The following is a 55,791-nucleotide window of genomic DNA, read 5'->3' as shown; positions in this document are numbered from 1 at the left end:
AGGTTGGAGACGTCGAAGATGCGTTCCTTGCCTTCCTGGCGGGAGCGGCTGGAGCCGGACTTCCCGGAGGTGACGGAGATGTTGGTGTAGCTGTAGTCTCCGATCAGGTCCGAGAGTGCGCGGAGGAAGCCTTCTTCGGCGACGCCGCCGCCGTAGACCTTGACGTTCGCGGCTGACCAGATTTTCCGCATGTTCGCCTCTCCCCAGAGTTCGACGCCCTGGGACCAGGACTGCAGGATGCCCATGACGATCAGGCCCTTGGAGCCGTAGTGGCTGAACTGGTCCGGCAGGGCTGCCCAGCGGACGACGTTGGCCAGCTCATCGAGGGCGAACAGTGCGGGTTTGGGCAGGCGGCCGCCGCTGCGTTCGGCCCGTTCCTCCATTGCCTCAGCGATCGCCACCGTCAGCGCTGTGGTGAGCGGGGCGGCGGAGCCGGCCCCTTCTTTGGAGAGGATGTAGATCGTCTGCTGTGAGGAGGCGAAGTCGTGGGGGTTGAACTGCCGGCGGGCATCTGTGGCTACCGTCGCGCCACCTGTCGGGGTGACCCAGCGCAGGGTGTTCCTGGACTTGAGGCACTGGATCATCTTCTCGGCGGTGCCGAAGATACCGTCGCGTTGCTTGTCGGCAAGCTTTAGCGTGGACTCCAGGCCCTTGTACTGCAGCTCGTAGCCATGCTCTTTGAGGATTTCGATGGGTTCCTGGCTGACCTGCTCCGTCACCCACAGGTAGACCTGTGTGATGGGCAGTTCTCCCAGCGCGGCTGCGAGGAAGTAGGAGGAGAGGATGTCTTCGGCTTTGGGGTCGAAGTAGGCATCCGGCTTGGACCCAGGGACCCGTGAACCGACCGAGAAGTGCTGGGTGAGCTTGTAGGCCTTCTCTTCGTCGGTGACGTAGGAGAGCGGGTTCCACCACCAGTCCGGTTCCTCCTGGGCGATCTTCTGCGGATCGAACACCCACACAGGGCCGGTGGCTTCGCGGACGCCGCGGGTGCCGTCCACGACGTCGCGTTTGTTCGAGGTGGAGACCACAGCTCCGGGTGCGTCCAGGATCGCGGGTATGACCCGCGAGGTCGACTTACCGGTACGGGGGCCCCAGATGTCGAGGCTGAGGTCTTCCCAGGACTGAATGAACGTCTGGCCGGTGGAGACAACCTTGCCGACGACGATGCCCGGGGTGCCTGTCACGCCGAGCCGCTCGGCCGTGGCCTTGGCGCCTTTCTCGGAGAACGCGGCCAGGGATTTACCGCGGCCCAGGTACTGTGCGGCCTTATCGACGCGGGCACGCTTGGATGCACCCTTCTTCCAGGCCACGAGCACGACGATGGCTAGGATCAGGACCAGGCCGGCCATGAGGGCGGCGGCGACGGTGGACTGGACGGGCCAGGGGACCCGGCCCTTGATGAGCCCGGCGACCAGATCAATCGGATGTTTGGGGGGTGAGTCGATGCCGGCCATCCAGGATCCCAGGTGGGCGGCCGCGTAGGTCCCGCCGCCGAAGACGACGATGAAGCCGATGGCCATCCAGACCAGCAGGGCATCGCCGAGACCCATTCCTTTACGGTTCGGTGCGCTCACAGCGTGCCTCCTTCAAGGGGTACGTCAGGGGTCATTGGCTCGAGGAGGGTTTCCGGGGTTTCACGCCACTTCCCCTCGGTGTCGTTGACTCCATCCGGGCCCTGTTCAAGGGACGTCAGGCCCACCAGGACGGGGATGCCGGGACGGCCGCCGACCTTGATCAGGAACTTCCCGCGTCCGGGAGGTTCGACGTCGAGGCCGCGGGAGTCCCAGGCGGGCGGGTCCTGCCAGGAGATGAGCTTCTGCTGCTCCTGGCGGGAGAGTGGAATGGCTGAGGTCAGCAGCGGCATCTCTGAGGCCGGCAGGCCGCCGCAGATCACCATGCCGGAGCGTTCCACGAACCCGCGGGCTTTCATCCGGTCTTCTTCCGCCGGGAGCGCCAGCAGGTCGGACATGGTGTGGGAAATCATGATCTGACCGACACCCACGGAGCGGTTCAAACGGGTCAGGGCGTCCACCCGGTCGACCATGCCTTTACCGGCGCGCAGCGCCCGCCACAGCTCGTCCAGGACGACGAAGTAGTTCCGGCGCGGTTCCAGACCGGCGTCCGCGAGGGCGTTGGCGACGTTGACGGTGCCGAATCCGTAGGACCAGCACGCGAGCAGAATTGCAGCTTGGAGGTCGGTTTCGGTCTCGTCAATGCTGGAGACATCGAAGACGACGGCGCGGTCGCGCATCATGGGGTTGGTGGTGTGCCGGGAGAAGATTTCTCCGAGCTTCCCGCCTCCGGTCAGCCCGAGCAGGGTTGCTTCCAGTGCGCGGGTTTCCTGCAGGTAGACGTTCATGTCGCCGCGGTCCAGTGCAACCTGGCGCAGCTCATCGGGTGCGGAGATGATCACGTCGAGCAGGTCTTTCAGGACCGGGACGCCGTCGAACCGGTCATCGAGGACCCGCAGGGCACGGTCCAGGATCGTCTGTTCCTGATCGGTGGGTGGGTTGTTTCGGCTGATGGTGATCAGGGAGACGACCATGGTCAGGCGCCGGCCGTGCGCGTCGGCGCGGACCCGGGCGGCGTCCTCATGGTGGCTGCTGTCTTCGAGCAGCTGCGCGGCTTCGACGGCCTGGCCGGGATCGAGGATGTTCAGGTAGCCGACGCCGCGGCCGAGCTTGATGACCTGGCCGCCGAGTGCCTGGACCGCTTTGACGTGCTCGCCTTTGAGGTCCCCCAGGATCAGCGGGTGGACGCCCTGTGCGGAGAGTCCGATGAACATCCGGCGTACCACGGTGGACTTTCCCAGCCCGGGCTTGCCCAGGATGAACGCGGAAGGGTTGGAAATCAGGCGTGCGCGCTGGAACCAGCTGATTGGGTCGCAGCAGACCGTGGCCTGGGTTTCCTCATGGCGTCCGAGCGGGACGCCGATCATGGGCGAGGATGCCCCGGAGGAAAACGGCCACAGCCCGCAGACCTGGACTGTGGTTCCCCGGTATTCCTTCACGGATGGGACGAGCTGGGCCATGCCGCCGCCGCGTCCGGTCCAGCCCCGGGCAGATGGGCCGGGCTGGCGGGTTTCCTTCTCGGCCTTCTTCTTCGGTGCGGCTTTGACCGGTGCTGCAGCTTTCCTGGCAGGGCGGGTGAAGAGTTTCATGCGGGCCATTACAGGGCGTCCTTGATTTCGGAGGGCAGGAGGCTGTGTTTGGGAAGGACCAGCCCGAGGGGCAGGGACGCGGCGAACGCGGTGTCCTGGGTGCCGTAGGCCCGGCGCAGTAGCACCCGGGCGGTGCCGGAGGTCTGTTCCACGGCGGCCACGGCATCGGCGAGGCGTTCCTTGTCGGTCACGGTGGCTGTGACGACCATGCCGAAGTTCACCAGCCCGGCGCCCTGGGCTTCCTCCTGCGCGGTCTGCACGGCGGAGCGGGCATCGACCAGGGCGCGGGCGGACGGGCGGTTTCCGGAGGTGATGCGGACGTTGGCGTTGTTCTGGTCCCGCTCCACGACGGCCGCGGCACGGGCCGAATCCATCGGGCGGTACAGCAGCGAGATCCGCTTGCGGTCAATGTCCCCGTGCGGGGCCAGCAGCCGGGACAGGACCGAGGAGTTCACCGAACCGCGCGGGGCACCTGTCATGGTCCATGAGACTGAGAACGCGCTGTCGTGCCGGTAGTCATCCCAGCTCGCCTGCGTCGCGGAGGGTCCAACTTCGCCCCAGGTCAGGGACACCGGGGAGCCGGCGGCGTGAGCTTCGTCAATGATCAGGGCAGCGGGCGGATCGTAGGCGATCCGGACGACCTCGCAGAGTTCCTGCGCGGACATGGGCCGGGCGATCCCGGCGCCGGTGGACTGCAGCCGGGCCGACAGCCCGGGGATCCGGGACGCGAGGTCCCGGGCCACGTCTTCGGGTGTGCGCTTCTTCGATCCGGCCCGCAGGGAGGCGTTGAAGGACAGGGATGCCCAGGCACGGACCGTGGCCGAACCTTCCGGATACGTGTTGATGACCTCGTTGAGCACGTTCTTGGCAAAATCCGGGGCGTTCGGGTCGATGTTCATGGTGACCTCGTTGCGGAGCCGGTAGCCGGAATCCGGTGCGGTTTCGACCGTTACGGCGGCGGCGTCCAGGCCCGCTTCATCTCCGAGGCCGGCGAGCCAGCCGCCCCAGTTCGCCACCCACGCATCGACCTGTTCCGGGTCCACCAGGGACGCACCGTCGGGTTCGGTGGAGAAGATCACGGTGTAGTGGCTGGTGGAAGGCACATGCAGCAGTGCGAACGGGCGCTTGTAGGAGTCGGTGAATTCGTACAGGGTGGACTTCGCCGCAAGTCCGGGCAGCTGGTACATGCCCCACTCCGTGACACCGAGGGGGCCGGAACGGTAGAGATTCGTTCCGGAGGACTTGGAGAGACGGAAGCTCATCCGTGTTCCGAAACGGTCAACAACGGACTGGCCGTGCTTGTCTTTGACCGTTAGCAGCAGAGCGCTGGCCCCGGCCACGGCCAGGACTGCAAGGCCCGGGAACAGGCCAAGAAAGGCGAAGGTGATGATGCCCAGGAGCAACCCGGCCATGACAATGCCGGTGCCGATAGCTCCGAGGTTGCCCAGCCCGGCAGAGCGCGGGACGCGCCAGTTGCCGTAGGACGGTTCCTTGTATTCGGTATTAATTGCTGCCACTGGGGCCCTCCCCGGTTGAATCCTGCGCGGTCTGTTGTGCGGCCTGAGAAACCTTGGACGCTGCTTGTGCTCCTACGGCGACGGCCATGCCGGCCGGGCCGGCGGCCTTGGCCGCACCTGCCGCGGCACCGCCACCGGCAGCAGCTCCTGCCCCGGCGCCGGTAGTGCCTGCTGTGCCGGCCATGGCGCTGGTGGCCCCGGGCGTCGGCTGGCCGCCATTTCCCTTCGGGCCAGGCGTTCCATTGCTGCCCTTCGGCGATGCGCCTGACTGGTTGCTTTGTGTACTTGCCGGTGTCGGGGCGGCATTGCCCTTACCGCTCCCGCTGCGGCCCATGGACACGGCGCCTGTGGCCATGGCCCCGACGGCGGCGCCTGCTCCCGCTCCCCCGCCGGAGGCGACGGCTCCGACCATTGGCGTCACGAAACGCATCAGCGCCGGCAAAGCGAACAGAGCGACGATCATCAACGTGAAGCCCGTGATGGAAGTGATCAATGAATCCTTCCCACTGTTGTTACCCATGAGGAGGAATGCGACCGAGTAAACGATGGCGGCCGCAGGTTTGTAGAGGATGAACGCGATAGTCCAGCCAACTGCTTTCTGGAACCACTGCCTCCCCATCTCGGTGTTGGTGAAGGCCGCGGTGGTGGGCAGGATGCCTGCCAGGATCACCAACATGCCGCTGCGGACCACCATCAGAACGATCTGGACGAGGGAGGCAATCAGACCGATCAATCCCAGGACGATGAGGATGAACACGCCGATCCCTGTCTGGCCGGACACGACCAGGAGGCTCATCGACTCGGCAAAGCCCTTACCGTCCGTGGATCGGTCGATGATGGCTGCCGAGAAAGCATCCGCGGCGATCACCAGAATGGAGATGACCCCCAGACCAAGCCCCGAGACTAAAGCCAGTGTGATGAGCGACCGGAGCAGATCCTTCAGTGGTGCCCCGCGTTGTTCCCAGATCATCCGGATGCCACCGAGAATGACCGCGAGGACAGCCAGCGTCAGAGTCCAGAGCATCAATTCGCTGTTCACCATGGAGACGATGGGAATCGGCGTCGCACCGTCGGAGCTGGCCAGATTCACCGTGGGCATTGACACCCAAAAGGTCGACAGAGTCGTCACCATCTGACTCATGCCCTCCATGATGGCCTTCGCCATATTTCCCATGGCGTCATCAGCAAGCGCTGAAAGCCAGTCCCCTGCCGGGTTCCAGGCAGGCCTCATGCCCCGCTCCAGGGGATGAACCCCGAGAGGTCACGGACTTGCCGAGGCTCCTCCAAAGGCGCGCCATTGTCGGCAACGACGCCCTTCCAATCCCCGTCCTGCCAAAGCAGAGTCGTCCGCACCGAAGCAAGCGCTCCGGTGTCCGCCTTGAATGCCAGTTCCACAACGGCCTGATTTGCCGTGTATGAGACGTTGAATCCCGCTATCTGGATCTTCACGGCCGAGGCAGGCGCCGCAGTCGCGGGCGTCTTCATCCCTGCGTCACGGCCGGGTCCTTTGGCTGCAAGCTGCTCTGCGATAGCTCGTTCTTTGGAGGGGTCGATGCCCAACGCCCAAAGGTTGACGGCCGCGTACAGCGCCCCTGTTGGTGTGTGAGCGAAGCACGACCGGATGCCCTGACCGTCCGTTTTTCCGGGGCCTATTTTCGGGTCGGTTGGTGCGGCCATTGTTCCGACGAGTTCCCACTTCGTCTTGGGTGCCGCTCCCAGCGATGACTCCGAGGAGGAAGGCAGGCCACAGATACTCTTTTCTGCTGTGGCCGAAGCGCTGGGGCTGGCTGTAGCCGAGTTGCTGGATTTCGCCGGAGCCGGTGCCGGCTGGGCGGTGTCCTGTCCTTTGGGGAGCAGGAAGATGACGACGGCTGCTGCAATCAGCGCGACCACCAGCGCGGCAGCGATGATGAAACCGGGTTTGGTGAACGGATTGCTTTCGGTGGTGCTCTCTGTTGACTGGCTCATGGTGAACCTCCCGTTGTTGGTGCTGGCTTAGACGAAGGCGCGAACGATGCCGGCGGCGCCGGTGATGATGATGCAGCCCATCAGGACCCAGCCGAGCTTGCCGATGGCTTGGGCTCCCTCGCCGCGCTGGAGCTGGATGACCATGCCAATGCCCACGATGATGACTCCCAGGACGCCAAGGACCAGTCCGATGCCGGAGGCCCAGTTCAGGATCGTGAGCAGGCCACCCGCCTGTGCCGGGACAACCGGGGTGGGGTTGGGGATGAAGCTCGCTGCAATTGCGGAGATGGAGTTCATGGTGAGACCTTTCAGTGCGTGGTGCCGGGTGTGGTGTTGCTAGCCAGGGCGGCCAAGTCAGTGATGAAGCGTTGGTATTCGCGGGCCGGCGGCGGGGCGGAGTCTCCATGCCGCCAGGCTTCGACCCAGGGCAGGGTCCAGAGCCGGGGTGCGCCCCCGCCGACGATGGCGGCGAAGTCACGCAAGGGTTTGGGAGTCTTCCCCGGTGCGTCCGCCAGGACGGCGAGACCGAGCAGATCAACCGCAGGTGCCGCGCCTGATGCCCACTGCGTTAGGGCGCTCTGTGCAGCTGTCAGGCCGCGCATGTCTGCACGGCAGACCAGCAGCACCCGGGGCTTGCTGCCGTCCTGGAGAACGGGCCAGCAGTGACCGGTCGCCCGTGCCCCGCCGATCAGGTCAGCGATGCGGCTTTCACCGGACCCTCCGTGGGCGCCGGTGACCCACAGCGCGGCGGAGCCTGCGACGGTGCGGCGGCCAAGACGGTCTGCGGCGTCCGGTTCAACCATTCCCCGCAGCGGCTCACTGATCACGGCCGGCGGCGGCACGTGCGCCTCCGGGGTTGCTGTCTCCGCGCCGTCGGCGGTGGCCGGGCGGGTGATCCAGGGGTTCAGGGACTGCTGCATGGTTCCTCCTCTCGAAGTTCGGTGGTGGGTGGTTTAGAAGCCGGCGGCGACGGCGGCCGCGGCCGCGAGCCATGCCCGCTGGGTGGCGGGCTGGAGGGCTTCGTAGCGGATGGGGCCGTTGACCAGGGCCGGATCGTAAGGAATCCGGACAACGGCGCGGACGAACGGGGCGAAGCCGTCAGCGATCCGCTGCGCTTCGTCCTTGGCCCGCTTTAGGGCATCCCCGCTCATGCTGCGCTTGGCGTCGGTGGACTCAGAGACGATGACAACGGCGTTGCGGGCCAGTTCCGCGTCGTGGCCGCCACGGGATTCCAGGGTCTGCAGCGTCAGTCGGGCGGCTTCTGCGCGGTCCTCGATGGCGGTGACGGGGACGACGAGCTGGTTGGTGTGGTCGATCATCCGGCGCCAGTTCGCGGCCCGGGCGGTGTTGCCGGAGTCCATGACCACGAGCCGGTAATAGCGGGTGAGGACCTGGTGGGCGATGTCGACTTCCTCGGCGGTGACTTCGTGGTCCCCTTCTTCGTTTTCGTCCGAGCGCAGGACGTCGAATTTGTCGGCGGTCTGGTGATGGACGAACTTGGCGATTTCGGCCGCGTTTGTTGACGGGGAGAGCAGTTCTGTTGAGGCGTCGATCAGGTCCAGGACGCTGCGGTCGTGGGAGCCTTTTTCCGTCCGCCAGCCGAGGGTGCCCTGGGACTCGTTGTTATCCCACGCGACCGTGGCGGCGCCGCTGTAGCGGGCGAGGATGGCTGAGAGCATGACCACGGTGGGGGTCTTGTTGGCCCCGCCCTTGCGGTTGACGACTGCAATGGTCCGGGGGCCGGGCCAGTGCTGGCTGACCGTGCGGATGTCCTCGCGTTCGGTGAGTTCTTCCTCTGAGGGGTCCATCCGCAGTCCCAGGCGCGTGAGGGTTCCGCGCCAGCCTTGGGTGGCAGGTTCCAGCACCGGGGCGCTGACCAGGAACGAGGTTTCCTTCAGGCTGCGCCGCGTCGGCGCAGCTTCCTCAACACCGACAGCTGTCTGCGGTTCCGGGTTGGCCGGCACCGGAACGGTATCGGCTGCGACGGGGGCTGGTGGCCACGGCTGGGCGTCCACCTGTGCTGCAGGGGCAGGAGCTAGCGCGGATTCTGCTGGAGTGGCCACGGGCGCCTGTGCAGGGACGGTCTCAATGATCGCCGGGACGACTGCCTTGGGTGTGGTTTCGGGGGCTTCTGCCCGGCGGCGGGCCGGAGTTGGCTCGTAGGAGACAGATTCAATCTTGTTGTCCGGGTGGACGATGAGTTCGCCGTGGCCCTCGGGATCCTCGATGCGGACCCGTACGGGGCGCTGGAGGGTCTGCGCTTCGCCGACGATGAGGGCCAGGGCGTTGTTGCGGAGTTCCTGCACGGAGTCTCCGGCGGGGACGATGCGAGAGTTGCCCGCGACGACGACCTCGGCGGTGCCGTTGTCGCGGACGATGGCCCTGATGTTGGGAAAGGCCATGACTTCGGTTGGTGTAGTACCCATGAGCTTCTTCCTTACGTGTGTGGGATGGAGGGGCGGCGTTTAGGACGAAGGCGGGGTGAGCCGGTTGACCTTCCACGGGGCGTCCTTGCCCGAGCGGAGCAGCTGCACCGTGTAGGTCCCGGCGTTGGTGGGGACCGCTGCCATGACGCCGAAGCCGTTGGCTTCATCGACGTTCAGGGTGGCGGGGCCGGTGACGCGGCTTGCCGGGATGTTGGCCGGGTCCACTGCCGAGTAGTCAGCGGTGGCCTGCGGGGTCAGCCACCGGGCGAGGTCATTAGCCCACTGCTTTTCCTCCACCATGGGGCGGGCGAAGTCCGCCATGGCCTTCCCTGCCACTTCCACCGCGGTGTCCTTGCTGGCCTGATCCCAGGTGATGCCGATGGTGGCCGGGACGGTACCCCCGGGCGCCTGGGGTCCGCTGTTGGCGCTCAGTGAGACCGGCGCGGACGCTGCGGGCTGGCTGGTTGATGCCACCGGTGCCGGCGTCGTGTTCGCCACCGGTGCGCAGGACACGCAGAGCAGCGCCACGGCGAGAAGGGTCAAGGGCTTTTTCACTTCTTCTCCTCTTGGGTGGGCAGGTACAGGAAAGCGGAGGGGACAGTGTTGGTCACTGTCCGGGTGTAGTAGCTGTGGTCCGCCGGGGCCGGGTTGCCGTTGTAGCCCTCTTCGACGTAGGTCCCGTTGTCCTTGACTTCCTTGACCACCGCGACGTGGCCGAAGCTCGGGTCCGCTCCCCCGGCGCCGGGCGCGTACCAAACAACGACACCGGCCCGGGGTGTGCTGCCGGAGGCCCAGCCCTTGGCGTCCCAGCCGGCCTTCCAGGTCAGGGCAGAGCCGAGGCCCTGCCCGTCCGGGCGGAAGGAGCCGTTGAGGAACTTGAACGGTGCGCTGGTTGAACCCATCTGCTGGTTCACCCGCCACAGGGCGAAGTCCACGCACTCGCGGTAGTACATGCCGAGAGGTGAGGTGCTGGCCGAGTTTGCCCCGACCTGCAACCAGGTCGGGGAGTTCTTCCACGGGTAGTCATCCCCCGCGCCCGGCTGTCCCGGGATGGCGCAGTCGCTGCCCTGCAGGGAGAACTTCGAGTTCGAGAGCGCCTGGACGAGTTTGACGGCCTCGGGCCAGTACCTCTGGTAGTGGTACGGGTCGGCGTTGCGCTGGACCCTGTTGCCGGCAATGGTCGGTTCCAACAGCTCCCAGCCGGCCACGCCTTTCAGTGCTTTGATGAAGTTGGTTGCGCTCGTGGTGGGGTTCATGCGGTCTGCATAGGAACCCCACGCGCCGTTGTCGCGCTGCTGGAACAACCCGCGTGAGTCCGGGCCTGCACCGTCGCCGGTATCGAGCACCCGCAACCCCGACTCCCCCAGGGCCACCATTACGCTGATCATCTGCCCGTTGACCGACAAGTCCTGTGCCTTCCCGGCACCCATGATGGCTGCGGCATTCTGCAGCTGTTCCTGCGTATACCCCTCAACCTTGGTGGTGCCGTCGATGACGACGGAAACCGCCGGCCCGCAGTCGGCCGCCGCAGGTTTGGCGGGGGCCAGCAACAGCAGCATGGAGAAGACCAGACCGGTCAGCACCACGGGTACCGCTACGGCGGCTCCGGTGCTGAGCATCTTGGACGGCTTCACGCTTCCCCCTGCGCTTGTGTGCTGGTACTGCCTTGCGGTCATGGATCGTAGGCGGGCCCCGGCTAAACTCGATCCCAGAAGCTACGATGGATTAATACAAGGTTTGAATTATCTGAGTTTGTTTAATTATTGGTTCAATCCTAACAGGTATTGATCACCCGCGCTTGTCTCATGCCCTTTGTCTAAGGAGTGTCCGTGCCTGTCTCAGCCGCCGAATTTCGGGAGTGGTTGGAAGGGCGATCCCTCAGCCCCTCCCCGACTGCGCTGAGTGCGTTGACCGGTATAAATCGGGGCACTCTAAACAACCAGCTCAGGCGCGGAAACGTTGCAGAGTCCACCGTGATTGCCATCGCCAGGGCCACCGGAATGAACGTCATCGACGCGCTCAGCGTCTTCAGTCCGTACCAGGTCATCAAGACCCGGCCCATAGAACCGTCCTCCGCCGAGATCTTGAGCCAGGTCCATCACGCCGACCTCATGGCCGAGCTACAGTTCCGCACGTCCAAGAAGCACTATCCCCGCGAGCTCCGCAAGGGAATCGACCTCATCCCCTTCCCGCATGACGGCTCAGTCCGGACTTGGATCGACTCCATCGACCCGGGGGACATTCGCCAGCAAATGTCCCAGGAAACAGGCATGGCGCTTACCTACATCGCCACCCAACTCACCGAAAACAAGCTGAACCCGTCTTTGGCGATTGCAGCCTCACGAGCAGGTGGAGGCTCGTTCGCCACCGGACTTGTGGTGACGGAATTGATCACGCCGGCCGAAGGCGGCTGGCAGATCAGGGCTCGCGAGGATGAGCTGCTGGAAGTTTCCGACGATGTTTTGGTCGAGGCCATTTCTGCCCGGATTCATCTACTGCAGCGGCGGGTGAAGCAGCGGAAGGAAGCCCGCGAATACGCGGAGAAAATGACGGAACTCCTGGGATGAACCCGCTCACCGTCGTCCCGGTAAGTTTGATGCTTATTCTTCTGGGCAGCCTGACCTTCAAACGCATCAACACTCCCGTGCTGGGACACCAGCACGCACTGCAGGGGAAAGCCAGCAGCATCGCCCTGTCGGGCATCCTCCTGACTCTCGCCTATCTCCTGCTCCTGCCCCCGGTCTACATGGGCGTGGAAGCACTCGTGCCGCTCACCAACGGCACCGACCTGATCTCCAAATACTTCGCCCTCGTCGCCGTCGCGTTCCTGGGCGGGCACCTCAGCACTACCTACGCCTCACCGTTCGCCCGCCGGTGGACTGTCGGGGCGCCGGGAGCGGCCATGCTCGGTATCGTCGCTACGGGCCTGCTGGGCACCCTCCTGGCGACCAAAGCCCCAAACCCGTCACCGCAGCTGCTGGACTACGCTGCTCAGCCGAGCGTGCGCCTGAATACATGGCTCGTGCTGGCCTACGTCGCCTACATCGTCTTCCCCCTCATCAAGCCCGCCTTCGAGGACTCCCGTAAGAATCCACTGAGAATCGGCCGGATCGCGTCCGGACTGATCGCTGCCGGCTTTGCGCTGTCACTGGTACGCGCCTTCACCTATCCGGTCGAGCTAAGCGCGACCGGCGACGCCACCTACCTTTTCATGGTCGTTTCCTATATCTCCACGGCCTTCGTAGTGATCGGCCTGGCACTCTTCGCCTACGCCCGGAAAAACCGCGCTGCACAGACTGAGCTCGGCTCAGCCCTCTCCATCGACTAGAAAAGGCTGCCTCATGGACCCCACGCCGCAAGATGCCCAACAGGCCGTCAAACGCATCCTCGCCGAGGTCAACAATGAAAACGAAGCCGCATACCGGGTCATCTTCGAAGCAGTGAAAATCTGCATCGCCGCCGGGATGAACCGACGGGAAGCCGCAAGATTCCTCGGCGTCCAGGCCCGACGAATCGACCGCCGCGGACAGTACTTCCGCTCACTCCTGGCAACCAGGAACCTGTTCCGTGGCGCACGGAACGCCGGCGGCAGCGCATATGCCGATGCTGCTGACGTCGAAGCCATCGTTCGACGGGCCTGGAAGCGCTGAACCGCGCCGACAAACGCCCCATATCTAAAATTTTGCGAGGTTGTGACATATTTGAGTCATGACTTTCTTGATTGCCCGCCCGGTCGATGGCGGCCACGGCGTCCCATGACGGGTTCCGCGGATATTGTCGCGACACGACGCCAATATCCCACTTAAGGCAATCTGATTGATATTGGCTGGTGCTCGGTACACAAAACTTAGGAGGATCCATGGCACAGATGCATAAGGGCGATCGTCTGACCGTCACATCCAAGATTCCGCGCGCGGATGCCATAAAGCTCACCAGGGTTGTCGAAATAACCTCTGAGAGCCGCTCCGAGCTGCTCGCGCGGCTGTTGCACGAGCACCTAAGCACCATCGACCTTGATGCCCTAGAAGGCCAGGAGTCCCTGCCTATCGCTAAGGCCAGTTAAAGACTGAAGGCCCGCACTAGGCGGGCCTTCAAAAAGTATGACGTTCAGATCCGAATCTTGGCGGACAACGATCTGAACTTAACAAGCTCCCCGCGAGGGGCGCTCCATTTGCTATACCCCGAAAGGACTAGCTGTTGTCTATGGTACCTGTCGCGACCCTGCCGTCAATAACTGACGCGCTGCAATCCGCGCGTCAAGTCACGCCCGCTATGGCATGGGCTCTCGCTCCCTTAATCGCTGGAGCACCGACTTACCGCCCGGGACGATGGATCGGCGGGCGATTCCAGTATCCGCGGCCGCTAAACCCTCCCCGGATCACCGCTTCCCTGCCGAAACAGCCGGCGGCCGTTCCCATTCACGGAGCAGATGGCTCCGTTGCGACTCTCTGCCTTGACCTGGACACTTCCAAAGCGCTTCAGGGCGTCGTCGACGACGATGCCCGACACCTCGGGGGCATCTTGGAAGGCTGCGGTATCCGCTACATCGCGGACTACTCCCCCAGCGGCGGACGCCACCTCTACATTCCTCTGGCCGAGCGCATGGAAGCCCCAGCGGCTCGTGAGTTGATCGAAGCCCTCGCACTGATAGCAGCCAGCCTTGACCCCAGCCCGCACCAGAACGTCACCGACGGCTGTATCCGGGTCCCGGGAAGTGCCCACAAACGCGGCGGCCACCAGATACTCGTCACGCCCCTGAACGAGGCATACGACGTGCTGCGACGCCGCAACCCTGTCCACGCTGTCGCGGCCCTCCGACGCCATCTGGCACCGGAGCTCAAACGTGCACGCGAGCTAAAGGCCCGCGCCGCCAAGATGTCAGCCCCGGCGACGGCGAGCGGTGTCAGTCCGGTCCCCTTTGGCGGAAGCCAGTCCCCACTGCGCCTGGCGGCCCGCACCGGCCTGTACGACACCGCCAGGTACGCCAGCCCGTCAGAAGCCCGCATGGCGGTGCTGAACCACTTCGCCTCCTGTGGCTGGACCCTGGATCAGGTCCGTCTCGAACTGGGGGGCCAGTTTCCCGGCCTCGCAGCCCTCTACACCGACGCCGACCGACAGGAACGCCTCCTCGATAAAGAGTGGGCCGAGGCCCGCCGCTGGATCCAAAAACCGGGAACCCCGCGAGCCGGCAGAAGGAATGCCCGTATTAACGACACAAGCCCCCCAGTACCCACAGGGGGGGCCAGCAGAACCAGCAGCAAAGCTGGTGCACACCAGCTCGTAAATGATCTTGAAAATGTCCTCTACGCAGTCCTGGATCACAGACTCAAAGAACGCGGCCGCGAAGGCCTCAGCCTGCGCCTGCTGCTTCGCGCAGTACTCGGCTACATGCGAACTATGGAAACCGACCTGCTGGACGTAGGCTGCCGCACCTTCGCCACTGCATTGGGCAAACACCACGGCACCGTCTCCAGGCTGCTCCCGATGCTGGAACAAGCCTCAGACGGCATCCTGACCAAAATTGCCGATGCCCGCGGCCGCAACGCCGATACCTACGTGATCCAACTCCCCCAGCAGTTCGAAGAACTTGCCCGGGAGCTCTCCTGGCGCAGCGGAAAGATCCATGGCATCCGCCCTGTATTTCGTGCCCTGGGCGACGTCGCTGCCCTCGTCTACGAAGCCATCGAACGCGGACGTCTCTCCCCCACCACAGCAGCAGTCGTTCGGTTCACAGGCCTCAGCCGCACAGCCGTCGAAACGGCACTTGCCGCCATGAGCAGCTACAACATGATCGAACGCCGGCACGGGCAATGGAGCATCACGGCCGGGACCAGTCTGACAGCCCTGGCCCGGCGGCTCGGTGCACTTGACGACGCCGCCGAGCAGATCAGTACCCACCGAAAGCAACGCGCAGCCTGGCACGCCTGGTTGGACAGGAACCTCGCGCCCGAACTTGCTGAACACGAAGTGGACGAACCTGACTCCGACCTCTACTGGATCCCTCCCTCAGAAACCGAACAGGACTTGATCGGGACGTTGTGGCGAGCTGCGTAAAGCGCCGGCGTTGGTAGACCATATGGATCCAACAGATCACGTTGGTAAGTGTTTGCTTGCTTCGCCGGTTTCACAAGTGAAAAAAGCGAAGACAGGAAACCCAGTAAATCCGGCAAAGCAAGTTGGTAAGTGTTTGCTTGCTTCGCCGGTTTCACAAGTGAAAAAAGCGAAGACACGGAAACAAGCTTCACAAGTAAAGCCGGTGTTACTGGCTACGCTGGGATCACTCTGGAAGGGGATTTGATGAAACACGATCTGGACCGCGGTGCCTTAAGCCGCGTTATCGCGGTAATCAACGGCAAAGGCGGGGTCTTCAAGACCAGCTTGGTGGCCAACGTAGGCGGACTCCTCGCTGAGGGCGGATCGCGTGTGCTCCTCGTGGATCTCGACCCTCAAGGAAACCTTGCAGAGGATCTCGGCTACGCCGACCAGGGTGACGGCGGTAGAAGCCTGGCGGCTTCGCTGTGTTTCGGGGGAGAGCCCGACCTGCTGACCAGCGTCCGACCCAACCTGGATGTCATTGCCGGTGGACCCCATCTTGACGATGCTGCGGCATTCCTTGGAGCCAAAGCCCAGAAGGATCGTGACGCTGCGCAGCTGGCGCTGGCCAAACTGCTTGCCAGCGTCGCGGGGGAGTACGATCTGGTCCTACTCGACTGCCCGCCCGGAAATGAGCCCCTGCAGGCTGCTGCGGTAGCGGCCGCCCGCTACGCACTGGTACCGCTGAAGACTGATATGTCCAGCCGTAAGGGTGTCGCTGCCGTTGCGGCACGCATGGACAGCGTTGTTGGCCTCAATCCCTCTCTGGACCTTCTGGGCGTCGTCCTCGTCGGTACCGGTACGAATTCCAAGCAGGTTCACAAGGTCACCCGCGACCACCTCACCGCCGATTTTGGCACAGACGAAGTGTTATTCCCGATGAGCATCCGCCACGCGGAGGCTACGGCCCAGGCGTGCCGTGAGCGTGGATTGCTGGCTCACGAGCTCGAGCGGGAGCTCAGCAAGGGACCGAAGTGGTGGGAAGTCCTGCGAGGTGAAGCGAAGGCCGGCAATGCCGGCCCAAAGTCGGCTTCCAGCGTGGCCGAAGACCTCCATGCAGTCGCCATGGAAGTAACCCGTCGCATCGCCGTCGCAGAATCACAGGAGATCAACGCGTGAGTGCCGAACCGACACCCAGCCGACCCGCACTCGGGTTGCCCCCGCGACGCACAGCAGCGCCGGCCGCCGAGGCGCCGCTGGCACGGATGCTCCCCGGACACCGGCCAGAGACACCAAAGAAGGCAGAACCCAAAGAAACCGAAACAGCGAACATGACGGTGAGTATCCCAGCTGCGTTGCGAAACCGGGCCCGGGCCGCCTACCGGGCGACCAGCTACGCCGAAGGGGATAACACCTGGAGCCACTTCGTGGCGAAAGCCATAGAAGCAGAGACGGCGCGCCGCGAAGCCGAACACAATGACGGTGCCATGTACCCGTCATGGGGTGAAAATCTTCCCGGCGGTAGGCGACTCAAAGATGGCTGAGAGCACGGCCTGATCGTTGAGGCGGCCGCCCGCCGGGAGAACACAGTATGCATGGCCGCACCGCCGCCAACGGCATGTGAGCGGCGGCGGACGAGAGTACGAGTATCTCAGATGGGATTCTGTGCTTGACCCAGCCGCTATCCACACGGCTGAACTCCGAGGCTGGGGGTCTGCCCTCAGTGCGAGGCTTCGTACTGTTCCATGATTTCAGCCTGGATACGGCCGCGGGTATTGACTGGCAAGCCTTGTTCGGCCGCCCAAAGCCGGACCTCGCGGGCATTGGATGAAGCTGGACGAGTTGTCCGTGCCCGCCCGCCAGTCTTTCGGGCGGCCTTGGTGTAACGGCTGAATGCTTCACGCAATTCGCCTGCATGAGCATCATTGAGATCGATTGCGTATTCGACGCCGTCAAGGGCAAACGAAAGTGTCTCACTTGCCTTGGAGCCGTCGAAGTCATCTTCTAAAAGGGTTACTACTCTTTGTGCCATAAGAAAAGCTTAGGGCTTTGTAATCGCGCCGGATGACTGTTCGCTACTAACGAAGGCCGAGGGAACGCCAAGGAGTTCAGAGGTGTCATTTTTTCTCGCCGGGGGCTAACCGGCCGGTGGAGTTGAGCCCTGGGACATAGATACGGTCAGTCGTTCCACAAGCGAACGAACCTCCTTGTGCACGAAGGCTGGAAGATTCTCGACCTCGAAATCGTGGGAAAGAAGCAGACCCAGGACCGCCGCTTCGTCCAAATCATGCTGTTGGAAGAGCTGGCCGATCTGGACTGCCGAACCACGGGACAATCCGTTGGCTATGAGGGACATCTCCGTACGCCTTGTCACCCCGAGCTCAAGCATGAGACGTATGTCGTCCATGAGATCCGGGACGTCAGTACCGCGTCTGGCAGCTTCCGACCCAACGATGTCCGAGTAGCAAGAGAGGTACTTAGGGGCCTCGAAACGGGCTATCTTCTCGACCTGGCCCAGAACAGTTCGGATCAGGGTTGGGTAGTTCACCTCCATCTTGCGGTCTCGTTGGTACTTTGCTCGGCCCTCGATAATGGTTCGCAATGGCCGACCACGCATCCAATGAATTAGAAGATTGGCCACGGAGAGGCGATAGTCACCATTCCCAAAAGGCCCTCCTAAGTGCTCATCGATAACCGCCAAGGCGTCTCTATACGACTCAAAGGCATCATCAGCTCTTGGGTCGACGAGTTGGATGCTCGCGAGATCGGCCGATTCGATCGCTTTTCGCAATCGCTCCATGGACAGTGGGCTCACCCCAAAGTGACGTGCGACGACCTCATGGTCCACGGAGATGTTTTCCAACATGTGGGCAACCAACGTGTCTAGATCGCCGGTGTCGCTGGCGCTCGTGTCCAGTCCAGGGATTTGGCGGATGCTCCGCCCACGAATTGCTTCGGAAGTTATGAAGCTTAGGGTCGACTCCGTCTCTTGTGAAAATTTCGTCCTTTTGCCAGTTTTTGGACCACCGTCCTCTATGTATTCGATTACTGCGCTCGGCGCTTCTAACATAGATTTTGCAGTGACACTGATTGGCATCCGGACGCGATCCGTGGGAACGCTTTTCCACACATTCGGCTTATCGGTATCGACGCAGAATATGTTCCCTTGAAACTCTGTTCCCCACCGACCAGCTCTACCAGCCAAGTTCCAGAAATCAGCAGTTGACATGTCATTGGAAACCCCCTTCTTAGGATTTCTGACAAAAATATTACGGCATGGGAGGTTAACGCCTTCCAGCAATGTAGAAGTGCAGGCCAGGTACTTAATATTTCCCTTTTTGAACTGCTCTTCAATGCGGAGCTTGAGGCTGAGGGGTATGTCACCATAGTGGAACGCAACCCCACGGAGAACGTAAGACGCTAGGAGGTACTTCTCGTGAATTGTTTCCCGAATGAACTCACTGAGATCCGCTAGTTCATCCGACGAACTATCCGTAGCAGGTCCAAGTAGGCCGTAAATTTGTCTGGCGAAAGATTCAGCTTCTGCAGGGCCGTTGGCGTAGATGAGATTTCCACCATCGCCTCCGAGCGCATGCGCCAGATATGGTAGTTTCTGACCTGCAGATGGGACATCGGGCAACTCAACGGTTCCGAGGTCATGTTCCTGACCCCTGTACCTTGTGCGCAGAAGATACTGTTTCCCCTTGCGGGGAACCTGGTTCACGTAGATGAGATTCTGCGTAACAGTCACAGATTCGCCGATGATATGCCTGCCAGGTACGCTCCCCGTTGCGGACTCCACTAGGATCTCAGGATTTTCGGAAAGAGGGCTTGCAAATATTACCTGAGCCGCTGGATTTCTGCTGGCGCATTCTGAAATGACCTGTGAGAGCAGAATCCCTCGTGAGTTACTCCCCAAGTTTTGAGCTTCATCCACGAATAGAAAATCCGGAATAAAATCGGAATTGCTAGTTAAGTGAATGTGCAGTCTCTCCTGAGTGAATACAAAGACCGATGGCATTGTTGAAGTGGCACTCTGAAGATTCCAGGGAAGGGTTTGTATCGTGACTGACGGACCTAGTTCAGCGCGGAGGCCAGTGCTGACTTCCTCGATCAACGCGCGAGTCGGTGCAAGGTAAACAATCTTTATGTCCGGGTTACGTGTGTGGCGTTCCTTGATCCAAGTCCGAACGATGAAGGACTTGCCGGCCGACGTCGGTGCCGAGATGCTCAGCCATCCGGGCTCCTGCGCCTTATCCCAGAACTCCTTCTGAAAAGTGTTCAGCACAAACGAGTCGTCAGAGGAGTCCACAGTTAGCTGCGAGACGCGCGCTCCGGCGTCCAATCTCAGGTCTAGAGGAGCACTGTCTAGCGCCGTCAAATCCGCGATTCCCTTCGCGCCGGCAAGCTCTTTGGCCCGAACGTTACCCTCACGCTCCAAAAGCAATACGGCCGCCGTCTTCTGCTCGGCCGTCGCCATGTTTCCTGCAAGGAGACAAGATTGGGCAACACGCAAGACCGCCTCGTTGGCGGCTTCCTCTTCGTAAGCCGTAAGTGCACTGGCGCACATTAGAGCGAAGTTCCAGTCGACGGGTTCGACGTGTGGCCCTCCGGTCACCATGCCTAATTCCTGTCGGAGTGTGAGCACGGCTGCGCTGGTGAGAGATTTTCGAAAGCCCGGAAGGGACAGGACTTCTTCGACGAAGTTCACGACGCTTGTCACTTCTTTTGGGCCTTCTCTGCAGGCAAGGGAATGTCGAGAGTTGAAAGGATCGTATTGCGGAAGCCTTGCGCGGATGGCACTGGCACCAAAAAGACCTCAATTTCAATATGCTCTAGGCTCCTGGCTTTGAGCTTGGCCCCGACATTCTTAGCCCAATTCGCAAGGCTTTCGTTGATCGCGGACTCCACTCTTGCCAATTCATGCGGAAGTGTGGGGTAGTCATCCAGGCTGAACCCTATGACGCACGCTCCGCGCGCTTCCACCTTCACCGAAGCTGCGTTGGATTGATCAAAGAACTGTAGTAGCCGAAGCTTCACAGCGTCGTCGGCGGCATCCAAAAAGTGCGTGATCAGGAACAGGTCTCGGCGTATGACATCCCAATCCATTCGGAGGTATGGTTCGAGACTGTCGAAGCACGATGTCAGTGCGGCTCCGATTTTGTCGTACATCTTGGCTTCACCCCAGTAGAGCGCGAGGTTTCCATTTTCAACGAGCGCAGCGTGGACCGCGTCCGCACCGTGGACGTGCACGTTCTCACTCGTTTTCAAGGACATCTTTGTCATGATTTGAGGGACACGGAGAATATTTTCGAGAAGAGCAAAGAGTAGAAGTTCGGAACCTTCGCCTGTCAGGGGCTGGGCTTTGGCAAAGGTCTGTTTGGCCCGGCGGTACAGAAGATTATTAGCAGGTATTCTCTGATTTTCCGGAAGTTCGTTCATCTCCTTGATGTCCGAGCGCGGCATACAGAAGAAGACAATCTGGTCAGCGAGGACCTCAGCCAGTTGTGAAACCCGAACGTTCCCCGAAGCGTCGCTCATAACGTAGTGAGTCCGTATTGTGGTTTTTGTGTCTGGGAGCAGCGTTGGCGTGCCATGGTGCAGCGTGGATGCGAACAGGTCCGGGTTGTCCCGAGCCATGTGAGTTAAGGCGCGTGCGAGGTCTTCGTCGGAGAGCGTGCCCGTCATCCGAGCTCAACCGTCCATCCGCTAGAATTCTCGGATTTTCGCAGTCCAAGTGGAGCATCCGCCATGCAAGAACCGTGCATCATTGTCGTCAATTCCCCTCAACCCCAACTGCAGGGTAGTCCACGCGGCGACTGCTAAAGCAACGCTCTTAGCGAATGATACTTGTAATTGATGTCCAATTTTGGTCGCCCATTGTCCTGAGAAGCTCCAAGCATAGGCTTAGAACAGATTCGGACTCAGGCCGAACTTGATGGAACCTGGTTCAGGCCATTGCGGAGACACCACCGCACTGCCAGGCACCCTCCCACATCTTTGACACACCTCAGTCTCACAAACGATCGATTACTGAGACGGTGGTGCGGCTTGCCGGGGCGCGTGAGGACCACCGAGGATTTCGGGGTTCGACACACCCTTCCACAGTCTCAGAATGCCGTCCAACAACAGATAGTCTCAGAATTGCAATTTGATCGGGATAAAGAGAATGGTGGGTCGGACGTGGCTGTTATTGGTTACGCGAGGGTGTCGACCGCGGAACAGAACCTTGATCTGCAGCTCACTGCGCTCAAGTCCGCAGGCGCAGCTCGGACCTTCGCTGACAATGGGGTCAGCGGATCCACGGTCGAACGCCCTCAGTTGTCCAAAGCCTTGGACCGGCTGGAGACCGGCGACGTACTGACCGTCTGGAAGCTCGACCGTTTGGGTCGCAACACCCGTCACGTCCTGGACATCATCGAGAACATTCGGGAGAGGGGGGCCGGCTTCCGATCCCTCACCGAAGGACTCGACACAACCGGACCCATGGGCACCGCCATGCTGACGATCATGGCGGCATTTGCGCAGCTGGAGCGCGACACGATGATCGAACGCACCAGGGCCGGCCTTGCCGCGGCCGCGGCCAACAACCGCCAAGGGGGAAGGCCCCGGAAAATAGACGACGCTGCCGCTGCCCGGGCCAAGGAACTTAAAGGCAAAGGGATCAGCGCCTCCGACATCGGCAAGATGCTTGGAGTCTCCCGCGCCACTGTCTACCGATACCTTCTCTAGGCCGCAAGGAGAACATGGTCTACCACTTACCAAGGCCGAGAAATAGAGTGCAATCCTTCGGCAGAACTGGCGGGCCATTGATCGCACGCCCCCGATGGTGAATCGCTGTACACACCCACCCCAGGCCCTCTGATAGAGCAACGAGCCGCGCCTGGGCTAGGTAGGTATCACGAGCCCACAGGCAAGCAGGGGGGTAGTGGCCCCTCTGCCGGTGCAACTACCGCCTCTGCCCAGGCTCAATGAGGTCTAGTGGACTTCACTGCGCCAGATCTCAACGATGTTGGGACGCATCCGTTCCGTGAATTGTTTCCGTTTGCCTGCGTTGATTTYCGATGCGAAGACCTTGAGCTGCACGGCTGCATCCCCACGCCAATTGCGCATAAGCGCCCCGGCCAGAAGATCCTCCGGATCAAAAAGATGACCTGCTTTTCGCAGTTTGGTGAGTCCTTCCAGTACTGTCGAGCGATCCCGGCTGTCGGTCAAGCCTGTCGAGGAATTGATGAGATCAGTGAAAGTATCCAGGGCAGCGGCTACAACGGGATCATTGATGATTGGTTCCTTGACCCTGATGGCGGGGCCGCCGAGGTGCACTGGATTAAAGGCCGTGACCCAAGGCTGGCAGCCAACCATGCCTTCCGTTCCAACGCTCTGCAGGTAGTGCTCTGGGCCGGCAATCTCGAACGCGGCCACGGCTGCGGAGGATCTTTTGGTCTCTACCTCCCACAAATGCTGTGGAAGGGGGCGGTACAGCAGGACTGGCCCGGATGGCAGGGCACCAAGTTTCCCTCGGAAGTCCGAGTAAACCTTGGCGCCCGACGCGATGAAGTCCCTGAGGAGGGGTTCGTCTTCGAGGTCATCTTTACGGCCAGTCTGAATCCCTACGGAACTGGCGTCACCGCTCGCGTGGTCCAGGCACCATGCGATGGTGGCCATCAAGTCCTTATCGCGGTCCTCGTGGAGGTGGTCATACGCAAGCGCGACGTAGGCCCTAGGGACCCTGGACTGGTCGGTTTCGAACATCATGCACCTACACTTTCATGTGCCCCCGACATTGCTTGTGGTGAACCGCAGGGCGGGACGGCCTGAGTGGTTGCCGGCGGACTGTTCCAGTTCCAAGGAAGTGGGACACCCTGCCTAGCTCTACGGGATGTGACATCAATCGGGGGAGCCAGCGTAAATTGGATCGGTGGCGGCTTACGCTGCACCTTTACCAGACCATCAAATGGGGGCAGAGTGGCAAAGTTGTGGCAACCCGCCAGCGAGGCAGATATCGTGGAGGGCATCCGAAGCGGAGCGTTGTCTGAGTCGCATTACGTTGAAGTCAAGGAACAGGCACGAAACGAACAAATTGCCCAGACACTGGCGAGTTTCGCCATCGACGGGGGAATGTTCATCATCGGGATCGCGGAGGTGAAGGAGGGTAGCGTCTCCAAGCGGCTCGTTCCCAAGCCTCTCGCCGTCGAGGGAATGATTGAACGCATAGACGGCATCTCACGGAATGCCATCGAGCCGCCACTGCCGGTAACGACCCGAGTGATCCAGCTAGGTGATGGCACAGGTTTCGTAGTGGTCACGGTCCCGCCGTCACCGCTCGCCCCGCACATGACAGGAAGCAAATACTACGGGCGAGGAGACGCATCGAAACACGCGTTATCAGACGCCGAAGTACTAAGGCATCATCAGCGCCGCCAAGAACAGGCTAACATCGGCATAAGACTTCTGGACACCGCCGAGTCGAGTGACCCTCTGCTTCCCAGCGAACGTAACCACGGGCATATATATCTCATCGCCGAACCGTTGATGCCAGTCAATGCGAACCTCGTGGAACAGTTCCTGGACGACAAGGACGCTCTTCGCAACTTCTTGGTTTCGGGCCAGAACAAATGCAGGCCGAACCTGGCCGATGTCTACCCCACGCCTCAGTACTCCACAAGAATCAAGCATCGGGAACTCGGCGTCTCGATGATGAACAGCGACGCCGACGAGGCCACGCAAGTGCCGCGTCCTGCCGGTTTCAGCGAGAGGTCAATTCTCGACGTCGAACTGAAGGAGTCCGGAGGGATCCGCCTTCTGATAGGACGCGGCACCGACCAGGGGAGAACGGAAGAGAAGTTCATCCTTGACGGGCTAGCGGTGGCATATGCCCAGCGGTTGACCTTCTGGACAAACGTTCTCAGTGAACGTTACGGATACCGCTCCCTGTGGACTCTTGGCCTACGTATCAATGATGTGAAGGGGCTCCGCTCTCACATGACGGCGATAGACGACTGGGGGAGTTTTGAGCGTCCTCAGACTATGCACAGTGATGTTTACTCGCGCACGATTACGGTCAGTACCGACGCGCTGGAAAGATCACCCGAGGGCGTAGTGGAATCCTTGGTCGGGCGACTCTTGAAGATGCTTGGAACCACCCAGCAACACCTAGGCAAAGTTCGCTAAGGACGCGGCCGCCGCGTTTTTGTCGTGGTGATGGTCGCCGCCCCTGGCTGAGGTGATCGCCGGCAGTGACTCCAGCGCTAGCCGCCGGCAAGGTGCCAAGGCCGGTAGAACCCGTGAGCCAACCAGGGCCAGGCCTACTCGTCTGTATTCGGTGTCAGCGCTGCTCAGGAATATCGCCAAGGGCAGTGACCTTGATGGGTTTCCCCTCTGTGCCTCTGGACCTGATCCGAAGCTCGAAATTGTGGGTGATGCTTTTCAGTACCTCGTAGGGGTCCGCGTCGTGCAGCAGTAGGTCCGTCACGGGGATATACCCATGCTTGGTGAGCAGGTAATCGAAGACGTTGCCTTCCCCCTCGGGAATGGTTTCCTTATCGATGGCCACTACGTGCAGATCGTGGTCACCTTCGCCGCCGCCGATGTCCAGGCCCACAACTAGCCACTTGTCTGGGTCGATGCCGGCTACTGTGAATCCGTTAGTGCCGGTGATCTTTTTATCGAGCTGAGCGGTTCCTTTGAAGTCCGGGTAGCTGACTTCCGCTTCACGCCACACATACGGTTCCAATTTGCCTCCCGGCCTCGCCCCAATGCGGTTGATTCCGCCTAAGGCCAGATTACTGGGCCGGGCTGACAGTAGCAGCGGACGCCGCTGCACGAGCTGGCTTGGTGTTCCACTTCTAAGGAACTGGGACGCTGCTTTCACCAAATCCGACGCTTCCCGTCTTTGTGCAGCGCCGTGTCATTGTTCTTGGACGCCTGCCGAGGAGAAGGTGTCAGAGCATCGGTTGTGTTTCCTCGACAATCCACTCCGACCACTCCAGGAGATCTGCCGCGGTGGCTGTGTGGAGTGTCGTGGGCTCAACTGAGCAGGCGTATCCGGCTCCAGGCGGCAGCGATGCGCGGAGTTTGCCAGCCAGGCGTTTCGTTGCAGCCTGGATTGTGTTCATGTTGAAATCGCCTGCGTCGTTGTCCCATAGTCCCGTGACCCTTGCCGTGGCCTCGGAAATCATCGGGATATAAACCACGCGCTTGTCGTTGCCGCCCAGGTACCAGGACCGTGCAGCACCAATCAACCTAACTTCCGGGTCCTGCGTTTTCCCAGCTGCATACTGCTTGGCAAGTTTGCGGATAAGGGTAGCCGCCTTGGGCAGCACGTCCCTTTCCAGGTTGTCAGGGTGCGGAACCCTGGCGTAGCGCGAACCCACCCAGCGTCCGAAGTTTCCGCGTTGGGGTGAGGAAAGCGGATGAAGAACCTTAACGCTCGGGTGAAGCAATGCCGTTTTATCGACACTTGTCAGGAACCTGAGGTCGGCTATGGGGAACTTACCGTCCACGCGAGGGAGCTTGTTTCCGTCCGGAAGAGGGAAGAACCGGGGTGACCCGGGTCCGGAGGCCAGGGTCTGCCACTCCTCGGCCGGAACGTACTTGACCGGACAGACGACCAAGCAAGGCTCAGTGCGCGGATCGCGGACGATGTCGCAGTCTTGCGTTATGACCACGTACCAGCCCACATCACTCTCGATACTCAGGGACCAGACTTCCTCGCCGGGTTCACGCTCGGCGAGCCCTTCATGTTCCGCCGTGGAATGCCACGCGGCACTCGCGCCAACCCCTACGATATTCACTGCCCCCAGGGAGATCACATCCCCTTGTGAAATAGTCCTCAGACGAGTCATAACGTTCGCCAAATTGAGTGACGCCTGCTGGGCGGCTGTCTCGTTCAATATCTTCTCTTCCGTTTGGAGGCTGGTTCCGTTAACAAGCCTCAATCATCGGCTGGCCGCGACCAGCACTCTGCGTGCATGACCCAATACCTCGTCGAACACAGAGTCTGTGTTGCGGCCGTCCGTTCCTTCGTCTGATGCAATGTCCTCCCGCTCAACTGTCCGAGTGGCCCTCAGGTCCTCCCGGAGTCGAGACTGGGGGCTGACGCGCACCTCTGGTCCGGCGACAAGCTTCCTGCCCTGCGGTGCTGCGGATGGAGCCAGGCGCGTAGGGGCTGGTGACAGTGTTGAGGCAAGCGCATCACGTACTTCTTCGATGTCGTAGCGTCGATGCCCCTTGGGTGTCATTTCGAAGGGGATGATTCCCTCCCTGGCGTAGCGGCCTATCGAGTCCACGGAGATACCCAGAGCTGTTGCGACTTCCTTTGGAAAGTGTGTACGTGAAACTGAAGCACTCATAAGGAATCCTTTAGATGTTTGCTCATTTTAGATTTTGTCGTTTTTAGATTTTGTCGATTTTAGGATTTTTAATTTTTAGTTGATTTATGTTTTTGAGTGTCTTAGCTCTCTGCAAACGGCGAGCTTTGCAGGTTTCGCAGGTCCTGCACGGTTTGTGGGCTTTGCAGGGTTTGCAGGGTTCAATCATCCTTCAGCCTTGACTTGGTGTCAAGATGGATGGTCAGTTGAGTGTCCAGTCAGACAGTCACTTCCTTCCGGACTAAGGTCGACTCCCCGCGTTTCGCGTAGACCTTCAGTTCCACTGGACAGGCCCGTCACAGCACCAGTTCAGTTGAGAGGGCGTCCCACCTCTAAGGAAATGGGACACGTTTGTCCGATTATCCGTTGAGCCTTTCCATCGGCGGTCCGCCACAGGACGAGTCACGGACCGGCGACGATGTAGGCATGAGTTCACAAATGCCGATAGCTATACGAGCCACCGCATATTGGAAAACGCGTCGTTGGTTGAGGAGTCGGTATCTCAGCATTCGGTATGACGCGCGGTTCGCGGACGGGCGTGAGGAGCACGACGTCAATTTGGACGCCGTGCTTCAGGGATCCCGCTACCCCGCGGACTACTGGTCCACGAAAAACGGCGCCAAGGGTCCGAATGCCGGCCCAGGTCTGATCGGTGATGGGTTGGCCGTTCACTCTTCTTCGGTTGTTTCGTCGGCGTCGCTGATGTTTTCCAGGAGCCACTGGGTGGAGAGCGGTTCCCGGCGGAGCGTGGCGGTCCGGAGGGAGGAACGGGTGCCGGAGCGGACCTGAACCTGCCAGTATTCGATGCTGACCAGGTCGCCGCTGCCTACGGCTGCTGTGCGGCGCGTGTCCCACCATGCATCTCTTCCGAACCAGTGCCGGGATTCCGTGTCGGGATCGACCAACCAGATCTGTCCGTCGTGGCGGATGGCCAGGGGTTTACCTGCCGCGTCGAGTCGGACCAGTGTGTCCTGGATCTGGGCGGGGGCTTCGGGTGCAAGGGTCATCGGGGTGTTCTTCCGTGGTGCTGTCGTGCAGGTGTGATTGTCAGGCCGCTTTGACGAGGGGGAGTTCGTCCCAGTGAGTGGTGTACCGGGGGGAGAGCATGTCCCGTTTCATGGTCCAATCCGGCCCGCCGCGGATGCCGCCGTGGCCCAGGCCGATGGAGCCGCGCCCGTACCGGCGGGTGATGTCTTCCAGGAGGGATCCGATGTGGCGTTCCTCGTGCTGGTTTTCGAACAGGGCCAGGGGTGCCTGGTTGCCGGTGGGGCGGAGGTCGGTGACCATGATGCCGGCCCTGGCGTACCGGATGCCCTCGCAGATGCGGGGCAGGAGCGCGTGGGCGGCTTTGGTGAGCAGTACCGGGTCGGCGGTGGGCATCGGCAGGGCAATGCTGACGGAGGGGTAAGAGGTGTCTTTCGGGTTGAAGTGGGAGGTGCCGGCGAACGCGGTGAGGACCTTGGCCTGCAGACCGTGTTTGGCCAGCCGCGCCGAGGCCTGCTGGCCGTAGACGCTCATGACCTGTCGGATCCCGGCGGCAGTGGTGATGGGGGTGGCGAACGAGCGGGAGAAGATCAGCTGGTCCCGGCCGATTCGTTCTTCCTCCATCGGGATGCAGGGGGTGCCCTGCAGTTCCAGGACGGTGCGCATCATGACCACGGAGAAGCGGTCCCGGATCATGACAGGATCGGCCCGGGACAGGTCAAGGATCGAATGGATGCCCAGGGCGTTGAGTCGTTTGGTCAGCCGGGTGGCGACGCCCCAGATCTCGATGACGGACAGGCGCCGCATCAGGGTCTCCCTGTCTGTGGCGGGTACGGAGTCCCAGTGGCAGACCCCGCCGAAGGCCGGGTTGTTTTTGGCCCACTTGTTCGCCAGCTTCGAGATCGTTTTCGTCGGTCCGATTCCGACGCAGACCGGCACCCCGACGTTTCGCCGCACGGTGGCTTTCATGTCCCGGCCGAGGGCCAGGAGTTCTTCGGGGGTGCCCTTGACGCCGAGGAAGGCCTCGTCAATGCTGTAGACCTCCAGCCAGGCCGAGTACCGGCCCAGGAGCTCCATCACCCGGGCGCTGATGTCGCCGTAGAGCTCGTAGTTACTCGACAGGGCAACGAGTCCCCATTCCTTGGCGCGGGGGGCGAGTTTGAACCACGGCTCACCCATGGGGATGCCGAGGGCTTTGGCTTCCGGGGAGCGGGTGACGGCGCAGCCGTCGTTGTTGGAGAGCACGATGACGGGCCGGCCCTCCAGGGCGGGGTTGAAGGCCCGTTCGGCCGAGGCGTAGAAGCAGTTCACGTCGACGTGCGCGATCTGCGGCATGTGCCGCATCACCGCCGGCTTAGACACGGCCGGCCCTACAGCCGGTGGAGGCATCGGGTCGCCACGCCCCACACCACCAGATCGGATAAGGACGGTACCCGGATATCCGGGTACGCGGGGTTTTCTGCCTGCAGCACGACCCCGGCACTAGTGATGCGCAGCCGTTTGATGGTCAGTTCACCGTCCAGGACCGCGACGACCACGGATCCGTCCACCGGTTCCAGGGCACGGTTGACGATCAGTTCATCACCATCGCTGATCCCTGCCCCGGTCATGGAGCCCCCGGACACCCGCACCACATAAGTGGACGTGACGTCCTTGATCAGGTGCTCATTCAGGTCGATCCGCCCGTCGAAGTAGTCCTGCGCGGGCGAGGGATACCCGGCCGCGACAGCGACCGGTGAGATCAGCACCGACAACAACGACGCCCCCGCCTTTATCACGCGGGGACCAATAACAACGCCCACAACACACCTTTTATTCGAATATATCTTCGAATAATCATAGCTCCCGGGACCGACAGTAAACATACTTTGCCCAAATGCCCGGCGGAATCCCCAGAGCTCGCACATTTCGCTCCACGCTCTGCAAGAAACTTTGGCGTGAACCGCAGGGCGTGAGGCGACCTAGGAGCTCTTCCCACAAGCGGCCCAGCGGACAGTTAGGAGCATGAGCACGTGCGTCCGACATCCCCCAAATGAGTGTCCGCCGCACGTGCTCATGAGGGCGCCGTGGTGCTGGCTTCAGATCGCTGCAGTGGCTGAACGGTTCAAAGGCTTGCCAGCGCTCCTGCCTTGTCGGCCAGGGCCTGGATCCTCGGGGCCAGATCCTTGATAGCGGCAGCGTTGTCGGCCTCAGCTTGCTGCTGGGCAGAGAGGGCTATCCGGTCCAGTTCGGCCCGGACACCCGTGGTTTGGGAGCATTCATAGAGCGCTGAGGCAAGCACTGATTCCTCCGCTGTGGGGATGTAGGGGTTGGCTGGTGTTCCAGGGATGATCTCCACGCCTTTGGTTCCTGTAGGGGTGGGCCGTTCCTCGTCGGGCCTTTTCAGCCCGCCGAGCGTGATGCCGAGGTCCATTCCCCAGGTTCCGCCGCCGGTGGTGACCGGATGTCCTTGATCGGAAAGGCATTGGGCGAGCTTTGCGGACCAGCCCGGCATTGATGTTGAAACAGCGTTCATGGGTGCCGCGAGGAGTCGGGAATGCAGCTGGTGATACTGGAGTACTGTTGCCTCTGCGTCGTCGCCTAGGGCCTGCCAAGCCTGTTCGTTGCATGTGTCGCTGATTGCTTCGTAGGCGGGGTCGTGGGACATGAGTTTGGCAGGGCTGGCTGGCACGGGGTGACCGAAGCCCTTGGTTGCGGCGTCTTCAGCCGACGCGAAGAAGACGTCCTCAGCGGACACATCGTTCTGGTCCTGCACCGTGCTGAGCTTATTTGGGATGAGGTTTGCAACATCGGGGAATCCGTTGTCGGCGATACAGCGGAGCCTCGTTACTGTCTGGGTGTGCTGGATGCGCTCAAGCCGGTCTGCAATGGACGTGCTGAGGGTGGCGCCCGCGGCAATGGAGTCCAAAGCGACGCCCCCTTCAGCTGCAGTGACCTTGACTCCGGAAAGTTGGGTGGACGATGCGCATCCGGCTAGCAGCAGGCCGCAGACCGCAGCTCCTGCCACTAGCCCTCGGCGTACGAACCTTGTTGTCTTTGGTGCGTTGAGTCGTTCCATGATGTCCCCCTTGGTTATGGATGGTTTCCGCCCCGCGGTGCGCGCCGGAAACCGGAATGGATTTTGGGTGCAGAGATTAGCGGTACGACGACTCGTGCCCCGTCATACCTGTTGTTGATTGGCCTGATCAGGCCTGTTGGAGTACGGGCGCGACGGTGCGCCGATGGTGCCAGCGCAGCCATAGGGCGGCGATAGGTGACGCTACAAGGACAGCGATGGTGAGCGTCTGGAGATCCTGGGCGGAAAGGACGCGTGGCAGGAAAAGCTGAGCCATCAATGGAAGTGCAAGTATCGAGAGCGCCACCGCCCAGTGCCGGCGGATTGCGGGGGCCGCCAGAGCGGCTGTACCCAGGATGAGGGCCAGTCCAACGGAGTAACTGATGGAATGGGAGTCGACCGCAACGACGCTGCGCGCGTTGTAGAAGAAGATGGCCCGGCCAGGGAGTTGGAACACCGTAACGGCCAGCAGTCCTGCCGTGAGCAGCGGAGTGCCCCATCGGACCAGCCGCAGCTGGTGGACAGTCCGGGTTGCGTTGCCGGCAAGAGCCAGTACAGCGGCAAGCACCATGACCACGGACACGACAGGTGGCGGAGCCATAACCCCACCGATCCAGCTGGACAAAGGCAGAAGTACTGACATCAGGACAGCGAGGATCAGAAGTTGCCGGCGGGCAGCACTGCGCTGCAGTACCGTGGCTAAAAACACCGCGATCCACACAATATAGGTAGCTGCCGAGAGGGTCACGAATGGTCCCAGCTCCACCAGCCGCTCGGAGAATCCCGCCCCGGTGGGGCGCCAGCGCAGGCTGCCGGCCCGGACCCAGGGTCCCCATTCGCCCAACAGCAGCATCAAGATTGCCATCGAGGTGCCCAGCATCGTGGCGAGTGTCGAGACACGGTCGCGGCCCCGGGGGGCTACCTTTCCAACAATCAGCAGGAACCGTGCCGCAGTGCCGCTGACGAGAATGTTCGCCAGATCGGGGACGGTAGCCCTGCTGCGCTGCGCTGCCGCGGCCACATCCAGGAACACCCCGATGAGTTCCTCCCCGGACTCTGCACGCCACTGCCTGGGATATGAAGCCCGGACAGCTCTGCGGTAAGTGGCCTCCATCCGCGCTTCGGGGCTCATGCGGTCATCCCGGCGGCGCGCGCTCTCAGATTCGCCAGTGCGTGCCTGGCGTTGGCCTCCAGCCGGGCAGCCTCCGCTCCCAGGCGCTGCGCTCCCTCGTCCGTCATTTCGTAGTAACGCCGTAACCGGCCATCAACGATCTGCTCACCGGCCGGGACGACCAGCCCTTCTTCCTTGAGCCGGTCAAGAACGGCATACAGGGTTCCCGGCTTCATTTTCACCCGGCCCTGCGAGAGGGACTCCGTCTCGGCCAGCAGGGCGTAGCCGTGCATCGGGCCACCGGCCAAGGCCGAGAGGACCAAGAACGTCGGTTCGCGCATCTCCTGCTTAGTCATTCAAGGAGAATATTCATTTAAAGTGACTATGTAAACCCTGAAACAGATTCATTTGGGTGTTTCCGAGCTATTCGTTCAATAGCTACTCCGCAAACTACCGAGAACCCGGGCGCCAGCGCGGGGCTTCGGCGGACGGCTTGAACGCCAGTGGGGACAGCCTGAGCTGTGCGGAGGGGGCTCCACCTGTCCACAATGGGCACAACCCGGAGGGCTCCCGCTGCTGGCCCGGATTGGTGCCGGTACGCGGCGGGCGCCTGTCCGGGGTTATGAGGAAGCCTCCGCGCGAATCCCAAGGGACTCAAGCGCGGAGGCGCCCGGTTCTCCAAGCTGGGGGGACTGGAGAACCAGGCCCAGTCTATGCCCGCGCTCCCTCACGGATTGCGGCGAAGCGGGGTCTTTCCGGTCACAGTCGTGGACGCCGGCCCCGGGTCCTGCCGGCCTGCCAACCGGGAACGGTCTCGTCCAAGGCCTTGGCCTTCACCGGGTCCAGTTCACCGCGGCGCCGTTTGTACCGCTGCGTGTGGATCCAGACCCCGAGGGTATGTTCCCGCTCTGAGTCGTAGCCGTGGTGCCGCGGCCAGTCGTGGCCTTCGGCACGGAATTCCACGAGGTCGGCCAAACGGCCCTGCCACCGGGCCTCGTCCGTTGCTTCCCTGCGGTTCCCGGCCCACCCCGGCACCCGGGCCAGGCCCTGGCGGTAGGTAGGGTCCAGGGTGCCCTGGGCCGCTTCGCGCCGGCGTGCGGAGAGCCAGCGCGCCATCGACCTTTCGCCCCGGTCGCCGGCCCGGTCCTCGGGGAGCCGGCCTTCAGCCAGGACCCAGGTGATGACCTCCGTCATGCGGGCAAGGTCCGCGGGGGAGGGGTGAGGGACGGGGGCGGCGTCGGCGGCGGCCCGGTGTTCGGCTTCGAGTCCCGGGTCCTGGCGGCGGGCGATCACCAGGTGGTAGCCGACGGCCGCCGGTTCGGCGCGCACGAGCTCAGCGATGCGTTTCCGGCTCAGTCCGAGCCGGTACATCAGCACCCATTCAGCGTCCGGGGCACGCCGCAACCGCCTGTCCATAATGGACCCCATCCTGCCACGGCCCTGCGCACGAGACGGGCGGAACCCCCGGCCCAAAGGCGCTGCATGTGGAGAGTCCGCTGCTGCGGCCCGGCGGCCCGGTCAGGTGTGGCAGTGGCAGGGCTTCGCCGTGCCTAGACTGTTGCTTTTTCCACCCGTCGGAGCCTGCCTTGCCGGGTGGCTCCGGTGGTGGGTTAGGTCAGGTCGGGGATGTCAGTCCGTGCCGTTGAGGTCGAAGTCCAGGTCGAGGTCCAGTGGCGAGTTCAGCCGTCTCCAGGTGGAGGTGACCGGGGCGGTGGTCAGCGCCCGGGCGACCGGCATCCGGTCTGCGGCCACGAGCTGGTCCAGGTTTAGGCCAGTCAGGGCGGCAATGTCTCGGATGGGGACCTGGAAGGTGCGGAACGGGCCGAGCGGGGGAGCCTCGTCGATGGCGCCGGGCCGCGGGACGTCGGGCAGGTTCGCGAGCTCGGGTGTCTGGTCCACGATGTAGCCGGTGGCGGCGAGGTCCCCGTGGTGGAGGAATAGTGCGACCTTGAAGTACCGCAGCGGGATGTTGACACCGCGGTAGACGGGGTCGGTGTCACTGAAGATCGGGCCGGTGAACACGACGAGCCGGCGGCCGTTGTCGGCTGCGTTGCGCTGCAGGTAGGACTCCAGGCCGAGCCAGAGGTCCAGGCCCTGGTTGAACTTTGCCGCCTGGGGCGCGGCGTTTGTGTAGTGGAAGGTGTCCTCGTTGGCCCGGGCTGCCTCTTCCCGGGTTTCGCCCCAGACGGCTGAGGCCCGGCGGACCAGGTGGCCGCGGTCGATGTCGTTGCGGGCGTAAACCCTCTCCCCGGTCTGGTGGTTTTCGCCGAGCCGGGGATCGAGCCGCCACTGGATGCCGGATCGGTCCAGGTTTATCAGCTTCGCCCCGTCGATGCCCAGGGCCGTCACCGCGGCCAGGCGTTTGTCCGGGCGCATGAGTACGGAGAAATGGGTGTAGGGCAGAAGGACTGTCTCGACCCCTGCCAGGGTCGGAACAGGCACCGGCACACCGAGGAACCCGGCGTCGAAACCGGACCGGCCCGACAGATCGCGTGCAGCAGCGGAATCCGCCCCGACCAACAGTTCATCCATGCCCGGACCCTAACAGCTGCCGGGGACAACGAAGTGAATGAACCACCCGCCCAAAGGTCCAGGCCCCGAAATTGGAACCCTCGGCCCGGCCCGCGGGCACCGCAGGTCCACACACAGTGCATTCGGGCGTCCGCTGGCGCGGCCGGCTGTTGGGTCCAGCGCTGTCCGTCGCAGGGCTCCGGCCCGCCCCGGCCCGTGTTTCACGTCTTCGACGCTTTTTGGTTGCTGTCCTCCGGATTCTAGGCGTCCGCTCCACCCCGTCTAGCCCCTCCTTCGTCGGGGCCCGCGGTGCAGGAAATGTCCCTCCGGCGCTCCTGCGTCGCTGATTTCCTCCAGGAATTTCCCGCACCTTGCCCTGCGGGTAGACAGGGCTCCGTCGGCCGCCGAGCAAGCGAGCTTGCCAGCAACCAAAAAACAACGGGGGGAGAGGGGACGCTGGCCGGTCACCTAAGCCGCCCCACCCACCGAAATCCTTGGGCAAAAAGGAGCAACACCATGAACGCAATCACCACCAAGACGGTGACCACGCAGGACACCGGCGAAACCATCGACGGAGTGACCGTGCTGGGCGACTACCACCTCAACGGCGGCTACGACTGGATGGAACTCATCGGCGAACACGGCTGGGCCGTCATCCCCAGCTGGGGCGCAGACGGCTGGGACCTGGGCAACTGGCCCTACGTCATGGTCGCCGCGACCCGCACCGCGGACAACATCGGGAACCTGTTCGGCGTCGCCACCTATTGCGAGGGTGACGTGACCTGCACGTACTACCGGACGAAAGCCCGCCAGTGGGACGCGATCAGCGAGCAGGCATTCTTCCACTGGAAGAACGGCCAGGCCCACGGCCCTGACGACCTGCCCGAAGCCGCCGCGGAACTCCCGTCCCGCTACCGGATGCCCTACATGTCCAACGTCGCCTAAGACCCAGCCGTACCCTGCCGGGCGGGAAACCGCCCGGCAGGACCCCAATCCTCAGGAGCCAAGAACCATGACCACGAGAAACAGCATCCCCGAAAACCCGGCCCAGACCGTGGTGTTCCTCGAAACCCTGGCCACCATCGTGCAGAAATCCCCCGTGGCCTACAGCCCCGACGCAGCGGCGGACCTTGCCGCCCACATCAGGGGCATGGCCGAAGCCGTGACCACGGACGCCCGCGTGGACCCCGCGCTCCTGGTCACCACCCGGCAGCACGCCGCGCTGGACTGGCACAACGAACTCGTTGCCGTCCTCTTCGCCGCCGACCACCGCCCCGAACTGCACTAACCGCGGCGCAACGGGCCGGGGCCAAGGAAAGGGGCCCGGCCCGCCCCCGGAGGTCGGGCGGTCCGCCGCCTTTGGTCGGGTAGCGTCGCTGGTCACCGGCGGCGGACCGCCATCGGCGGGACGTTCGTGCAGGAGCCGGCCAGGATGCCCGACTCACCCCGACCTCGGGGCCGGCCAAGCAGGGGAGCGGTCCAACCCGAAGAGGAAGAGCATGCTCGCAGGGCTCGCTCCCATCGGGCGTCCGCTGGCGCGGCCGGCTGTTGGGTCCAGGGCTTCCGTCGCAGAGCTCCGGGATCCCTGGCCCTTTCCCACGTCTTCGACGTTTTTTGGCTGCTGTCCTTCGGATCGTACGTGCCCGCTCCACCCCGTCTAGCCCCTCCTTCGTCGGGGCCTGCGGTGCAGGAGATGTCCCTGCGGCGCTCCTTCGTCGCTTATTTCCTTCGGGAATTTCCTGCCCCTTGCCCTGCGGGTAGACAGGCCTCCGTCGGACACAGCTCCGCAAGCTCCGCCAGCAGCCAAAAAACAACGGGGGGAGAGGGGACGCTGGCCGGTCACCATGGCCGCCCCACCCACCGAAATCCTTGGGCAAAAAGGAGCAACACCATGAACGAGAAGCTGAACATCACCGGACCCGCCGACCTGCTGGCGGCAGTCCCGCACCTGCTGGGCACCACGCCCGCCGAATCCTTCGTCATCATCACCGCGCAGGGCGGTACGCTCGGCGTCACTCTGCGGGTAGACGCCCCCGAGCACGCAGAACCGGGCGGATACGCCCAGACCCTGACCAGCTACGCGGCCCGCGACGAGGAAGCCACCGCGTCCTACATCGTCGTCTACACCGACGAACACCCGGACGGCTACCCCTACGCCGCCCACGTCGCCGCCCTGGTCAACGAACTCGCAGCGGCCCGGATGCCGGTCCGGAACGTCTGGCTCGTCACCGCCACACAATGGTCCGAGTTCGGAACCGACGAGAACCACCCGCTTGCGGAGATCACCGACAGCCAGGCCAACGCCGCACTGACCTACTTCGGCAGCGCCACCGACGTCGACGCCTACAACCCGTCCCTGCTGGGAACCTGGGCGCAGCACGTCGAAGCCCCCGAGAGCACCGCGGAAGAGACCGACGCCGCGTGTGAAGCGTGGGCGTCTCTGCTCAAAGGGGAAGGGACCCCCGACCAGCAGAGCGCCCGGTACCTTGCCGCCGCGCTGCAGAACACCTTCATCCGGGATTTCATGTTCCGCGAGACCATCACCGCGCACAACGGCAGTTTCGGCGACGTGATGCTCGGAAAGTTCACCGACCGGCCCGACTGGGACCGCATCGACCGGGCCGAAGCAATGGCCTTCGAGCTGATGAAAGCAGTCCCGGCAGGTCAGCGCGCACCCATGATGGCGCTGATGGGCTGGCTTCAATGGCTCAAAGGCAACGGCACACAAGCAGACCGCTACCTCAAGCACGCCCTCAACGACGTTCCCGATTTCCGTCTCGCGGTCCTGCTGCGCGAATTGATCGGCCGCGGCTACGTCGCCGACGTCGCCAAGGATGCCGAAACGTCCTACCGGCGCCGCATCATCTAAGCGGACACAAAGGCCGGGCCGGGTCCCCCAGGCTCCCGGCCCGGCTTTTCCGGTGGCGGGGCGGCCTCCCCCGCTGCGCTCCTCCGGCCGCCCAAACGCTCGCGCGGGCGGAGCCACCTACGGGCCCAGAGGGACCTGCTACAGCTAGCTCAGTGTTGCCGGAGGTCTTTTTGTCTTAGGTCGGTGATAGTGGGGTCTTTTATGTCTGTGGTTGTCGGTACGCTTTAAGAGTGCCAAGTATGGCAGCTGGATTAAATGACTGAAGCCCGCGGGAACGGGCTTCAGAATCCTGATCCAGCCCGGTGAACCGGTCATCTGGACCAAGGGTGTATGCGACTACACACCTCTAGGTTATGTCCTGATGGTGGCTGGCGGCGAGTCCGTCTGCAACGGTTCCTTTCTCGTGCACGAAAGGAGACCGCTTTGGCAAAACGAAAGCATGGGCAGCAGCCGCCGTGGGCGATGCTGGGCTTCGTAGTAAACGTAGCCCGCTTGGTCTTGTTTTTGATCAAGCACCCGCCGCTCTTTTGACCGATTGGGGTGCGGCCGACATCTTGCGCCGGCCGCACCCCAACGGAACACGAACCCAACGAAGCCGCCGGGAGTTTCCGATACGCTGAACCGATGAACACGGCACCGACCAGGGGAGCGCGAGCATGAGCCACGAGTACACCATGACCGAGGACGACGCCCTACCCGCAAAGCCCAGCCTGGCCGAGGACATCATTGAGCTCAGCCTGCTCACGGCCGGCGAACCAACCGGCCCGGTTGACGCCCGCTGGGCCGACGAAGAGCACAACCGGTTCTAACGACCAGGCAGCGAGACGCTGCCCCACAGATTTCCTTTGCCCAAGGGAAAACGAGAAGGCCGGCACCGCAAGGTGCCGGCCTTCTTCATGCCCGGGACCTTTCCTGGGCTTGCCGCCATAAAAGGGCCGCCGCGAGGCTGTTGAGGGTGAAGATGAATAGGTCGCCGGCGATCGGCCGGACGATGAAGAGATCCAGGATCACCAACGCCAGCACGGCGCCGGCAGCGACCGTGAACACCATGGCCAGGGCTCGGTAAACCCGCCGAGAATTCCACCCGGTACCGTGACCCGCACGGCCCCGGGCGCCATTCGGCGGGACCAGGTCATCCATGCACCCACCATACGCATGAAGGGCGTGCTCGCAGGGCTCGCTGCCATCGGGCGTCCGCTGGCGCGGCCGGCTGTTGGGTCCAGGGCTTCCGTCGCAGAGCTCCGGGATCCTTGGCCCTTTCCCACGTCTTCGACGTTTTTTGGCTGCTGTCCTTCGGATCGTACGTGCCCGCTCCACCCCGTCTAGCCCCTCCTTCGTCGGGGCCTGCGGTGCAGGAAATGTCCCTGCGGCGCTCCTGCGTCGCTTATTTCCTTCGGGAATTTCCTGCCCCTTGCCCTGCGGGTAGACAGGCCTCCGTCGGGCACAGCTCCGCAAGCTCCGCCAGCAGCCAAAAAACAACGGGGGGAGAGGGGACGCTGGCCGGTCACTTGAGCCGCCCCACCCACCGAAATCCTTGGGCAAAAAGGAGCAACACCATGAACACCAACCCCACCCTCGAAATGCTCGACCCGGCCACCCTGACCGTCGACATCAACGTCCGCAAAGACGCGGCCCTGACCGCAGACTTCATCGCCAGCATCAAAGAACACGGCGTCATGGAACCCGTGATCGCCCACCGCAAAGACGACGGCACCGTGCACGTCCTGATGGGACAGCGCCGCACCCGCGCCGCCGTCGAAGCCGCCCGGCCCCAGATCCCGGTGATGATCATCGAATCCCCCGAGGAAGCAGGACGCATCGTGACCCAGGTCGTGGAGAACATCCAGCGCGCCGAGCTGACCGAAGCTGACGAAGCCGACGCCTACCACCAGCTGTCCCTGATCGGTGTCTCGGCCGCCGCGATCGCCAAGAAGACAGGCCGCACCAAGACCACCGTGGAAGGGGCGCTGAAAGCCAAGTCCTCGACCGCCGGAGCCGCCGCCCTGGGCAAGGGCTACACGATTGATGAAGCGCTCATCATGGCCGAATTTGAAGGGAGCCAGGAGGACACGGAGGAATTGGAGTCCGTGATCGCGGACGAACCCGACCAGCTCCTGCACGTCGCGCAGATACTCCGGGACCGCCGCGACCGCGCCGCCGCCCTCGCCACGCTCATCGAGGAACTGGAGGCGGAGGGCAAGACCATCGTGGAGGACGCCGGGCACTACGCCAACGAAGAGAACCTGTACGTCTCGGCCGCGAAGCGGGCCGACGGGGAACCGGCCACCGACGAGGACGCCAACGCCTACCTGATCAGCACCGACTACCGGGGCCAGCACAACGCCACCCCCGTCATCACCGGATGGAAGGACCTGGGCTTCACCCCGAAGTACGAACGCTACGACGGCGGCACCCAGGCCCAGAAAGGCCCGATGACCGAGGAACAGAAAGCAGAGCGGAAAACCCTGATCGCCAATAACCGCGAGATGGAAAGCGCTACGAAGGTCAGGCGTGAGTTCGTGAAGACCCTGCTGTCGCGGAAGACCGCGCCGAAGGGCTGGCAGTACTTCACCGTCCACGCCATCACCCATAACCCCGAAACCGCCAGCGGCTACGACGGCAAAGTCGCCACCGAAATGCTCGGAACCAAAACCGGGGAAGATACCGACCGGTGGGGCTGGAACCCGCTCCGGGACCACACCGCCAAAACCACCGCGCGCCCCGAGTTCTCCCTCATCGCCCTGATCTGCGCCGGGTACGAGAAGACCATCCAGAAAGACTCATGGCGTTCTGCCGAGAAGCGCCACTTCGACTACTTGAACCAGCTCACCCAATGGGGCTACACCGCCAGCGCCGTCGAAAAAATCATCCTCGACAAGCACACCGAAGAGGCCGAATAACTTGAAATGGGCCGGGCGGCTGACCCCAAAACAGCCGCCCGGCCCAACCATTTGCAGGGTACGGAACCTGCCGTACGCCGGGCGGTCCGCCGCCCAGGGCGAACCACAGCAGCCACTCACCGGCGCCGGACCGCCATTCACCGCGACCACCAAGCTAGTCAGTCTCCAGCCGCGCAACCAGGAACAACGAGGTAACCAGGTCGCGGCAGCACAACAACCGTTGAGCCAAGCTGAACCACAGATTTCCTTTGCCCAAGGAAAACCAGGCAAGGCCGGCGCTACAGTGCCGGCCTTGCTTTCGTTCCTAGCTCATGAACCGCAAGGTCTACGAATCGCCGGCAGGGACCTCTGCAGATGTCCCATCTTGCTTCTGGCTCAAGCGATATTTGTATCCCCCTTTGGTAGTGCCGGGAACCTGCTCGATGGCCCCTTGCTCGATCATGCGTCCCAGCGTTCGACGCATGCTTCGTTCACTCGGGGTGTTGGTGAGCTCGCGGGCTTCCTTGTTGGTGATCGTGGCATTCTTCTCGAGATAACGGAGCACTAACGTGGAAGGGCTGTCGAGCTGTTCGTGCTTGATGTAGACGATGACACCGTTCTCGGTTTCGGCGACTTTTGGGGGCGTCAAACGCACGGCTTGCATCGCCTCGAATGCGGTTTTGAGGCCCTCTCCCACGTTTTTGTTTGGGGCATCGGCGAACTTATGCAGCATGCGTTCGATGACTTCGTTCCTGGAGAATCGGGCCCCTGGAAGGTTCTTGGGGGTGACATGGCCAGCTAGGCGCCCTGGGCTTTCGACTTCCACCCTGTCGTCAAATATTCGTACGTGGATGTTGTCTGCGATGGAGTAGTCGCGGTGGATAACGGCATTAGTGATGATCTCGTGAAGGGTTTCGGGTGGATAGGAAATGTCCTGCAAATTGGTGCCCTTGACCTTCTCTATGAGTTCAGTGGTTTTGGACACCGTTCCCTGGATCTGCTTAATCGCAGGACCCTCGATGTTCCAGGTCTTGTTATCGACCAGGTCTTTACGGGCACCGACGGCGTCGCGAGACGCATAGCGATAGACCATCACTGAAGCCTTGGGGAGGACGATCTGCGGTTCATCAGCGAAGAGCACGACCGCCGACACGGTGGGTCGGTCGGCGACAATCATGAGCTGTTCGCGCAGCCAAGGCTCCGGTTCGCTAAAGGTAAGTGCATCCACAACGAATTCGGTTACCTGATACGAATCAGCAACCATGGAAACTGGCGCTTGAGTAGTTTTGGCCTCGTATGAGGTGATTCCTTTCTGAAGCTTCAGAGTCTCGATCTCTGCGTCCGATTCGACGCGCCTGACGCCGGCTGCGCCCCGGACATATATGGCGCCGGACGCGCTGCGGCAAATCTCGCGTGTCTTTGCAATCGTCAGACGAAGTAGATGCCCGGGGAAGCCGTCTGCGGTAAGGGTGTCGTACTTGAAAGCATCGGACTCGGGAAAAGCTCCCATCAACAGGTGCACGTGTGCGTTGGCGTCTTCAATGCGTTCAAAGCCATTCCAGCTGAAGGAGCCCTTATCTGTTGCCTCATCGATGCCGACGATTATCTCGCCACCCGAGGAGTTGCCAAAGGCCGAGACGTTCTTCTCGAGGCTTGAAGGTTTGATCTCTTTCGACTTGAAGTCCAAGTAGTGATCTTCAGACCGTTTCAGGAGTTGAGTAGCTTCCCGAGAGCTAATGGTGAGGTGCCGCACCCTAATTCCCCCTAATTGCGCTTTGGGCGCGTCGATGGTGTCGCAGTGTTAGTTGACCCTATACCGCGGTCGGAGGGTCGGTGGTAGGGCATGCCAGGGTTAGAACCCTTGCCCACGGGGATAGCGCCCGATCAAACGGACCCTCAAAAACGACCATTTCTGACTAGTCTGTGCGACTTGCCGAATCGGTGCCGTAAATGTGGACTTGTCCGATAGGTGGCGGCGATCTGTTTTCGCTCTGTGTCGCTAGTTCCCGATAACGAGGATGCTTGCTGCTGCTTCCACGACGTCGTCGGTGATGGTTTCGAGCTGGTTGATCTTGAGGACGCGGGTGATCTGGGGAAATAGCCGTTCGAGGAGACGGAAGTTGCCTCGGGTGATGCGCTCTACTGCGGCAATAGCCTGGGCGTCGGTGAAGTCATCCGGGTCGAGGGTACGGCCGAGCCGTTTCCAATGTCGGTCCAGAACAAAGAGGAGCTCGTCTCTGCCAAGGGCGCGGTATCGGTGGGAGAAGCCAAGACGGCTGTAAAGCTGGGGATAGTGCCGGAATCGTTGGTCTATGCCAGGCATGCCGATGAGGATCATCGGCAGATGGGTTCGGTCGTGGTTGTCGCGGAGGAGTTCAAGGGCTGTCGCGTTGAGGCGTTCGGCTTCGTCGATGATCAGCAGCTCCACTAACTCGGTGACTCTGTTCATTGAGCGTGGTGCGGCATCGAGTTTGTGCAGGTGTTCGTCGATGCACGAGCCGATTCTCACCTGGTATCGGTGTATGTCATCCATGAGGTTTTTAGGACGGCAGAGTACGTCTGGGGTGTAGAAGACTGCGCGGGAGCGGTTGGCGAGGGCGTAGTGCTTTTCGTCCTGGTCGCCGCGTGGTCCCCATTCGGTGATGTAGGGCTCCAGGTCATCCCAGTTGGCGTAGCGGCGTGCGGAGAGTGTTTTACCCACTCCGGCATCTCCGTGGCAGATCCCTATTGTTCGTTCTTTTCGGACTGCGTTGGCGAACTCGATGAAGCGTCGGTGTTCTTTGGTGACGATGAAGGTGGTATTCATCATTCGTCCTCTTCGTAGGTGCGAAGTCGGCGCCGGCGCCGTACTGGTTCGGCGGTGTGCGGTTCTTCACGGCTGGTGATTGTTGGAATGCGGTCGTTGATGGTGCGGCGCAGTTCTTTCCGGCGCGCTCTGCGTGCAGCCTCAATGTCCCGCAGACTCAGACGAAGGTTGGGGTGGTCTTCATCGACGGCGACGCAAACGAAGGTGTCGTGGTCGTAGACGCGGATTTCGGAGATGTCCCGGGGGTCGTAGCGGATGGTGACGGTTTGCCCCACGAAGGGCGCCAACGTGGGTGAGAGGTAGCGCTGGCCTTGAAAGTGGACGCCGTCGCGTTGCACGGTTCGGCTCTTTGGAACTGTCAGGAGAAGTCCGTCGAGGGCCTCCAGACTTTCGGGCATCCGGGGAAGCCAGCCGTCGGCGACCCAAGCATCCCGTGGTGAGACACCTATCTCGCTGTGGGGCCGGTCGTTGTAGGCGGCGACGAAGCCTCCGATGGCGCGATCCAGTCCGGGGAGATCCAGTGTGGGCTGTGGTTTTCTGTTCCCGGGCCCCAGATGTCCGGGGAGGGTGGGGAGAACTTCGGTGTTGATGGTCCCGAAGAACCGCTCGATTTTTCCCCGGCCCTGCGGCCGGGCGATGGTCGAGTGGATGATGCGGATGTGCAGCTCGATGGCAGTGCGTTCAAGGTGGTGGCTCGTGAAGTCGGAGCCGTGGTCCACGTGCAGGATCTCGGGCAGTCCGCACATTGCCCAGCTGGGATCACTCTTGCGCCAGATGGCCTGCCGGAGGGCGAGGGCCGTGTTGAGCGCTGAGGGCGCACCGGTGAAGACGGTGTAGCCGCAGAGTGCCCGGGAGTAATCGTCCATCACTGTCGTCAGCCAGGGCCGGTCAGGTTTGCCGTTGGCGCCGTTGATGAGGATGTCGAGTTGGGTGTGGTCCGCTTGCCAGATTTGGTTTGGGCGGTCGGCGCGGCGACGAAGGACAAGTTCATGCCGGTCCCGGTAGGATGCGGGACCTTCGAGAGCCAGGGTCACCAGGGCGGGGTCCAGTGCCTGGACGATCTTGCGGACGACGGAGTAACTCGGCGCCTGGGCGCCTCGTCTGCCCGATTCGGCCGCCGTAAGTCGGTGCAACGTTGCGATACTCGGGCGCGGTCGGGTCAGCGCGAGTCGCTCGATAAACCTAACCATTCCTGGGTCTATGCGCCGCGTGCCGGCATCGGCGCGTGGATGCAGGTCAAGAGCACTCCCGCCACCAGTTCGGTAGAGCCGGAGCCAGCGTTGAAGAGTGCGGGTGCTGATCCCGGTTTCACGAGCGAGGGCGGCAAGCGGGATCTGGTCCTCGACGTAGAGTCGAAGGACTTTCCAGCGCTCACCGCCGTTCAGGGAGACCTACATCCTGGTGCTCTCGCGGGTGGTGAGGGCTTGCTGGTGGCGGTAGAGCGTGGCACGACTCCAGCCAACGAGACGGGCCGCATCTTCCGCGGTCCGTCCCTTCGCACGGGCGTCCTGAGCGATCGCCAGCTTGTCCGCAATGACAATCGGATCCGTCAGTGGCCGGCCAAAGCGCGTTCCGTTCTGCCTGGCGGCGGCGATGCCGGCATTGACCCTCTCGACGATCAGCTCGCGCTCATATTCGGCCAAGGTGGCGAGCATGTTCAGCATCAGCCGGCCCGTGGAGGTCGCCGGGTCAATACCGTCTGAGATGGATCGGACCTGGACGCCGCGTTCGCGCAGCAGGTTCACGGTGTTCAGCACGTCGATCAATGACCGGCCCAACCGGTCAACCCGCCACACAACGACGGTGTCGCCCTCCTCGGCGTACTCGAGGAGCCTCTTCATCCCGGGCCGTTCGATCGCCGTCTTACTTCCCGAGGTCACGTCGGCGAAGACGTCGCGCTTTTGCACACCGACGGAGAGCAGAGCGTCGAGTTGCAGCTGGGCATCCTGGTTCGAAGTACTCACCCGTGTGTAGCCCAATTGCCTCATCAGGCCATTCTGACTCAAAAAGCCCACCACGGGCCTGCACTGAGACGATTTACGGTGAGACGTGTTTCCGAGACATCAGCCAGCCCGGTTTTCTCAGTCCGCCGCTGGCTCCTCCCGACGCCTCGAACAGTGTCTTGAAAAGCTTTTGTTTATCAAGACACCGCTTCGCGGTTGCCACGGCGGATCGGTACCTACTCGGCTTTATCGGAAGCTCGCCTGATAATTAGTGCCCACCACCGAGTTTGCCGCCCAGGCGTTCGCGCATGGTGGTGCTGGCGTCGTTGAGGCCGATGATCTTCACGTCTTTGCCGTGGTTGTGGTACTTCTCCGTGATGGCGTCCAAGGCCGCGATGGTGGAGGCGTCCCAGAGGTGTGAGGCGTGCATGTCGATGACTACTTGCTCCGGGTCCAGCGCGTATTCGAACTGGGTGTAGAGGTCGTTGGAGGAGGCAAAGAATAGTTCTCCGTTGACGACGTAGGTGGCCGTCTCATGGCCGTCGATGTTCTTGACGGTCCGTTCGACGGTGACGAAGTGGGCCACGCGCCGGGCGAATAGAACCATGGCCACCAGCACACCAACGCCGACGCCGATGGCGAGGTTGTGCGTCGCAACGGTGACGATGACGGTGGCGACCATGACCATGGTTTCGCTCTTGGGCATCATCTTCAGGGTGCGGGGGTGGATGCTGTGCCAGTCGAACGTCGCCCAGGAAACGAAGATCATCACCGCGACGAGGGCTGCCATCGGGATCACCGACACGACTCCGCCCAGGGCGACCACGAGGATGAGCAGGAAGACGCCAGCAAGGAAGGTGGAGATCCGGGTGCGGGCACCAGAGGCTTTGACGTTGATCATGGTCTGGCCGATCATCGCGCAGCCGCCCATGCCCCCGGTAAAGCCGGTGACGATGTTCGCCACGCCCTGACCCCACGCCTCGCGGGTCTTGTGCGAGCGGGTGTCCGTGACATCGTCCACGAGCTTGGCGGTCATCAGGGATTCCAACAGCCCGACGAACGCCATGGCAAGGGCGAAGGGGAAGATCACCTGCAGGGTTTCGATGTTGAACGGGACGTTCGGGATGAACAGCGACGGCAGGGATTCGGGTAGGTCGCCCTTGTCTCCCACGGTGGGGACGGCGACGGAGGCCAGGACCGTGATGAGGGTCAGGACGACGATCGCCACCAGCGGAGCAGGAACGACGTTCGTCAGCTTGGGCAGGCCGAACACGATGACCAGGGCCAGCGCCACCAGCGGGTAGACCAGCCACGGGACGCCGATCAGTTCGGGGACCTGGGACATGAAGATCAGGATGGCCAGGGCGTTGACGAAGCCCACCATCACCGACCTCGGAATAAAGCGCATCAGCTTCGCGACGCCGGACAGGCCCAGGATGATCTGGAAGATCCCGGCAAGGATCACGGCGGCGATGAAGTAGTCCACCCCGTGGGACTTCACCAGCGGAGCTATCACCAGGGCGATCGCACCCGTGGCCGCGGAAATCATGGCCGGACGGCCACCCACGAATGCGATGGTGACGGCCATGGTGAAGGAGGCGAACAAGCCAAGCCGCGGGTCGACGCCGGCGATGATCGAAAAGGCAATCGCTTCCGGAATCAGGGCCAGTGCGACGACGAGCCCGGCAAGGACTTCAGTCTTGAGCCGTCGCGGAGACTTCAGGGTTTCCCGAACCGATTGGAGTTGCTCGGGTGTGTAGGCCGGGGCTTCCCCGGCGGTTTTGACGGCCATTGCTGGCTCCGTTCATGGTCGGGAAGACACGAGGATGTCTTCGCTTTTTCGAAGAATGAGGGGGCGGGCGCTGCGCCGGCAGGAGGGGAATTACGCTTGGAGGTCTCACCACTCGCCAGAAACTCTACCCTAACGTGATGGTAGAGTTGAAAACCCGGATAAGGAACGGAGATCCCTGATGACGGTCAAAACCGGCAGCACGACCATGCACATCGGTGAACTGGCAGAACGGACGGGCCTGTCCCTGCGGACCATCCGCCACTACGACGAGGTCGGTTTGCTGCCTGCGACGGCGCGGACCGACGGCGGCTTCCGGGTCTATTCAGAAGATGACTTGGAACGCCTGACGGTGATCAAACAGATGAAACCGCTGGGTTTCTCCTTGGAGGAAATGGCAGACATCCTGACCATTCTTCGCGACGGACAGGGACAAGGATCTGCCCCGGGCAATTCCGAAAAGCTTTCTGAGTATCTGGAGAAGGCAACACATCAGCGGGCGAAGATGGCACGGAACCTCGCCCAGGCAGACGAATTCATCAAAAGGATCAGCGGCCACTAAACGCCTGAGTGCTTGCCGCGTTTGGTGGTCTTACTCCGGGGGAACGGGCGGGGCGGGAGTCAGAGCCTGACGTACGCCCAGCCCTGCCATTGACGCTCCGCTAAGTGCGCCACTGCTGCCGGAACAGTGCCGACGCCGGGGGCAAAATTTTCTGCCTCCAGTCCTACAGAGCGCATGCTGTTGCCACAGGCGAGAACTTCCACCTCCAGTTGCCGGGCGTGGCTGATGACCCCGCTGACCGGCGACTCTTCAGTAAGCAGACGGACGCCGGGGCCTTGGACCACTACTTCGATCGCCGCTCCGGACTTGAGGGCAGCACGGGCATTGGCTGCACTGCGCAGGATGCCGGTCAACGTGTCAGGCTCAAGGGGACCGGCTGCATGAATGAGCAGACCCGGACCGTTCGATGACCATGGCGCTATCGGGGCGTCCTCGTTCTCAGCCACTGCTTATCCCGTTTTTAGTTGACCAGGGCGGCCAGGGCCTTGCGCAGGCGGGTGCCGGCGTCGTCGGCGATCTCCTTGACGGCCGGTGCGGCGCTGAGCTGGACCATGGTCTGGGGGTCGATGGCTTCCACCGTGGTCGCGTCTGCGTCCTTGTTCCGGCGCACCACGACATTGCAAGGCAGCAGCGCGCCGATTTCGGGTTCGGCGGCGAGGGCGCGGCTGGCCAGGGCCGGGTTGCAGGCGCCGAGGATGACGTAATCGCCGACTGCGTCCGCAGCTTCGGCGCCAAGTTTGGCTTCGAAGGTGGCGCGGACGTTGATTTCCGTGAGGATTCCGAAGCCCTGGGCTGACAGGGCGTCCCGGGTGCGGTCCAGGGCTTCGGTCCACGGAAGAGCGACGGTTGTGGTGAGTGTGTACGTCATGGTTCTCCTTGGGTGGCTCGAAAGCAGGTTTGGTCAGGCGAGGGAGAGGAAGAGCTTTTCCAGGTCTTTCTTGTCCATCGTTGCGTCCTTCTGGACGATGCACTGCTCGAGGCCGGTGGCGATGATGGCAAACCCGGCCCGGTCCAGTGCCTTGGACACGGCCGCGAGCTGCGTGACGACGTCCTTGCAGTCCCGGCCTTCTTCCAGCATGCGGGTGACAGCGGACAGCTGGCCCTGGGCGCGCTTCAGGCGGTTGATGACAGGGGTCAGTTCAGAGGGATTGAGTTCCACGGATTTCTCCAAAGGTCGGGGGCTTACATCCATTTTATACCCCGTAGGGTGTTTTGACTACCCCCAGGGGTATCTGTAATACTCGGTGGGGTATCCACCCGACCCCTTCCGAGAGGCCAACCATGACTTCCCCTTCCACGGCACCGGCCGTTACCGCACTCGCCCCTGAAACCCTCCAGTCCTGGTTCACCGAGCACCAGGATCTCGTGGTGATCGATGTCCGCTCCGCCGCTGAGTTCGAGTCCCTGCATATCCGCGGCTCCTATAACGTGCCGCTGCCGCTGCTCTCCGAACACACGGACGAGCTTGCCGCCCGGCTGGGCAGCCGGGTGGTCCTGGTCTGCCAGTCCGGCGTGCGCGCCGAGCAGGCCCGCCAGCGCCTGGCCAAGGCCGGCATCGACACCGCCTATGTCCTGACCGGCGGGGCACCCGGCTTCGCCGCTGCCGGCGGTGACGTGGTCAAGGGCAAGGACCGCTGGGACCTGGAGCGGCAGGTCCGCCTTGTGGCCGGATCCCTTGTGGTCATTGGCCTGGCAGGCGGGAAGTTCGTCTCCCCGAAGATCCGGACGCTTGCCGGGGTCATCGGCACGGGCCTGACGTTCTCAGCGGCCACCAACACCTGCGCCATGGGCAAGGCCATCTCGGCCATGCCGTGGAACAAGGCCGCCCAGGAGCCCACCCGCGAAAGCGCCATCCTTGCCCTGCCCGTCAACACCGGGGTGAACGCCGAGGCCAAGGCATCATGACCCTCACCCTGCTCCTGGTTTTCGCCCTGTCGGTGGTCATCGGACTCTCGCTCGGCGTCTTGGGCGGCGGCGGGTCCATCCTGACCGTGCCGATCCTGGTTTACGTGGCCGGGTTCGAGGCCAAGGAAGCCATCGCAGCGTCCCTGTTCGTTGTCGGCGTCACCTCCGCGGTGAGCGTGTTCAGCCACGCCCGCGGGGGCAGGGTGAGGTGGCGGACCGGCCTGATCTTCGGCGCGGCCGGCATGGCCGGCGCGTTCGTCGGCGGCCTGCTCGGCGGGCACATCCCCGGCCAGATCCTGCTTATCGCCTTCGCCGTCATGATGGTGGCCACCTCCGTGGCCATGCTCCGCGGCCGGAAGAAAAAGAACGACGACGGCGCCGCGCCGGTCCAGCATGAACTGCCCCTCGGCAGGGTCCTGCTGGACGGGGCAGTCGTCGGACTCATCACCGGGCTGGTCGGCGCAGGCGGCGGATTCCTCGTGGTCCCGGCCCTGGCACTCCTGGGCGGCCTGCCCATGTCCGTCGCCGTGGGCACCTCCCTGGTGGTCATCGCCATGAAGTCCTTCGCCGGACTCGCCGGCTACCTCACCACCGTCCAGCTCGACTGGGGGATCACCCTCGGGGTAACGGCCGCAGCCATCGTTGGCAGCCTCATTGGGTCGAAGCTGGCCGGCCGGATCCCGGAAGCTGCCTTGCGCAAGGCTTTCGGCTGGTTTGTCCTGGTCATGGGAACCTTCGTCCTCATCCAGCAAGCCCCGGCCGACCTCCGGTGGTTCATCGCCGCAGGCGTAACAGCCATCACCGCAGCCACCGCCGGCATCTGCTGGTTCTTCATCAGCTCCTGCCCCCTGCGCAACCGCACCGGCCGCCGCAGCAACGTCCCCTCACCCGCCTGAACCCGCCACCACCAGCCAAGGAGAACACCATGGGCCTCATCAGCTCCCTGAAAAAAGCCTTCAGCAAGCCCTACACAACGGTCTCAGTAGCTGAGGCCAAGGACCTCCTGTCCTCAGGCGTCGTGCTGATCGACGTCCGCTCCGCTCAGGAATGGCGCTCCGGTCGGGCACCCCAGGCCAAGCACGTCCCGCTGGACCGGCTGCAGACCAGCACCGCAGGAATCAACAAGAACAAGCCCGTCATCGCCGTCTGCGCATCCGGCGTACGCTCCGCGTCAGCGGCCCGGCTCCTCGCCGCCCAGGGGTACCAGGTCTACTCCCTGCGCGGCGGCATGAGCGCCTGGCGCGCAGCCGGCGAACCCGTCCGCTAACAACCGCCCATTATTTTCGAAGGAGAAAACACCATGGCTGAAATTACTATCACCGAAGCCGAGCAGCGGCGCACCAGCGCCTGCATCCTCGACGTCCGCGAGGACTTCGAGGTCGCCGAAGGCATGATCCCCGGCGCCCTGCACATCCCAATGGGCCAGCTGCAGGCCCGCCTGTCCGAACTGGACCCCGCAGTCCCCGTCATCGCAGTCTGCCGCAGCGGCAACCGCAGCGCCGTCGTCGCCGATGCACTCAACGGCGTCGGCTACAAGGCAGACACCATGGCCGGCGGCATGACCGCCTGGACCCGCGCGGGCCTCCCCGCCGCCTAAGCCCCACCGCGCACCCACGCCGCAGGGCTACCAACCAACTTCGCCCGAAAGGACTCGACAGACCATGGCAACCATCGACATCACCCAGCAATCCTTCGCCCAGACCCTGGAGAGCAACGAGATCGTCTTCGTTGACTTCTGGGCAGCCTGGTGCGGCCCCTGCCGCCAGTTCGCACCCACCTACGGTGCCGCGGCAGAACGGCACCCGGACATCACCTTCGCCAAGGTGGACACCGAATCAGAACAGGCTCTCGCCGCAGCAGCGAACATCACCTCCATCCCCACCCTGATGGCCTTCAAGGACAAGACCCTCGTCTTCTCCCAGCCCGGAGCCCTCAACGCCACCGGCCTCGAAGAGGTCATCCAGGCCGTCAAGAACGTTGACATGAATGAACTCCGAGCCCAGGCCGGACACCAGATCGCCTGATGTGATGCCAGAGGGCCAGGGGTACCGCACGGTAACGGCAGGCGAATTCGCCACGGTCTGGCCCCGCGCCACGCTGGTGGACGTGCGGAGCCAGGAAGAGCATGCGACCGCACACGTCCCCGGGAGCCTGAACATCCCCCTGGACGAATTGCCCTCCCGGCTTGCCGACCTGCCCGGCGGCACGCTTTACCTCATGTGCGGGTCAGGAAAACGCAGCAGCCAGGCCGCGCGGATCCTTACCGGTCGCGGATACCAGACGGTCAACGTGGCCGGCGGGATCACCGAGTGGTACCTGGCAGGCCACCCCGTCATCTATCAACAAGCCCCGGACAACCCGTCCCGGCAACAGCCGGGACACGCCCCGGCAGGCCTGCACAGGCTCCTGCACAAGCTGTTCCGCACGAAATCTACCTAGCCGCAGACCGCTTGCGAGATACCCCCCGGGGTATCTATACTCGATTCAGAACAAACCTCCAAACCCCTTTCAACCGAAGGAGATCACTACATGCTTATCGAGCGCATTTACGATGAAGACCTCGCCCAGGCGAGCTACCTGATCGGCTGCCAGGCCAACGGCACCGCCGTTGTTGTCGACGGCCGCCGCGACATCGCCGTCTACCAGGAACTGGCCGAGAAGAACGGCATGAAGATCATCGCCGTGACCGAAACCCACATCCACGCCGACTACCTCTCCGGCACCCGCGAACTGGCTGCCGCCACCGGTGCGAAGATCTACGTCTCCGGCGAAGGCGGACCGGACTGGCAGTACGAATTCGACGGCGAACGCCTCTACGATGGCGACAAGATCACCATCGGCAACATCAGCATCCAAGCCGTCCACACCCCGGGCCACACCCCCGAGCACCTGTCCTTCCTGGTCACTGACGGTGCGTTCAGCGACCAGCCCGGCTACCTGCTCTCGGGCGACTTCGTCTTCTCCGGTGACCTGGGCCGGCCGGACCTGCTGGATGAGGCAGCCGGCGGCATCGACACCCGCTTCGAGGGAGCCAAGCAGCTCTTCGCCAGCCTGCGGGATAAGTTCCTGACCCTGCCGGACTACGTGCAGGTCCACCCCGCGCACGGCGCCGGCAGCGCCTGTGGCAAGGCATTGGGTGCGATCCCGTCCTCCACGGTCGGCTACGAGCGGCTCTATTCTTGGTGGGGTCCCTATCTCGCCGCGAACGACGAGGCCGGCTTCATCGCCGAACTCCTCGACGGACAGCCCGACGCGCACGCCTACTTCGGGCGGATGAAGCGGGAAAACCGTGAAGGCCCGGCCATCATGGGCGAACGCACCCCGCTGCCCGAGATCGCAACCGCCACCGTGGCTGCGGGCCTGGAAGCGGACACCCTGACCTTCATAGACACCCGCCCCAACGCCAAGGTCCACGAAGGCACCGTGGCCCGTGCCCTTAACATCCCTGCCGGCAAGTCAGTGGCCAGCTTCGGCGCCTGGGTCGTGAACCCGGAAACCGACCAGAACCCCCTGGTGCTGCTGGCCGACGGCCAGAAGCAGGCCCAGGAGATGTGGGACCACCTGGTCCGGGTCGGCATCGACAACGTCGCCGGGTACGTCACCAGCCTTGAAGGGCTCCCTATGTCCACCCCGAAGCTGATCCAGCCCGAAGAGCTCGAGGGCTTTGAGGCGGCCATGGTGCTGGATGTGCGCAACAAGACCGAGCACACTGCCGGGCACATCCCCGGCTCCTACCAGCTCTCCGGCGGCCGGGCCATGTGGCACCTCGATGAACTCCCGGCCGAGGGCACCATCGTCACCTACTGCCAGTCCGGTGTCCGGAACTCGGTGGCGGCCAGCGCCCTGCGCCGCGCCGGGTACGACGTCGTCGAACTCGACGGCAGCTACGCCGCCTGGGACGCCTTCCAGCAGACCCGACAGAACGCCGTCTCAGCAAAGTAGCCGCTAAGACCGCCCGGGCAGGACCCCCCTCCTGCCCGGGCGCGCCCGGACGCGTTCCCCCACGTGTCCGGGCACCTTTTATGTCCCCGGCACGAAAGCGAGCATCCCGGAATGGCCAGAACAAAGGCGGGAAGCACCCTGGACTCCACCGGCGTCGCTCTGGGCCTGCGACAGAACCTGGCCCTTGGCCACCGGCACGTCAGCCCCGTTGACTCCGCACGAACGCACGACTGTCAGCGGTCAGCAGGCAGCCACGACATATAGCGACAACAGAACGCCGCCAAGCACCGCCAAAACCCACAGTGCCGTAAATCTTCAATCGGGGACGCTATTTTTGGTCAGAACCCGTTCCCGGTATCAAAGACAGTCGGAATGCGGACTAGAGGGTTTTTGACGTGTTTACGAGCGTGAGATGCCTGATCATGGAAAGGCGACCTCGTGAGCCGGAATATCATTGGCTATGCGCGCGTCAGCACGCGCGGGCAGTCCTTGGACGCACAAGTCGATGCGCTCGTGGGCGCCGGCGCCATCAAGGTCTTCATGGAGCATGCCTCGGGAGCAACGCAGGCACGAGCACGATGGCAGGACTGCCTGGAACACCTGCAACCTGGCAACGTCCTAGTGGTCAGCGATCTAACCAGGCTCGGGCGCAGCACAGCTGATCTGTCCGATATCGTCACCGTCCTCGGGCGACGGGGGATAGGCTTTCGGTCTCTTGCCGAGCCCTGGCTGGACACTACAAGCGCGCATGGGAAGTTGATCTTCGACATGTTTGCGTCACTCGCCGAGTATGAACGCTCGCGGCTGTCCGAACGCACCAAGGCCGGGCTAGCGGCAGCAAGAGCCAGAGGCCGGCTAGGCTGACGTCCGCCAGCCATGACACCGGCGAAACTCGAGACCGCGAGGGACCTGCGCCGCCGGGGCAAAAAACTGACGGAGATCGCAGAGACGCTCAGCGTGAGCATGTCGACCCTGACCCGGGCACTTGGCCCGAGGACAGGCAAGCCAGAGCAGGACAACTCATGACCAGCAAGAAAGTGCGGCCAAAAGCTGCTTCTATCACGGTGAAAATTCCCGAATGGATGATGGGAGGAGATCCGGCGGCGATCGCCGGAATTTGCGAGTGGTTAGTCGAACCCACGGCAGAACCTAATGTCTGGACTATCGGGAGCATGGAGGGACGGCACGGCACGAACGGGAACTTGTTCAAGATGTTCAAGCTGGCGGACACCTCGAACTCCGATTCTGAGGATGCATACTCCAGGCTTAGGGGGCTGAAGCGGCATGACGGAGTCATTGAGCACGAAATTTGGAAGTCAGCACGCGCAGCACACGCCGGGCTCGCAAAGAACTACCCCGAAGAAGCAAGTGCCCTCCTGATGAGCATGACGATGCTGGTTTCCGCCGCTCCAACTGCTGAAGCGGCGGCCGGCATGCTTCGGCAGACCTTCAACGAATTCCTTCGCCCGGCAGTAGATGATCCCTCGGCCTACTTAATAGAAATCAAAGACGTGGTCGGCTACCGATTCTCAGTAATCCGGTCCCTGTTGACCGCAGGGGGGCATGAGCTCCATGAGGCCTTTAGGACCGAGGGCGGGTTCGCACCCTCGTCAAAAGGATTGTTCTCAGATTCCACACTGGGCTTCGGCGCCTACCTCTCCTGTATGTGCGCGAGCCTTAGTCCTGCGCTGTGGGCATACCCCATTCCTCGGCCCGGCGGCGTCATTCTGCTGTTCTTTGGAAGTGCCATCTCAGGGCAGGAACCGCTGGCTAGAGACAAGATCCAACTACTAGGACCCCTGCACAACGCATTGGAGGATGAGATCGCGCCCGCGGACATCAGTGCTAAGACCTTTATCCGCGCAGCTCACTGGTGGATTAACCAGCTCAGTACGCTTTTCTCAATCGTCACAGAACCGTCCAATTATGAGGACTCTCAGGGACAGTTCGAGCCCGCCGCGGCAACAGAGCGGTTGCTCAGCGTTGAACAGATGTTCCGCGACTGCCAGTCCATTTTGACGATCACCAGAGACGACCACGCACGGCGTGCCCTTACTTTTAACCTGCTTAAGCGTCTTGAGGGGATGATTCCTGGCTACAAATGGAAGGACCTCGTGGGAAGGTCAAGCATTGAGAAGATTCTGGAGGGGCTACGGTCGGATCTGCCGGACGATGCCCAAACTGTGTTCATGGCCCGGGCGGAGCGGAGTCTGAGAGTGATCACTGCACTCGAGGATGGTTTTTTTGAAGTGACACCTGAACATGGTGGGACCATTCAGCTGCCGGACCAGCAAGGAAAGCTCGTTTCGGTGGAACGAAAGACGGCAGTTACGGAATGGCTGGCAATCGTACGCAACAGTCTGCACGGATTCGACAAGACCCCCACTCAACGAGATCGCGCCCTACTCGCTGCACATGATGGGCGCATCCCCGGGGAGTTTTCCGATCTGGCTTGGCTGCACCTTTTGGATATCCTCGCTCACCCGGAAAAACTTGCGCGGTACGATTTCTTGCGCAGGCGGAAGCAAGGAGCGCAGAGCGCCAAAGCGGGGCACTAGAGGGCATCGATTTAGGCGGAGAATCGCGCGGTGATGCGTGCGTGTCGGACTTCATTGTTCGTGCGACGATGCGCGTGAAGTGAAACGCTTGGAAAGCAATCGCGACCAAGGCAGGAAATGGAAGCCGGTTCCGGCCGGATCTCTCCGCCGAGGACAGCGCACCAGGGACGAGCTGCAACACGGGAACGAGGTGGATTGAGAATGCCGAAACGGACAGAACAGGTGACCGAGGAACCTGCGCCCACGACGGTACCGGGGTTCCCCAGGATGCTGACCCTGGAACAAGTTCAGGAGGTCCTGAACGTTAAAAGTGCACTGGTCTATTCGCTCGTTCGCAGCGGCGAGCTGCCCGCCGGGCAGTTCGGTGGACGGGGTGTGTGGAGGGTGCGGGAAAGTGACCTCGC

General features: G+C 62.6%; 59 protein-coding genes and 1 pseudogene (1 of these 60 only partly in view). 26 read left to right on the top strand and 34 right to left on the bottom strand.

Features of this window, described 5'->3' with window-relative positions:
- The 10 genes in view from AB4Y67_RS13675 to AB4Y67_RS13630 are tightly spaced (at most 39 nt apart) and all read right to left on the bottom strand, a layout consistent with a single transcriptional unit that may run on beyond the window.
- Nucleotides 1-1,574 carry the 5' portion of a type IV secretory system conjugative DNA transfer family protein gene (locus AB4Y67_RS13675; RefSeq protein WP_441406318.1) on the bottom strand. It extends 196 nt beyond the left edge of the window, so the window shows 1,574 of its 1,770 coding nt (coding positions 1-1,574); the start codon lies at nt 1,572-1,574; its stop codon lies off the left edge, out of view.
- A complete protein-coding gene (locus tag AB4Y67_RS13670; protein ID WP_441406317.1) occupies nt 1,571-3,169 on the bottom strand; it encodes an ATP/GTP-binding protein in 1,599 nt (532 codons plus the stop codon). Before AB4Y67_RS13670 ends, AB4Y67_RS13675 begins: the two co-directional genes overlap by 4 nt.
- Nucleotides 3,169-4,677, bottom strand: a complete 1,509-nt coding sequence (locus tag AB4Y67_RS13665; RefSeq protein WP_441406316.1) for an SCO6880 family protein — start codon at nt 4,675-4,677, stop codon at nt 3,169-3,171. Before AB4Y67_RS13665 ends, AB4Y67_RS13670 begins: the two co-directional genes overlap by 1 nt.
- A complete protein-coding gene (locus AB4Y67_RS13660) occupies nt 4,664-5,908 on the bottom strand; it encodes a hypothetical protein (RefSeq protein ID WP_441406315.1) in 1,245 nt (414 codons plus the stop codon). The genes AB4Y67_RS13665 and AB4Y67_RS13660 overlap by 14 nt, the downstream gene beginning before the upstream one ends.
- On the bottom strand, nt 5,905-6,645 hold the full coding sequence (locus AB4Y67_RS13655) for a hypothetical protein (protein WP_441406314.1): 741 nt from the start codon (nt 6,643-6,645) through the stop codon (nt 5,905-5,907). The genes AB4Y67_RS13660 and AB4Y67_RS13655 overlap by 4 nt, the downstream gene beginning before the upstream one ends.
- A 27-nt stretch (nt 6,646-6,672) precedes the next feature.
- Entirely contained in the window at nt 6,673-6,942 is a 270-nt protein-coding gene (locus AB4Y67_RS13650) for a hypothetical protein (RefSeq protein WP_441406313.1), read from the bottom strand.
- An 11-nt stretch (nt 6,943-6,953) separates the two neighbouring features.
- Entirely contained in the window at nt 6,954-7,565 is a 612-nt protein-coding gene (locus tag AB4Y67_RS13645; RefSeq protein ID WP_441406312.1) for a DUF6668 family protein, read from the bottom strand.
- Nucleotides 7,566-7,598: 33 nt separating this feature from the next.
- Complete coding sequence (locus AB4Y67_RS13640; protein WP_441406311.1) at nt 7,599-9,071, bottom strand: chromosome partitioning protein ParA; 1,473 nt, start codon at nt 9,069-9,071, stop codon at nt 7,599-7,601.
- A 39-nt stretch (nt 9,072-9,110) separates the two neighbouring features.
- Entirely contained in the window at nt 9,111-9,626 is a 516-nt protein-coding gene (locus tag AB4Y67_RS13635) for a hypothetical protein (RefSeq protein WP_441406310.1), read from the bottom strand.
- Nucleotides 9,623-10,690, bottom strand: coding sequence for a CHAP domain-containing protein (locus AB4Y67_RS13630; RefSeq protein ID WP_441406345.1), 1,068 nt, complete (start codon nt 10,688-10,690; stop codon nt 9,623-9,625). The genes AB4Y67_RS13635 and AB4Y67_RS13630 overlap by 4 nt, the downstream gene beginning before the upstream one ends.
- Before the next feature lie 354 nt (nt 10,691-11,044).
- Here AB4Y67_RS13630 and AB4Y67_RS13625 point away from each other — a divergent pair, with 354 nt between their 5' ends.
- The 8 genes from AB4Y67_RS13625 (at nt 11,045) to AB4Y67_RS13590 (ending at nt 16,648) form a co-directional block, all read left to right on the top strand.
- Nucleotides 11,045-11,638: a hypothetical protein gene (locus AB4Y67_RS13625; protein ID WP_123256258.1), complete on the top strand. Its 594-nt coding sequence runs from the start codon at nt 11,045-11,047 to the stop codon at nt 11,636-11,638.
- Nucleotides 11,635-12,399, top strand: coding sequence for a hypothetical protein (locus AB4Y67_RS13620; RefSeq protein WP_441406309.1), 765 nt, complete (start codon nt 11,635-11,637; stop codon nt 12,397-12,399). The genes AB4Y67_RS13625 and AB4Y67_RS13620 overlap by 4 nt, the downstream gene beginning before the upstream one ends.
- 13 nt (nt 12,400-12,412) lie before the next feature.
- Nucleotides 12,413-12,721: a hypothetical protein gene (locus AB4Y67_RS13615; protein WP_441406308.1), complete on the top strand. Its 309-nt coding sequence runs from the start codon at nt 12,413-12,415 to the stop codon at nt 12,719-12,721.
- Between the two features lie 209 nt (nt 12,722-12,930).
- Complete coding sequence (locus tag AB4Y67_RS13610; protein WP_354149624.1) at nt 12,931-13,134, top strand: hypothetical protein; 204 nt, start codon at nt 12,931-12,933, stop codon at nt 13,132-13,134.
- 458 nt (nt 13,135-13,592) lie between these two features.
- Nucleotides 13,593-15,125 (top strand): hypothetical protein, encoded by a 1,533-nt coding sequence (locus AB4Y67_RS13605; RefSeq protein WP_441406307.1) that lies wholly within the window; start codon nt 13,593-13,595, stop codon nt 15,123-15,125.
- 22 nt (nt 15,126-15,147) lie between these two features.
- Entirely contained in the window at nt 15,148-15,369 is a 222-nt protein-coding gene (locus tag AB4Y67_RS13600) for a hypothetical protein (RefSeq protein ID WP_441406306.1), read from the top strand.
- Nucleotides 15,369-16,283 carry a ParA family protein gene (locus AB4Y67_RS13595; protein WP_441406305.1) on the top strand — a complete coding sequence of 305 codons (915 nt, stop codon included), beginning with the start codon at nt 15,369-15,371 and terminating at the stop codon, nt 16,281-16,283. The genes AB4Y67_RS13600 and AB4Y67_RS13595 overlap by 1 nt, the downstream gene beginning before the upstream one ends.
- A gap of 86 nt (nt 16,284-16,369) precedes the next feature.
- On the top strand, nt 16,370-16,648 hold the full coding sequence (locus AB4Y67_RS13590) for a ParB family protein (protein ID WP_168223089.1): 279 nt from the start codon (nt 16,370-16,372) through the stop codon (nt 16,646-16,648).
- A 176-nt stretch (nt 16,649-16,824) separates the two neighbouring features.
- Here AB4Y67_RS13590 and AB4Y67_RS13585 read toward each other — a convergent pair whose 3' ends face one another.
- The 3 genes from AB4Y67_RS13585 to AB4Y67_RS13575 all read right to left on the bottom strand — a co-directional run bounded on the left by AB4Y67_RS13585 (nt 16,825) and on the right by AB4Y67_RS13575 (nt 20,792).
- Entirely contained in the window at nt 16,825-17,136 is a 312-nt protein-coding gene (locus tag AB4Y67_RS13585) for a histone-like nucleoid-structuring protein Lsr2 (RefSeq protein WP_441406304.1), read from the bottom strand.
- Nucleotides 17,137-17,241: 105 nt separating this feature from the next.
- Nucleotides 17,242-19,815, bottom strand: a complete 2,574-nt coding sequence (locus tag AB4Y67_RS13580) for a DEAD/DEAH box helicase (protein ID WP_441406303.1) — start codon at nt 19,813-19,815, stop codon at nt 17,242-17,244.
- 8 nt (nt 19,816-19,823) lie between these two features.
- A complete protein-coding gene (locus AB4Y67_RS13575) occupies nt 19,824-20,792 on the bottom strand; it encodes a HamA C-terminal domain-containing protein (protein WP_441406302.1) in 969 nt (322 codons plus the stop codon).
- Between the two features lie 495 nt (nt 20,793-21,287).
- Here AB4Y67_RS13575 and AB4Y67_RS13570 point away from each other — a divergent pair, with 495 nt between their 5' ends.
- Nucleotides 21,288-21,836 (top strand): recombinase family protein, encoded by a 549-nt coding sequence (locus AB4Y67_RS13570; protein WP_441406301.1) that lies wholly within the window; start codon nt 21,288-21,290, stop codon nt 21,834-21,836.
- Between the two features lie 246 nt (nt 21,837-22,082).
- On the opposite strand, the gene AB4Y67_RS13565 is transcribed toward AB4Y67_RS13570, so the two are convergent.
- A complete protein-coding gene (locus tag AB4Y67_RS13565) occupies nt 22,083-22,859 on the bottom strand; it encodes a hypothetical protein (protein WP_441406300.1) in 777 nt (258 codons plus the stop codon).
- A gap of 249 nt (nt 22,860-23,108) precedes the next feature.
- On the opposite strand from AB4Y67_RS13565, the gene AB4Y67_RS13560 reads away from it, so the two are divergent.
- Nucleotides 23,109-24,275 carry an AlbA family DNA-binding domain-containing protein gene (locus AB4Y67_RS13560; protein WP_441406299.1) on the top strand — a complete coding sequence of 389 codons (1,167 nt, stop codon included), beginning with the start codon at nt 23,109-23,111 and terminating at the stop codon, nt 24,273-24,275.
- A 154-nt stretch (nt 24,276-24,429) separates the two neighbouring features.
- On the opposite strand, the gene AB4Y67_RS13555 is transcribed toward AB4Y67_RS13560, so the two are convergent.
- The 11 genes from AB4Y67_RS13555 to AB4Y67_RS13505 form a co-directional block, all read right to left on the bottom strand.
- Nucleotides 24,430-24,837: a hypothetical protein gene (locus tag AB4Y67_RS13555; RefSeq protein WP_441406298.1), complete on the bottom strand. Its 408-nt coding sequence runs from the start codon at nt 24,835-24,837 to the stop codon at nt 24,430-24,432.
- Between the two features lie 208 nt (nt 24,838-25,045).
- Nucleotides 25,046-25,996 (bottom strand): hypothetical protein, encoded by a 951-nt coding sequence (locus tag AB4Y67_RS13550; protein ID WP_441406297.1) that lies wholly within the window; start codon nt 25,994-25,996, stop codon nt 25,046-25,048.
- 45 nt (nt 25,997-26,041) lie between these two features.
- On the bottom strand, nt 26,042-26,455 hold the full coding sequence (locus tag AB4Y67_RS13545; protein ID WP_441406296.1) for a MerR family DNA-binding transcriptional regulator: 414 nt from the start codon (nt 26,453-26,455) through the stop codon (nt 26,042-26,044).
- A gap of 686 nt (nt 26,456-27,141) precedes the next feature.
- Entirely contained in the window at nt 27,142-27,480 is a 339-nt protein-coding gene (locus tag AB4Y67_RS13540; protein WP_441406295.1) for a hypothetical protein, read from the bottom strand.
- Nucleotides 27,481-27,520: 40 nt separating this feature from the next.
- A complete protein-coding gene (locus tag AB4Y67_RS13535; RefSeq protein WP_441406344.1) occupies nt 27,521-28,801 on the bottom strand; it encodes a Y-family DNA polymerase in 1,281 nt (426 codons plus the stop codon).
- A 26-nt stretch (nt 28,802-28,827) separates the two neighbouring features.
- Nucleotides 28,828-29,259 carry a LexA family protein gene (locus tag AB4Y67_RS13530; RefSeq protein WP_441406294.1) on the bottom strand — a complete coding sequence of 144 codons (432 nt, stop codon included), beginning with the start codon at nt 29,257-29,259 and terminating at the stop codon, nt 28,828-28,830.
- Nucleotides 29,260-29,561: 302 nt separating this feature from the next.
- Nucleotides 29,562-30,365 carry a hypothetical protein gene (locus AB4Y67_RS13525; protein WP_441406293.1) on the bottom strand — a complete coding sequence of 268 codons (804 nt, stop codon included), beginning with the start codon at nt 30,363-30,365 and terminating at the stop codon, nt 29,562-29,564.
- Between the two features lie 277 nt (nt 30,366-30,642).
- On the bottom strand, nt 30,643-31,644 hold the full coding sequence (locus AB4Y67_RS13520; protein ID WP_441406292.1) for a hypothetical protein: 1,002 nt from the start codon (nt 31,642-31,644) through the stop codon (nt 30,643-30,645).
- The gene (locus tag AB4Y67_RS13515; protein WP_441406291.1) at nt 31,641-31,979 is read right to left on the bottom strand and encodes a PadR family transcriptional regulator; all 339 of its coding nucleotides are present in this window, start codon (nt 31,977-31,979) and stop codon (nt 31,641-31,643) included. The genes AB4Y67_RS13520 and AB4Y67_RS13515 overlap by 4 nt, the downstream gene beginning before the upstream one ends.
- A 403-nt stretch (nt 31,980-32,382) precedes the next feature.
- Nucleotides 32,383-33,039, bottom strand: coding sequence for a helicase associated domain-containing protein (locus AB4Y67_RS13510; protein ID WP_441406290.1), 657 nt, complete (start codon nt 33,037-33,039; stop codon nt 32,383-32,385).
- A 213-nt stretch (nt 33,040-33,252) separates the two neighbouring features.
- The gene (locus AB4Y67_RS13505) at nt 33,253-34,155 is read right to left on the bottom strand and encodes a DNA/RNA non-specific endonuclease (protein WP_441406289.1); all 903 of its coding nucleotides are present in this window, start codon (nt 34,153-34,155) and stop codon (nt 33,253-33,255) included.
- Nucleotides 34,156-34,650: 495 nt separating this feature from the next.
- Here AB4Y67_RS13505 and AB4Y67_RS13500 point away from each other — a divergent pair, with 495 nt between their 5' ends.
- From AB4Y67_RS13500 to AB4Y67_RS13485, 4 genes are all read left to right on the top strand, one after another.
- Nucleotides 34,651-35,079, top strand: a complete 429-nt coding sequence (locus AB4Y67_RS13500) for a hypothetical protein (RefSeq protein ID WP_441406288.1) — start codon at nt 34,651-34,653, stop codon at nt 35,077-35,079.
- Nucleotides 35,080-35,146: 67 nt separating this feature from the next.
- The gene (locus tag AB4Y67_RS13495; protein ID WP_441406287.1) at nt 35,147-35,422 is read left to right on the top strand and encodes a hypothetical protein; all 276 of its coding nucleotides are present in this window, start codon (nt 35,147-35,149) and stop codon (nt 35,420-35,422) included.
- A 603-nt stretch (nt 35,423-36,025) separates the two neighbouring features.
- Nucleotides 36,026-37,003, top strand: coding sequence for a DUF4192 domain-containing protein (locus AB4Y67_RS13490; protein ID WP_441406286.1), 978 nt, complete (start codon nt 36,026-36,028; stop codon nt 37,001-37,003).
- 656 nt (nt 37,004-37,659) lie between these two features.
- On the top strand, nt 37,660-37,812 hold the full coding sequence (locus AB4Y67_RS13485; RefSeq protein WP_441406285.1) for a hypothetical protein: 153 nt from the start codon (nt 37,660-37,662) through the stop codon (nt 37,810-37,812).
- An 85-nt stretch (nt 37,813-37,897) separates the two neighbouring features.
- Here AB4Y67_RS13485 and AB4Y67_RS13480 read toward each other — a convergent pair whose 3' ends face one another.
- Nucleotides 37,898-38,053 carry a hypothetical protein gene (locus AB4Y67_RS13480; protein WP_441406284.1) on the bottom strand — a complete coding sequence of 52 codons (156 nt, stop codon included), beginning with the start codon at nt 38,051-38,053 and terminating at the stop codon, nt 37,898-37,900.
- Nucleotides 38,054-38,559: 506 nt separating this feature from the next.
- Here AB4Y67_RS13480 and AB4Y67_RS13475 point away from each other — a divergent pair.
- The gene (locus AB4Y67_RS13475; protein WP_441406283.1) at nt 38,560-39,903 is read left to right on the top strand and encodes a ParB/RepB/Spo0J family partition protein; all 1,344 of its coding nucleotides are present in this window, start codon (nt 38,560-38,562) and stop codon (nt 39,901-39,903) included.
- Nucleotides 39,904-40,228: 325 nt separating this feature from the next.
- Here the strand turns inward: AB4Y67_RS13475 and AB4Y67_RS13470 are convergent, their stop codons facing one another.
- The 5 genes from AB4Y67_RS13470 to AB4Y67_RS13450 all read right to left on the bottom strand — a co-directional run bounded on the left by AB4Y67_RS13470 (nt 40,229) and on the right by AB4Y67_RS13450 (nt 46,423).
- Nucleotides 40,229-41,569, bottom strand: a complete 1,341-nt coding sequence (locus AB4Y67_RS13470; protein WP_441406282.1) for an ATP-binding protein — start codon at nt 41,567-41,569, stop codon at nt 40,229-40,231.
- A 312-nt stretch (nt 41,570-41,881) separates the two neighbouring features.
- Nucleotides 41,882-42,688: an AAA family ATPase gene (locus tag AB4Y67_RS13465; RefSeq protein WP_441406343.1), complete on the bottom strand. Its 807-nt coding sequence runs from the start codon at nt 42,686-42,688 to the stop codon at nt 41,882-41,884.
- On the bottom strand, nt 42,688-44,073 hold the full coding sequence (locus tag AB4Y67_RS13460) for a Mu transposase C-terminal domain-containing protein (RefSeq protein WP_441406342.1): 1,386 nt from the start codon (nt 44,071-44,073) through the stop codon (nt 42,688-42,690). The genes AB4Y67_RS13465 and AB4Y67_RS13460 overlap by 1 nt, the downstream gene beginning before the upstream one ends.
- A 6-nt stretch (nt 44,074-44,079) precedes the next feature.
- Nucleotides 44,080-44,676, bottom strand: coding sequence for a recombinase family protein (locus AB4Y67_RS13455; RefSeq protein WP_441406281.1), 597 nt, complete (start codon nt 44,674-44,676; stop codon nt 44,080-44,082).
- Between the two features lie 223 nt (nt 44,677-44,899).
- Nucleotides 44,900-46,423: a SulP family inorganic anion transporter gene (locus AB4Y67_RS13450; protein ID WP_441406280.1), complete on the bottom strand. Its 1,524-nt coding sequence runs from the start codon at nt 46,421-46,423 to the stop codon at nt 44,900-44,902.
- Nucleotides 46,424-46,601: 178 nt separating this feature from the next.
- Between AB4Y67_RS13450 and AB4Y67_RS13445 the strand changes: the two genes are divergently transcribed.
- A complete protein-coding gene (locus AB4Y67_RS13445; protein ID WP_441406279.1) occupies nt 46,602-46,982 on the top strand; it encodes a MerR family transcriptional regulator in 381 nt (126 codons plus the stop codon).
- Between the two features lie 59 nt (nt 46,983-47,041).
- Here the strand turns inward: AB4Y67_RS13445 and AB4Y67_RS13440 are convergent, their stop codons facing one another.
- Genes AB4Y67_RS13440 through AB4Y67_RS13430 form a run of 3 tightly spaced genes read right to left on the bottom strand, consistent with a single transcriptional unit; the run spans nt 47,042 to nt 48,141 of the window.
- Entirely contained in the window at nt 47,042-47,428 is a 387-nt protein-coding gene (locus tag AB4Y67_RS13440; RefSeq protein WP_441406278.1) for a DsrE family protein, read from the bottom strand.
- 14 nt (nt 47,429-47,442) lie between these two features.
- Nucleotides 47,443-47,850 (bottom strand): DUF302 domain-containing protein, encoded by a 408-nt coding sequence (locus tag AB4Y67_RS13435; RefSeq protein WP_441406277.1) that lies wholly within the window; start codon nt 47,848-47,850, stop codon nt 47,443-47,445.
- A 33-nt stretch (nt 47,851-47,883) separates the two neighbouring features.
- Entirely contained in the window at nt 47,884-48,141 is a 258-nt protein-coding gene (locus AB4Y67_RS13430) for a metal-sensitive transcriptional regulator (protein WP_014920545.1), read from the bottom strand.
- Nucleotides 48,142-48,263: 122 nt separating this feature from the next.
- Here AB4Y67_RS13430 and AB4Y67_RS13425 point away from each other — a divergent pair, with 122 nt between their 5' ends.
- The 10 genes and pseudogenes from AB4Y67_RS13425 to AB4Y67_RS13380 all read left to right on the top strand — a co-directional run.
- Entirely contained in the window at nt 48,264-48,887 is a 624-nt protein-coding gene (locus AB4Y67_RS13425; protein WP_441406276.1) for a rhodanese-like domain-containing protein, read from the top strand.
- Entirely contained in the window at nt 48,884-49,783 is a 900-nt protein-coding gene (locus AB4Y67_RS13420) for a sulfite exporter TauE/SafE family protein (RefSeq protein WP_441406275.1), read from the top strand. Before AB4Y67_RS13425 ends, AB4Y67_RS13420 begins: the two co-directional genes overlap by 4 nt.
- Nucleotides 49,784-49,812: 29 nt before the next feature.
- Nucleotides 49,813-50,154: a rhodanese-like domain-containing protein gene (locus AB4Y67_RS13415; RefSeq protein WP_441406274.1), complete on the top strand. Its 342-nt coding sequence runs from the start codon at nt 49,813-49,815 to the stop codon at nt 50,152-50,154.
- 33 nt (nt 50,155-50,187) lie between these two features.
- On the top strand, nt 50,188-50,484 hold the full coding sequence (locus AB4Y67_RS13410) for a rhodanese-like domain-containing protein (RefSeq protein ID WP_441406273.1): 297 nt from the start codon (nt 50,188-50,190) through the stop codon (nt 50,482-50,484).
- Between the two features lie 64 nt (nt 50,485-50,548).
- Nucleotides 50,549-50,911, top strand: coding sequence for a thioredoxin family protein (locus AB4Y67_RS13405; RefSeq protein ID WP_441406272.1), 363 nt, complete (start codon nt 50,549-50,551; stop codon nt 50,909-50,911).
- A 4-nt stretch (nt 50,912-50,915) separates the two neighbouring features.
- Nucleotides 50,916-51,326: a rhodanese-like domain-containing protein gene (locus AB4Y67_RS13400; RefSeq protein ID WP_441406271.1), complete on the top strand. Its 411-nt coding sequence runs from the start codon at nt 50,916-50,918 to the stop codon at nt 51,324-51,326.
- A 90-nt stretch (nt 51,327-51,416) separates the two neighbouring features.
- Nucleotides 51,417-52,829 carry an MBL fold metallo-hydrolase gene (locus tag AB4Y67_RS13395; RefSeq protein ID WP_441406270.1) on the top strand — a complete coding sequence of 471 codons (1,413 nt, stop codon included), beginning with the start codon at nt 51,417-51,419 and terminating at the stop codon, nt 52,827-52,829.
- A gap of 438 nt (nt 52,830-53,267) precedes the next feature.
- Nucleotides 53,268-53,855 (top strand): annotated as a pseudogene (locus AB4Y67_RS13390) (recombinase family protein).
- The gene (locus AB4Y67_RS13385) at nt 53,852-55,387 is read left to right on the top strand and encodes a hypothetical protein (RefSeq protein ID WP_441406269.1); all 1,536 of its coding nucleotides are present in this window, start codon (nt 53,852-53,854) and stop codon (nt 55,385-55,387) included. The pseudogene AB4Y67_RS13390 and the gene AB4Y67_RS13385 overlap by 4 nt, the downstream one beginning before the upstream one ends.
- 201 nt (nt 55,388-55,588) lie before the next feature.
- Nucleotides 55,589-55,791: helix-turn-helix domain-containing protein (locus tag AB4Y67_RS13380; RefSeq protein ID WP_441406268.1), on the top strand; the 203-nt coding region annotated here is incomplete at its 3' end.

Source organism: Arthrobacter sp. YAF17, assembly GCF_052113365.1.
GTDB lineage: Bacteria > Actinomycetota > Actinomycetes > Actinomycetales > Micrococcaceae > Arthrobacter.
The sequence above is the reverse complement of the archived record's forward strand: the minus strand, read 5'-3'. Positions and strand labels throughout refer to the sequence as shown.

Excerpts from the sequence above, each read along its gene's own strand:
- AB4Y67_RS13490 (WP_441406286.1), top strand. The coding sequence starts at position 36,026 with ATGAACGAGAAGCTGAACATCACCGGACCCGCCGACCTGCTGGCGGCA.
- AB4Y67_RS13465 (WP_441406343.1), bottom strand. The coding sequence starts at position 42,688 with ATGAATACCACCTTCATCGTCACCAAAGAACACCGACGCTTCATCGAG.
- AB4Y67_RS13655 (WP_441406314.1), bottom strand. The coding sequence starts at position 6,645 with ATGAGCCAGTCAACAGAGAGCACCACCGAAAGCAATCCGTTCACCAAA.
- AB4Y67_RS13420 (WP_441406275.1), top strand. The coding sequence starts at position 48,884 with ATGACCCTCACCCTGCTCCTGGTTTTCGCCCTGTCGGTGGTCATCGGA.
- AB4Y67_RS13660 (WP_441406315.1), bottom strand. The coding sequence starts at position 5,908 with ATGAGGCCTGCCTGGAACCCGGCAGGGGACTGGCTTTCAGCGCTTGCT.
- AB4Y67_RS13405 (WP_441406272.1), top strand. The coding sequence starts at position 50,549 with ATGGCAACCATCGACATCACCCAGCAATCCTTCGCCCAGACCCTGGAG.
- AB4Y67_RS13480 (WP_441406284.1), bottom strand. The coding sequence starts at position 38,053 with ATGGTGTTCACGGTCGCTGCCGGCGCCGTGCTGGCGTTGGTGATCCTG.
- AB4Y67_RS13455 (WP_441406281.1), bottom strand. The coding sequence starts at position 44,676 with ATGAGGCAATTGGGCTACACACGGGTGAGTACTTCGAACCAGGATGCC.
- AB4Y67_RS13670 (WP_441406317.1), bottom strand. The coding sequence starts at position 3,169 with ATGGCCCGCATGAAACTCTTCACCCGCCCTGCCAGGAAAGCTGCAGCA.
- AB4Y67_RS13610 (WP_354149624.1), top strand. The coding sequence starts at position 12,931 with ATGGCACAGATGCATAAGGGCGATCGTCTGACCGTCACATCCAAGATT.
- AB4Y67_RS13630 (WP_441406345.1), bottom strand. The coding sequence starts at position 10,690 with ATGCTCAGCACCGGAGCCGCCGTAGCGGTACCCGTGGTGCTGACCGGT.
- AB4Y67_RS13425 (WP_441406276.1), top strand. The coding sequence starts at position 48,264 with ATGACTTCCCCTTCCACGGCACCGGCCGTTACCGCACTCGCCCCTGAA.
- AB4Y67_RS13400 (WP_441406271.1), top strand. The coding sequence starts at position 50,916 with ATGCCAGAGGGCCAGGGGTACCGCACGGTAACGGCAGGCGAATTCGCC.
- AB4Y67_RS13640 (WP_441406311.1), bottom strand. The coding sequence starts at position 9,071 with ATGGGTACTACACCAACCGAAGTCATGGCCTTTCCCAACATCAGGGCC.
- AB4Y67_RS13620 (WP_441406309.1), top strand. The coding sequence starts at position 11,635 with ATGAACCCGCTCACCGTCGTCCCGGTAAGTTTGATGCTTATTCTTCTG.
- AB4Y67_RS13645 (WP_441406312.1), bottom strand. The coding sequence starts at position 7,565 with ATGCAGCAGTCCCTGAACCCCTGGATCACCCGCCCGGCCACCGCCGAC.
- AB4Y67_RS13500 (WP_441406288.1), top strand. The coding sequence starts at position 34,651 with ATGAACGCAATCACCACCAAGACGGTGACCACGCAGGACACCGGCGAA.
- AB4Y67_RS13585 (WP_441406304.1), bottom strand. The coding sequence starts at position 17,136 with ATGGCACAAAGAGTAGTAACCCTTTTAGAAGATGACTTCGACGGCTCC.
- AB4Y67_RS13615 (WP_441406308.1), top strand. The coding sequence starts at position 12,413 with ATGGACCCCACGCCGCAAGATGCCCAACAGGCCGTCAAACGCATCCTC.
- AB4Y67_RS13410 (WP_441406273.1), top strand. The coding sequence starts at position 50,188 with ATGGCTGAAATTACTATCACCGAAGCCGAGCAGCGGCGCACCAGCGCC.
- AB4Y67_RS13475 (WP_441406283.1), top strand. The coding sequence starts at position 38,560 with ATGAACACCAACCCCACCCTCGAAATGCTCGACCCGGCCACCCTGACC.
- AB4Y67_RS13590 (WP_168223089.1), top strand. The coding sequence starts at position 16,370 with ATGCTCCCCGGACACCGGCCAGAGACACCAAAGAAGGCAGAACCCAAA.
- AB4Y67_RS13510 (WP_441406290.1), bottom strand. The coding sequence starts at position 33,039 with ATGGACAGGCGGTTGCGGCGTGCCCCGGACGCTGAATGGGTGCTGATG.
- AB4Y67_RS13650 (WP_441406313.1), bottom strand. The coding sequence starts at position 6,942 with ATGAACTCCATCTCCGCAATTGCAGCGAGCTTCATCCCCAACCCCACC.
- AB4Y67_RS13515 (WP_441406291.1), bottom strand. The coding sequence starts at position 31,979 with ATGACTAAGCAGGAGATGCGCGAACCGACGTTCTTGGTCCTCTCGGCC.
- AB4Y67_RS13495 (WP_441406287.1), top strand. The coding sequence starts at position 35,147 with ATGACCACGAGAAACAGCATCCCCGAAAACCCGGCCCAGACCGTGGTG.
- AB4Y67_RS13595 (WP_441406305.1), top strand. The coding sequence starts at position 15,369 with ATGAAACACGATCTGGACCGCGGTGCCTTAAGCCGCGTTATCGCGGTA.
- AB4Y67_RS13450 (WP_441406280.1), bottom strand. The coding sequence starts at position 46,423 with ATGGCCGTCAAAACCGCCGGGGAAGCCCCGGCCTACACACCCGAGCAA.
- AB4Y67_RS13435 (WP_441406277.1), bottom strand. The coding sequence starts at position 47,850 with ATGACGTACACACTCACCACAACCGTCGCTCTTCCGTGGACCGAAGCC.
- AB4Y67_RS13545 (WP_441406296.1), bottom strand. The coding sequence starts at position 26,455 with ATGAGTGCTTCAGTTTCACGTACACACTTTCCAAAGGAAGTCGCAACA.
- AB4Y67_RS13520 (WP_441406292.1), bottom strand. The coding sequence starts at position 31,644 with ATGAGCCCCGAAGCGCGGATGGAGGCCACTTACCGCAGAGCTGTCCGG.
- AB4Y67_RS13485 (WP_441406285.1), top strand. The coding sequence starts at position 37,660 with ATGAGCCACGAGTACACCATGACCGAGGACGACGCCCTACCCGCAAAG.
- AB4Y67_RS13535 (WP_441406344.1), bottom strand. The coding sequence starts at position 28,801 with ATGCGGCACATGCCGCAGATCGCGCACGTCGACGTGAACTGCTTCTAC.
- AB4Y67_RS13395 (WP_441406270.1), top strand. The coding sequence starts at position 51,417 with ATGCTTATCGAGCGCATTTACGATGAAGACCTCGCCCAGGCGAGCTAC.
- AB4Y67_RS13445 (WP_441406279.1), top strand. The coding sequence starts at position 46,602 with ATGACGGTCAAAACCGGCAGCACGACCATGCACATCGGTGAACTGGCA.
- AB4Y67_RS13415 (WP_441406274.1), top strand. The coding sequence starts at position 49,813 with ATGGGCCTCATCAGCTCCCTGAAAAAAGCCTTCAGCAAGCCCTACACA.
- AB4Y67_RS13505 (WP_441406289.1), bottom strand. The coding sequence starts at position 34,155 with ATGGATGAACTGTTGGTCGGGGCGGATTCCGCTGCTGCACGCGATCTG.
- AB4Y67_RS13600 (WP_441406306.1), top strand. The coding sequence starts at position 15,148 with ATGGATCCAACAGATCACGTTGGTAAGTGTTTGCTTGCTTCGCCGGTT.
- AB4Y67_RS13540 (WP_441406295.1), bottom strand. The coding sequence starts at position 27,480 with ATGACCCTTGCACCCGAAGCCCCCGCCCAGATCCAGGACACACTGGTC.
- AB4Y67_RS13575 (WP_441406302.1), bottom strand. The coding sequence starts at position 20,792 with ATGACGGGCACGCTCTCCGACGAAGACCTCGCACGCGCCTTAACTCAC.
- AB4Y67_RS13385 (WP_441406269.1), top strand. The coding sequence starts at position 53,852 with ATGACCAGCAAGAAAGTGCGGCCAAAAGCTGCTTCTATCACGGTGAAA.